A 57671-nucleotide genomic window follows, 5' to 3' on the forward strand; every position below is an offset into this window, starting at 1 on the left:
AATTTTCAAAGAAAACAGGCAAAAACTAACCCAACTACATCAAAAAAACAACATTTAAATTTCAACATTTCTAAAGATTTTACAATCTTCTTTTTAAGAAATTCTGCTTCAAATAAACTATAAAAAAGAGTGTCTCGCAAGTGTTTTTTTTGAAAAAACCCCTTATCCGACAAACAACAAAAATATCCGATGAAATACACTTTATCTGTTTCAAAAAAAATGATTCAGATAAAAAACCCTACTTTTACAACGGTCATTTTTTAATTTTTTGCATAAAAAAATCCATTTATAAATTTATAAATGGATTTTTTTAACTGAAAAGTGAATTATTTAATAAATTATTTTTTTTGAATGAATATTATTGCTGTCTAAAATCACTTTTACAAACAGTACCTGATTTGACACTTTTAAGTTGTTAATTACTAAATTATTATCTAAAATGTTCGTTTTTTTATAAACTTGCTTACCTGATAAATCATAGATAAAAACGGTACTAATATTTTGATTTCCAAAGGAATTTATTGTGATAATTTTATTCTTTACAGCAATCAATAAATCATTATTTTCGCCTTCATTATCTGTAACTCCTAACGATAAATTTGTGTATCTCAATACAAATCGATCATTGTATGTTCCTGATCTGGTTGTAAAGGTATAATTGCCTGTACGCAGATCATGAATAACGTTTTCAACCTTATCTTCAAGATAAACAGCATGAGTTTCTAAATCGCCTTCTGCATGATCTATCGCAATTGTAAAATCTCCGGTAATTGTACTGCGATATCCTAAAGGAACTACGTCTGTTTCCTGAAATGGCAATGCTCTGCCCTGAATTACATAATTATTTTCGGCATCAACACTGTAAAAATCCAGGTACGGATTTGCATTAAAACTTTTACCGTCAAATCTGTTTTCAAAATCATTGGTAGCTCCATCAACATACGCCACTAACAATTGTTTGAAAGCGCCGCCCTCATTTGTCATGTTCAACCAGATACGATGCACTTCAACTTCGCCCTCTTTTGGATCTTCCGTTTTAAAAAACTGACTGTTATTTGCGCCTCCAATTCTCATTAGATTAGTAAATGCAATAGTTCCCGGAGCATTTGCAGTGGCAAAAAAGGATTGTCCGGCAGCAATTCTGCCCGAAGGAGTATTGTTATTATTTCCGGGAATACTGCCAGTTGGTGCTGGTGCTGTAGCAACTCCGCCACTTAGATTATAACTTGCATAATCATTTGAATTGTATTGATATCCCGGCCCAAAAACTACTGCTGTATTATGTGTCCAAAAATAAAGCGTACCATCTAAAAATCCATTTGCTCCCAGGAAAGTTTCGGCTTTTAAAGCTGATGGATAGGGATTTCCTACTAAATAAGAATTACCTGTTTGTACTGTTTCAGCAGATATATTGCCGTTGTTTGGAACCCCAATAAATGAGGCTGTATAATCAGCACCCACAGTAGTAGAATAAGTTTGTGGTCCCCGAATGATATAACCTTTACCAATTACCATGCTTAAATTTGCATTTGTAGGAACCCAACCTGTTCCATCAAACCCAAAGTATTTATCAAATAACGTAAGAGGAGAAACATCAACTAATTTTTGCGGATTAACCGGTGTAGACCAGTAGATAAAATCAGCAAGACGAATGTTTGAACTCGTACGCTTATAAACAATATTACCCACGTTAGCTGCATTTGTAGTTTGTAATAAACTTGAATTATTTTGAAAAGTTAAAGTTCCTCCGTTATTTGTCAATGCATTAGTTAAAGTTAAAGTGTCAAAAGACTGAATTGAAACATTTACTCCTGAATTTACCGTACAGCTACAAGCAGCAACATCTCCCGCTCCTGCTCCGGCAGATGTAAAGTTTCCTGCAAAAACGATATTTTGATCAGCAGTTGGTGTACCATTAGACCAAGAGGATGTATAAGTATTTGTAACCAATCCCGGCACTATGGCGTTTGCTGAACTTGCCGAAGTACACGTTCCGTTATTGACGATAAAAGTATATGTATTTGCAGCAAGCCCGATAATACTTGTTGTAGTTCCTGAATATGGTTTTACAATAGCTCCCGGATTCATAGTCAAAGTTCCGCCAGAAGGTAATCCGCTCAAAGCCACAGTACCAGTAGGAACCGCACATGTAGGAAGCGTTATTGTTCCAATAATTGGAGCCGCCGGCAGAGTATTTACTGTAACAGCTGTAACACTAGAATTTGCAGAAATACAAGGTCCGTTTTGAACAACTGCTCTAAATTGAGTAGTTTGAGTTAATGCCCCCGATGTATAAGTTGTAAGTCCGGCAGTACTTGAAATATCTGCCCAGACAGTAAAAGGACTTACCGAAGATTGCCAATTTACTACTGTTCCTGTTTGTCCTGACAATGACAATGCTGCACTTGTAAAACCACTACAAATTGTAGTCCCTCCAATAACTGTACCTCCCGTGCTTGCTCCTGAAATTGTGACGTTTGCCACATTTGTTACTGAAACATTCGAAGAACAAACACCAGATGCTAATCCCGTAATTGCTATAGCACTAGCTCCTACAGTGGTTAAACCTACGGCCGTAAATGTTCCTGTACCTGCGGTAGTAACTGTCATTGTTGCCGTTAATCCAGTCTGTGCAGGACTACTGCGATTATAAGTTACTGTATAAGTTCCTACAGGCAAATTAGCTGCACTTGCAGATACTGTGATTGTTGAAGCCCCAACTGCTGAGCAAGCATTACTTGCTGTCGCACCTGTCATGCTGTAGGTTGGGCATGTATATGTTACTTTTATTTGGCCATTTCCGCCTTTATTATTACCAATACCCAGTAAAACCAGACCGCCGCCACCGCCGCCGCCAATTGTACCGCCATTACCTCCAGCCCCGGCTAATGTTGCTCCTGAACCTCCCGCTCCTCCTCCTGTAACAGCAGCTCCACCGTTAACACCATTTGCATCGTTACCGTTTGCAGCAGTTCCTGCGCTGGCTCCGGCACCACCTGAAAATAATAATGCGAGTACAAGACTTCCGTTAGATCCTTTTCCTCCGGAAAAACTTGTACCTGTACCACCTGCACCACCAATACCTGAAGCACCACCAATTCCACTTGTTCCACCAACGCCTCCATTAGCTACTACAGTTGAAAAACTAGATGCCGTTCCACTAATACCACTTGTAGTAGCTCCTAATCCTCCGGCACCAACTATGTAACTTATTGAAGTGTTTGGAGTCACTGTAATTATAGCTTTACTGTAACCGCCGCCTCCGCCGCCGCCTGCTGAGCTACTTGTATCGTTTCCTCCTCCGGCTCCTCCGGCTCCCCAACATTCAGCTGTTACGGACGTAAGTCCTGCCGCAACTGCAAATGAACCATTGGTTGTAAACGTATTTGTGGTCTGAGACCATGAACAGATAAAAATAAAAAAGGAAAATAGAGATAGTTTTAGTCTCATAATAGTAGGATTAAATATTAATGGCTTTAATTATTTTGTCTTATTTATAGGAAATACTGAAAAAAAAGATTTTTTTTGCGACTTAAAAATTAATTCGGGAATTAGCATTTTACAAAAAAAAGCCCCGTATCTAAGTTACTGTAATAAAGCTATTTATACATAAAAAAGAGTTATTTACTTACAAAAATTACATATACTTAAATTATTTAACTTAGTTTTCCCAAAAAAATACAGCTTTAGTTGTAAATTCTTACTTTTTGTATATAAAAAACAAAATTTTATCATTTGAAAAATAAACGGTTAAAGTCATGACAAATAAAGAGGCTTTGTTAAAATTAGAGCACTTTTGTGCCTATCAGGAAAGATGCCATTCTGAGGTTGTGAGTAAATTGTACAGCCTAAAAATGACTTCGGACGAAATTGATACTATTGTAGTTCAATTAATTGAAAGTAACTTTTTAAATGAGAGTCGTTTTGCATGCAGTTTCGCCAGAGGAAAACATCGTATAAAACATTGGGGAAGAATCAGGATTACAAATGAACTGAAAATGAGGAATATTTCTGCTTTCAATATTACTTTGGCATTAAAAGAAATTTCATCTGAAGAATATGAAACTACTTTTGAAGCGCTTTCTGAAAAATGCTGGAATAGTATCCAGGAAAAAAATATTCTGAAAAAGAGAAAAAAATTCTGCGATTATATGTTACGTCGTGGTTACGAAAGTTTTTTAGTTTATGATAAAGTTACTTTTTTAGAGAAAGAACTTTCATGAATTTTCAATTTGGAAGAAACCACAAAAACCTCTTAAATTTTCTTACTTTTCAATAGCCTGATTTTTAGCACATTTTGCGAAATAATCAGCGTTACTCGCTTTTTTTGGAATAAAATTTCAAAAAATCTTGTTTTTACGCCTCTAAATTGCGATTTTTCTTATATTTAAAAACTAACATTTATAAGAAATAACATGAATATGCATTTTTATAAGTGTAGCTCATCGACTTTTTTAACACTTTAACGATTATATACTGGTTCTAAAAACCTATCTATTTACTAACACGTAGATGTGTCTATATTTGTGCGGGCAAATTTTATCCTATGCCAGCATAACAAATTGTATAGAAAACATTTAACATGAAAAAAACTTTACTTTTACTTTTATTTTTGCCCTTTTTGGGATTTAGTCAGGTTGACTTGGTAAAATGGAATGCTTCCTTAGGTGGTAATAGAAATACCCCGGTTTATGATAATACTATTTTATATCCTACAGCAAGTGTGGCAGATTTTACAACTGCAGGTGTTGGAACGGTAACATATGATACTTCTGATGCTGCAAATCCTTTTTTCATAATAGGAAACTGGCCAAATGCCCAACAAAATGAAGGTGGTTATGATGCATCAAAATATATTGAGTTTAAAATAACGCCAACGGCTAATCGAAAACTTGATTTAAGCACTTTTAGTTTTACCTATAAAAGTCAGGGCGGAACTACAGAAAAGTTCCAGATTCAATATTCTAAAGACAATACCTTTTCAAGTAATGTAAAAGTGTTAGTTCCGGAAACAATTAGTTCTACTACCTGGAACACAATAACTCCGGCTTTTTCACCGGAAATAAGTCCGGTATTACCTGGAGAAATCGTTTATGTTCGTGTTTATGTTTACAACTCCTCTAACAATTTTCATTTTAGAACTGGTACAAGTGCTTCAAATACTCCTCCGGTAATTAAAGGAACTTCTTCTAATTTTGATTCGACTAAAGTTTTAGCGATCAACGATTACGTAAGTACTAAAAAGGAATTGGGAATAAATATTTCTCCTTTGAGCAACGACGTGAAAAAAGAAAATGTAACTTCAATTACCATTTCTACTCCGCCAATTGCATCTCAGGGAAGCGCAATTTTAAATCCTGATAAAACTATAACATTTAATCCTGCTAAAAACTTTACAGGAAAAGCGACATTCAAATATACTATCAGCGACGGTACAAATCCGTCATCTGAAGGAACAGTAGAAATCAATGTATCAGATAGTACTCCTGAAGGATTAGTAATCTGGAATGCAAAAACAAGTACTGACTTAAATAAACCTACAGTTAATTCTCCATATGTTACAGCAGCAAATGTTGCTGGTACTGGTATTTCGGCTATTGGTTATAATAATAGTGAAGATTCAAGCAATCCGTTTTATACCACTTCAGGCTGGCCAAATACACAAGATAATGGCGGAAGTTATAATGCTGCAAAATATATAGAATTCAAAATGACTGCAGACGCAAGTCATAAAGTAGACTTAAGCACTTTTGCATTTACATACAGAGCTCAGGGAGGTACTACACAAAAAATTAGAATTAATTATTCAAAAAGCAGCACTTTCAGCACAGATGTCAGGGCTTTGCTAACAGAAACAACAACTTCAACAAACTGGACCACAATTACTCCTGCTTTTGCATCTGATCTAAATACTCTTTCAGCAGGCGAAAGTGTTTATATCCGCGTTTACGTTTATAATACTTACGATGCTTTTCATTTTAGAACAAAAACAGCGATCAATGGAACTATAAAAGATGTTAATACTTTAACGGCAAATAATGATGATATCAGCACACCTGTAAATCAGGCTGTCGTTATTCCCATTTTATCAAATGACGTAGTTGGCGGTTCTGCTTTACAACTAATAACTGTAACGCAGCCTACAAATGGTACAGTAACTGTTAACGGTACTACAAGTGTTACTTTTACTCCCTCAAGTAGTTTTACAGGAACAACTTCATTTACATATACTTTAAAAAATGCAGCTTCAAATTATTCATCAGCAACAATTGGTGTTTTAGGAACTGCGGCAGTTTGTGCGGCATCTCCAACAGCTGGTATTAATTACTGGAAAGGATCTGTTTACACTTATACAGGAAACACGCCGGCAACAACAACGTATGTTGGATCTGTTGCAGAAAAAGCTATTTTTGACCGAAACATAGCCGATGGTACAATTACTGGAGATTCTAGTGTTGAGGCAGACGCATTTTGTGGAACGGTTCCCAGCGATAAGTTTTTTGTTCGCTATTTAATGAAAGCCACAACGACAGCAGAAACTTATAATATTACATTAGGTGCTGACGACGGTGTAAGACTATATATTGACGGAACATTAGTTACAATGGCTCCTACAAATTCATGGAGTGATCATAGTTATGTTGCTTACTCGACACAATATACTTTTACTGCAGGTACACATGATTTTGTTTTAGAATATTATGAAAATGCAGGTTCATCAAGAGTATCATTTTCATATGGTGCTGTAAAAGGTGACCCAACAGTTTATGGTGATAACAAATGGAATGTTTATGGTTATACATTAGCAGACATATCTTTACCGGCTGCCAGCTATGCAGGAAATTATGTAGATAATAACTTAAATATAAATACTCAGACATTCTGGAACAGAACTAAATCACCTTCTTACACAGCTACTTGGCAAGGTGCTCCTATGAATGTTGACCAATTTGCAATCACTTATAAACGTCAGGGTTTTCCTTGTGGTCGTTACCAGATACAATTAGTAAATTGTGATGATATTGGCGAAATTTACGTAGATGGTGTAAAAGTTTATACTCAATCAGGTTATACTAATACTTCAACATTAATAAATAGCGGACAACAATATAGCTTAAACAAAAATTCTAAAGTTGAAGTTCGTCTTAGAGAAGATGCCGGTGACGCTAATTTAGCCATCAATTTTATTGACGTGCCTTTTAGTTATGACGGATCAACTGCTCCGCCAACAAACTCTTCTATCATAATAAACAATGATTTTACTTTAACAAATGATTTAGAAGTTTGTTCATGTACAGTTGCAGCGGGTAAAACACTTACAATTGCAACTGATAAAGTACTAACTGTAAATGAAAATGTTACTGTAAATTCAACTGGTAAAATAGTGGTTCAAAACAGTGGTTCACTTGTACAAACAAACAATGCTTCTACTTATACAGGTAGCACAACTTCGTTTGAACTTAACAGAAACACAACCCCTATAAATCGTTTTGATTATACGTATTGGTCGTCTCCGGTAATTAATCAAACATTATATAATTTATCTCCAACCACTTTGTTTGACAAATATTTAGAGTTTGACGCATCAGCTAATGACTGGAAATATTTAAATGGAGGAAATTACGTAATGCAGCCAGGAAAAGGATACATCATCAGAGGGCCACAATCGTATGCTGCAATTGGAAATCCACAAATTTACCAAGGAAAATTTATTGGAGTACCAAATAATGGTATCATCACAACTCCGGTTACAAATAAAGCCGGTAATACAACAACAATAAATTTATTAGGTAATCCATATCCATCGGCTTTAAATGCAGATCAGTTTTATGCAGATAATAGTGCTGTAATTAAGGGAACTTTTTATCTATGGACACATTCAATTACACCGGTTCCTAATGCAAACGGTCAATTTGTTTACAGCGATTCAAGCTATATTTCATACAACGCAACTGGTTCAACCGGAGCAGGCGATTTTACAAATTGTACTACTTGTGGAGGAACTAAACTTAGCGGAAATATTGCTTCCGGACAAGGATTTTTTGTAGAAGCTAAAACAACAGGAAATGTGGTGTATAATAATGCATTAAGAGTAAAAACAACAGCAAGTAATAATCAGTTTTCAAAAACAGCAAAAACGGTTGTGGAGAAAAACAGAGTTTGGCTGAATCTTAAAAATAATGATGGCGCTTATAACGAAATGCTTTTAGGTTATATCACCGGAGCAACAAATGAACTAGATGACGCTTATGATGGAGATACTTATGCCTCAGGAACAGCATTATATTCAATATTAGGCGAAAATAATTTAGTTATTCAAGGTCGTGCTTTACCATTTGAAGAGCAAAAAGAAATAATTCCATTAGGATATATGGCAAGTACAGCTACAGAATATACAATTGGTATTGAAAGTGTTGACGGATTATTTAGCAGTAAAAATGTTTATTTATTAGATAAAACTAATAATGTCGTAACAAATTTATCTGAATCAAGATATACTTTTACTACTAAACCCGGAACATTTAATGATCGTTTTGTACTTTCATTTTACAAAAAAACTGAAACTATCGCTCCTACTGAGGAACCAAAACCTGTAGATCCAGTAGTAACTGAACCTACGACTCCTGTTGTAACCGAGCCTGAAACTCCTGTAGTAACTCAACCAGAAACACCTGTAGTAACTCAGCCGGAAACGCCCGTAGTTACTCAACCGGAAACTCCTGTAGTAACTCAACCTGAAACACCTGTAGTAACCGAGCCTGAAACTCCTGTAGTAACTCAACCTGAAACACCTGTAGTAACCGAGCCTGAAACTCCTGTAGTAACTCAACCTGAAACTCCTGTAGTAACCCAACCGGAAACGCCTGTTGTAACAACGCCGGGAGGAAATCCAACTCCTGAAAACCCAACGCTGGAAGTTCCTACAACACCGGAAATTACCAGAAAAGAGATTATCATTTATCAGTCAAATAATCAAATCATGATTGAATCTGATCTATTGAATATTGAATCTGTATATGTTTATGATGTTTTAGGTCGAAATATTTTTAATAAAGAAAATGTACATACAACATCTTACACAATTGATCAATTATCGATTCAGCATCAAGTAATAATTGTGAAAGTCAGGACAGAAGACAGCAAAATAATTACCAAAAAAGTAATTTTCTAATTAACAAAAAAACCATTCGTTGAGGCGAATGGTTTTTTTTTATTTCTTTTTCTTATTTATAAGTTATGGCTTTTCGATCAAAATACTAACCGCATTTCCACCAAAACCAACAGCATTAATTAAAACTCTTTGAATTGATTTTGTCTGATTTTGTTTTTTTCCAAAAGGAATTCCGATAAAAGTATCATGTTGAAACATTAAAAGAGCCAGTTCTAAACTCAATATTCCGGATGCTCCAAAAGTATGTCCAATCTTCCATTTATTTGTCGTTAATAAAGGCAATTCAGATCCAAAAACTTTTTCAATAGCCCGTAACTCCGTTAAATCACCTTTTATTGTTCCCGGAGCGTGCATGACAATAACATCAATACTTTGCAAATCAACATCCTTCAAAGCCATTTTCATCGATTTTTGAAAACAGGTTGCTTCCGCGGAAATCGAAATATTATGTTCTAAAATCTCCGTTGCATATCCTACACCGGTAACGTACGCAATCGCATTGTCCGTTTCACCAGATTCCAAACAACAAACCGCGGCGCCTTCACCTAAAATCATTGTATTCTGAGTTTTCTCAAAATCAAAAGCCAGATTTGGCCAAAGTTCCTCGTCCTGATTGATTCTGGAATATATTTTTAAAGCACGCATCTGAGCAATCGTAAAATCAGTTAAAGGAGCTTCACTTCCGCCAACTAAAAATTTATCTGCCATTCCGGATCTCAGCCACGCAACGCCATTTAATACTGCATGAAGTGCCGTTGAACACGTTATAGAATGCGAAATTTCAGGACCATTACTTTGCAAATCATGCGCAATCCAGGAAGATATATTTCCTAAAGTTGTGGTTGGTGAAGCTAAAGTCTGGGCTTTTCCGGTATCTAAATATGCCGAATAATGTTTTTCGAATAAATCTGTTGCGCCACGAGACGATCCAATATTGATTCCGAAGATATCATCTGAATTCCATCCTGCTTGTTGAACCGCTTTTCGAGAAGCTGCTAAAGCAAATAAAACCGAATCATCTAAAAACTTATATTTAATATCAGATTCTCTTAATTCAGCTATAATTAGCTTTGATTCGGCATCAAGACAAGCTACCGAAGTTTCCTGCTGATCTAAAAATTGTTTAGAAAAACAATGTTGATTGTCGAGATATCTTTCCCAAATTTCTTCAGCGGTATTCCCTAAAGGCGAGATAGAAGAAAAAGCTGTTATAGCAATTTTAGTATTCAAAGTTGTATTTTTAATCGCAAAGTTCGCGAAGTTTTGTGAAAAGGGCACACAGATGACACAGATTAAACGGATTTTCACTGTTTTTTTATTATAATCAACGAAAATCCGTTTAACCCGTTTAAAACCCGTGGGCAAAAAAATCATACCATCTCAATAGCTTCTTCAATAATCGAATATACTTTTTGAAGCTGTTCATTTGTCATAATATAGGGCGGAAGGATATAAACAATATTACCAACCGGTCTTAAAATCACTCCTTTTTCAATAAAGAAATTATAGAGCTTATTTCGCATAGATCCATAATAGCTTTCCTGAGAATCTGATTTGATTTCGACTGCAAAAATAACGCCTAATGTTCTCGCGGTTATTACTTTTGAATGAGTTTCGATTTTCTTTTGAAAAATTAAATGACTTGCATTGATTCTTTCAATATTAGCTTGCATTTCATCCGTTTGTAACAAATCCATACTTGCTAAAGCTGCCGCACAACCCGTGGGATTCGCCGTAAAAGTATGACCATGAAATAATGCTTTATTAATATCATCATCATAAAAAGCATCAAAAACATCTTGCGTAAAAGTCGTAATCGCCATTGGGATTGTTCCTCCGGTTAATGCTTTTGATAAACAAATCATATCCGGATTTTCAGCAACATAATCCATCGCGAAAGTTTTTCCGGTTTTACCAAAACCTGTCATCACTTCATCAGCAATCGTCAAGACTTTATTTGCTGCACAAATCCTGATTAGTTTTGCTAAAGCTTCAGGTTCGTACATCACCATTCCAGCCGCGCCTTGTACCAAAGGTTCAAAAATAAATCCGGCACAATTATGATTCTCAATTACATTTTTCAAAGCATTAAAACTTTCTTCTTCCTTTCCTTTCACCGGAACCGGAATCCGAACCACGTCTATAAACATTCCCTGAAAAGCTTGTGTATAAAATGAGATTCCGCTTGCTGCCATTGCTGCAAAAGTATCTCCGTGAAATGCATTTTCGAAAGCAATTATTGTAGTTCTTTTTTCATTTTTATTGAAGAAATACTGCAAAGCTACTTTAATCGCTACTTCAACAGCAGTTGAACCATTATCAGAAAAGAAGATCTTTTGCTGATTTTTGGGCAAAATTTCCATTAGTCTTTCTGCCACTTTTATTGCTGGTTCATGGGTAAAACCGCCAAATAAAACATGTTCAAGAGTTGTCAATTGTTTGTAAATCGCATCGGCAATAAATTTATTACTATGCCCAAACGGATTCACCCACCACGAAGCAATCGCATCTATATATTCCTTTCCGTTTTCATCCCAAAGCAAAGCGCCTTCGCCTCTTGAAATCGCAATTGGAGTTTGTGCCGTTTTATGTTGTGTATAAGGATGCCAAAGGTATTGACTGTCTTTTTCGGTTAATGTCATGTTATTAGAATAAAGAAAACAGAATAAAGAACAAAGATTTAACGTCTCTGAATAGAGACAAAGATAGGAAAGTCTATTTTCTTTATTCTATATTCTGACTCTATAAATTAAGAAGGTTTTCCCGGAACAAGTCTGCGTATTCCTTAATTACATTTTGATCAAAATACGGTTCCTGATCAATTCTCCCGATTAATTTTATTCCGGTTTTATTGATAATTATATTTTCCGTCGATTTGTTTTCGCTTCCGCTGAAGATAATTCCCGAAACTTGAAAACCCCTATTTCTGATTGCTTCTATCGTTAATAAAGTATGATTGATGCTTCCTAAATAATGTCTTGAAACAACAATTATTTTATAATCGGGTTGAATTAAATCTATAATGGTTTCATTTTCATTTAACGGAACAAAAATTCCTCCCGCGCCTTCAATTACTAAATGATTATCCGTTTTGGGTTCAACAATTTTGTTTAAATCAATTATAATTCCATCAATTTCCGCAGCCAAATGCGGACTTGCCGGCGTGTTTAATGCATAAGCATTTGGGTAAAATTGGGATTTGGCACTTCGACTTTGCTCAGTATGACATCCTAATAGGTTTTTAACTTTATGACTATCAGAGTTTTCTAAATCTCCCGCCTGAATTGGTTTCCAATAATCAGCTTCTAAAGCTTCAACAATAATTGCAGAAGCTATGGTTTTACCAACATCGGTAGAAATTCCTGTTACAAATATTTTCATAAGCTTTTTTGTTTCACAAAGATGCACAAAGAAAGCTCAGAGATTCACAAAACAGTTTTTTTCTTTGTGTAGCTTTTGTTTTCTTCGTGTTTCTCTGTGTTATAACTTTTCTCAAAAATACCAATAAAAACAAAACCCATCATTACGATGGGTTTATTGTTTTGATTATTCTTCTTTTAGTTCGTCGATTACTTTTTTAATTTCTTTCGCATATTTTCCATAGAAATGATGAACCCACCATTCTAAAGCCAATCCCATAAATAAAATAGAGAATATGATTACCGAAAACAAACTTATAAGTTGTGAATTACTAAAACTCAGCATTTGAAAATTAGATGAACCCGCAAATTTCGAATACAAAAATCCAATTAAAAACAAAATCATAAATGGCGTTAAGGCAAATCCGAAAGTTTTGTACAATTCCATATTCAATCTCACATCAAAATAGGTTTCATATAAACTGTCTTTTGTTTTTAGAGTAATATTATTTAGCCTTTTATAAAATAAATACAACTTTACCAGATAATATATACACACCGCAACAAAAATACTAAAGAGCAAATAAAAAGGAGTCAGCCATTTTGCTTCAAAATGATATATAAGAGGCACAAATCCAATTGAAATTACAGTTATAATTTGATAGATAAGTTCATTTTTAAGATTTTTTCTAATCTTATCCAAAGGCGTATTTGCCGTTTGTATTTTTTCTAAATTATTAGGAAGAACAACGTTTTCAGTTTTTTCGTTATTCCATGCGTTTTGTATATCGTTAAAATCCATATCCTTGATTTTTAATTATTTCTTTTAATTTCTCTTTTGCCCTGTTTAATTTTACTCTTGCGTTTCCTTCAGATATTCCCAGATTTTCTCCTATTTCTTTATGTGAGAATCCTTCTAACTGATAGAAAATAATCGCTTTATCAATTTTTTCGAGTTTTTGAACCGCTTTATAAAAGTGATCTATCTGGCTTTCCTTAATATGCGAATCGCCTTCATCATCTTTAATATTTTCTGAAGCGATTTCGTATTTATCAACTTTCCGCTTTTCTTTTTTCAGAAAAACAATTGCCGTATTTACTGCAACGCGATACATCCAGGTCGAAAACTGACTTTCGTTTCTAAAAGAATCATACGATTTCCAAAGCTGACAAATAATCTCCTGAAACAAATCTTGCTGATCGTCAGGATTATCCATGTACATTTTAGAAACCTTGTAGAGGATTCCTTTATGACTTTCGATTCTATTTAAAAATTCTTGTTCTTTCTCTTTCAAAATAGTACTAATTCATTACTGGTTTTACCTGATATCCTGCTTTTCTTAACAAATTAATTATTCCTTCTTCACCAGCTAAATGCGCTGCTCCAACTGCTACAAACAGGCTTTCTTTTTTCATCATTTCAGGTAATAATTTTACCCAGTTCTGATTTCTTTCTTCAAGCATATATTTTTTAGCTTTCGCATTCATTAATTTCTCGGCAGTACTATTGTTATATAATTCTTGTAAGTTTTCTTTTTTATAATTTGTCACAAGCAAATTTGTTTCCTCAACATCAGATTCATCTAACATTGCTATCATTTCAGCATCAGAATATGCGTTTTCAAAACTTTTAAATTGAGATTTGACTGTTTCTAATCCATCAACTTTTAAATTTCTTTTCTTCGCGCTTTCAATAAACTCCATTTCATAAAATTTGACATCAGTACAACCAAAGGTTTTCATAGAAATCAGACTCATTACTGTCATTAAACTAAAAGCATCTACTTGCTGAACGGTCATTCCGGTTGTCTTTTTTAAAATTGCATCTAATTTAGACAATTGTTCCGGATTTAATTTTTTACTTAAAGGTTGTTCGCCCATTGCCATTTGCTGCATTGTTGTCATTTCTTTTGGATCGGCTAAATTGACTTCTAATACTAATTCAGTCGAAGCGTCAAGTGCTTTTTTTGTTTTATCAGATAAAAAATAATCCGGTCCACAAATCATATGAATGGTTCCATATAAATAAGAGGTTTTTGTTAAACCTTTTCCTGACATCTCCCATAAAAGAGAATTTTCAAGTTTTGGAGATTTATCTTGCGCCTGAGCCGAAGAACTAAAAACGAATACGATTGCTAAAACTGCTGATTTGAATAAATTTTTCATTTTGTTGATTGATTAATGTTATTAATTGATTGATTTGATGATTAAAACTCCTGTTATTATTTGCCGTATTTTTCTCTTTTTACCGAAGCGAAAGTAGCTACAAGCAAACAAATAATGATAATAAAAAATTGAGGATAAGGTTTGCCATATAAATGATGGCTGACCAAAGAATAAGTTATTTGTAATGATGTTAAAAAAAGCAACACATTACAAATGATTTTTTTGATTGATGTGATTATTGTTTTCATAATTATTTTGGTTTATTTGATTACGACTCGTAAGTAATCAAACATTCAAAACGTTACAAAAAAAAATCAACCTTTTTTAGAAAGTGAGGAAATATAGGGCTTGACGGTTTGATTTTTTATAGCTGGGTTAAAAAAAATGCCCACGGATGGAACGGATTAAACTGGTTAACGCAGATTTTTACAAATGTCACCCTGAGCGGAGTCGAATGCTTGCTTGTTGAAACGGGGCTTCGACTCCGCTCAGCCTGACAACCCTATAAAATTCTTAAACACAAGAAATCAAAAACATCAATACCTTAAAACACAAAATCTCTAAGTAGTTCTAATAAATGATTTATTTCTTCCTCTGAGTTAAAACTATGAATACAAAAACGCAAACGCTCTTGTCCTTCCGGAACTGTTGGCGAAAGAATTGGTTTTACGTCAAATCCTTTATCTTGTAATTGTTGTGCCAATTGTTTTACGTTTTCATTTCCGGAAACAATTGCAGATTGTATTGCTGATTTACTCCGAACAAACATTGGCTTTAAGCCAAGTAAATTTTTCTGTTGGTTGAAAACAACAATATTTTGACGCAATTTGCGGATTTTTTCTTTTTCGATTTCCAATTGCTGATACGCTATTAAAATTGTAGCGACTGAATGCGGGGATAATCCCGTTGTATAAATAAAACTTCGGGCAAAATTTACGAGATATTCTTTAAGATCGGTACTTCCTAAAATTACTGAACCGTGGCAACCTAATCCTTTTCCGAAAGTCATTATTCTTGCAAAAATTCTATTGTGTAAGTTAAGATACTGAATTAGTCCTTCGCCTTTTTCTCCAAAAACACCTAAAGTATGTGCTTCGTCAACTACTAAATAACAGTTGTACTTTTCAGATAATTCAACTAATTCTTCTAAGTTGGGACTATCGCCATCCATAGAAAAAACAGTTTCGGTAACAATATAAATATTGGTGTCAGGGAATTTTTGAATCAGATGTTCTAAATCTTCAAAATCATTGTGATTGAATTTATAGGATTTGGCATTTGACATTACAATTCCGTCGCGAATAGAAGCGTGACTTAATTCATCATACAAAATAACGTCATTTCGTTGCGGCAGAGCGCTAAAAAAACCAAGATTGGCATCGTAACCCGAATTAAAAATTAAAGCGGATTCAGACTCATGAAACTCTGCAATAAAGGTTTCTGCAATTTGATAAACAGCATGGTTTCCTGAAATCAAACGAGAACCTGTTGCACCGTTTTGAAAAATTTCGTTTTCCAACAAATATGCATGGGTTAACTTAAAAATAGATTCGGATTTTGAGAATCCAATATAATCGTTTGAAGAAAAGTCTACTAAATTATTAAACACAGGTAATTTCCTAAGCGAATTATTCTGCTTACGATTTTCGAGCTTTTGAGTGAGATTTGCAGGTAATTTCATAAAAGCAAAGTTATGAAATTGAAGTTGATATTAAATAAACAGCGGGTTTGATATCGCCCGCTGTTTTTAATTTACTTTTTAAATTGTACTTATAAAAGGAGATTGTCCATTGTATTCTGAATCAATCATTTCTCTGATCATAAATTTTGCGATGTCATAGGCGCTGATTTTATCTCCTAAACAATCTTCGATATTTACAGAAATCGCACTGCTTATATCTGTAAATTCAATAAACGGAACTCGAACTTGCGTCCAATTTACTTTACTTTCAACCAATAAATCATACGCTTTTTGTCGGTCTTGCTGAATTACAGGGAAATTGGCTTTCATCCAATCGGTTGCCATTTGAGTTTTTGAACTCTTTTTATCAAATGGCGTATCGATATTTAATCCGGCTAATAAAACATAACGCTGAATTTCATAATCTTTCATCACATTCAGTATATTTTTAGTGACGGAACTTGCGACAAGAGGCTCGTCTTTCCGTTGTCCAATTGTACTCAAAACTGCCAGACAATCTTTAAGCAATAATTTTATGGATGCTAAATCAAGAGCATCGCCTTTAATAATTTCTATTTGTGAGTTTTGAATTGTGAAGTTCTCCGGATTTCTGAGCAAAAGTTTTATGCTGAATCCTTCTTTTAACAACTGGTTTACAAGATAATTTCCAGTTCTTCCGCCACCGCCTAAAACGGCAACCTTTTTTATATTTTTCATATATATTCTTTATAAAATTTGAAATAGATAATTTGCGTTTCATCAAGCCGATAAAACGAAATAATAAAAACTTACTGAGCTTTTATAAACGATCAATATTTTATAAAGAGATTCTAATACTTCAAAAGTAAAAAAAAAGAAGAGAAATATTAGATTTCTCTTCTTTTATAATTTATAAGCAGCTTTTTATACTGACTAGAATATTATTACACAGACTCTTAATCAGTAAAAATTACTATTCAAACTCAATTAGTAAATTGTATAGGTCACTGTATTAGTCCCAACGCTATTAATTATGTAATTAGTAATGGCTAGGTTATATCCACGGTTAACGATGTCACGCTCGATAGCAGTAAGAGGTGATTCACAACAGTTTCCAAGATAAGGGGCTGTATATGTTGGTCCTGCTACAACATTTACAACCTCAACTTCTTTTTGATTATTTACAGAAGTTTTAATAACATTATTAGAACTTGGAGTTAGGGACATTGTCCCAAAACCTAATGCAATTAGCAGCATTCCTAAAAAAACTTTTTTCATACTATTTTTTTTAAATGTTAATACACTTACAAACATAATATATGTTCAGTAAAATAGTACAATATTTTATAAAGCTTTTTAAAGTTTTTTGTTAATTTTCTGACACAATTTACCAATTCCTTACTTTTTCATAAACATCCTAAAAGCAAAGTCATGTTTTGTAATTGATTATTTATCTCCGGACAAATCATAAAAAAAGCCAGACATTGCTGTCTGGCTTTTAATTTATTTTGAAATTGTTTTAGTCAACTAATACAATTACTTTATTGTCTTTCATCTCGATAGTTCCTGACTGAATCTCTAATGTATAAGTTTGGTCGTTTACTTTCGTGAATTTACTCGCTACGTCTTTAGAAAAATTAAAACCGGGAGCTGCAATTTTTACAGTTCCTTTTTCCAGAATAGAAACAATAGGAGCGTGATTATTCAATATTTGAAAGCTTCCATCAACTCCAGGCAATGTAACTGATGTTACTTCTCCTGAAAATAATTTTGCTTCTGGTGATACTATTTCTAAAATCATCTTTTTTTGAGTTATGAGCTATAAGTTATGAGTTATAACTGAGTAAAAACTCAATAATTTATAACTCACAATTCACAATTATATTAAACTTCAGCTAACATTTTTTCTCCAGCTTCGATAGCATCCTGAATAGAACCTTTCAAGTTGAAAGCTGATTCAGGAAGATGATCTAACTCACCGTCGATAATCATGTTAAATCCTTTGATAGTATCTTTAATATCAACCAAAACTCCAGGAATACCTGTAAATTGCTCCGCTACGTGGAAAGGCTGAGATAAGAAACGTTGAACACGACGTGCTCTTGATACTGATAATTTATCTTCTTCAGATAATTCTTCCATACCTAAGATCGCAATAATATCCTGCAATTGTTTGTATTTTTGAAGAATCTCTTTTACTCTTTGTGCACAGTCATAATGCTCAGCTCCTAAAATTTGAGGAGTTAAAATTCTTGAAGTAGAATCTAACGGGTCAACCGCTGGATAAATACCTAACTCAGCAATTTTACGAGACAATACTGTTGTTGCATCTAAGTGAGCAAACGTTGTTGCCGGCGCCGGATCCGTTAAATCATCCGCAGGAACGTAAACCGCCTGTACAGATGTAATAGATCCTTTGTTTGTAGATGTAATACGCTCTTGCATTGCTCCCATCTCTGTTGCCAGAGTTGGTTGGTATCCTACTGCAGAAGGCATACGACCTAAAAGTGCTGATACTTCAGAACCTGCTTGTGTAAAACGGAAGATGTTATCAACGAAAAACAATACGTCTTTCCCTTGATCAGTTCCTGCTCCATCACGGAAATACTCAGCGATAGATAATCCTGAAAGTGCTACACGGGCACGAGCTCCAGGAGGCTCATTCATTTGTCCGAAAACGAAAGTAGCTTTTGACTCTCTCATTCCTGGCATATCTACTTTAGATAAATCCCATCCTCCATTTTCCATAGAGTGCATGAAATCATCACCATATTTTATAATTCCTGACTCTAACATCTCACGAAGCAAGTCATTTCCTTCACGTGTTCTTTCACCTACTCCTGCGAATACTGAAAGTCCACCGTGACCTTTTGCGATATTGTTAATCAACTCCTGGATCAAAACTGTTTTACCAACACCTGCACCACCAAACAATCCAATTTTACCACCTTTTGCATAAGGCTCAATTAAATCGATTACTTTAATACCTGTGAATAAAACTTCTGATGAAGTTGACAAATCTTCAAACTTAGGAGCTTGTCTGTGAATAGACAAACCGTTTTCTCCTGTTTTTGGCAAGTTTCCTAAACCATCAATTGCATCTCCAATTACATTGAATAATCTTCCATATACATCCGGACCTATTGGCATTTGGATTGGATTACCCGTTCCAACTACTTCATATCCTCTTGATAAACCATCTGTAGAGTCCATAGAAATGGTACGAACAGTGTTTTCACCAATGTGAGATTGTACTTCTAGAACTAACAATGTTCCGTCTTTTTTAGTGATTTCTAGTGAATCATAAATTTTTGGAAGTTCAACATCCTTACCGTTGAAAACTACATCAACTACTGGTCCAATGATTTGAGCAACTTTTCCTATTACTTTTGACATTACTTATGTATTTATTAAATAGCTATTTAGGTTTATCGAAAATACCTCTTTTTTCAGAGCGCAAAGATAATTTTTTAAAATATAAAATCAATATTTTTTTTATAAAAAATACTACGAATATGTTAGATTCATAAAAGTAAGGCTTCAAATAACTAAAACAGTAATTTTTATGAAAATAAAAAAAGCCACTGCATTTTTCGAAATGAGTGACTTTCTTAATAAAAAATTGGCATTACTGTATCGTTATCGGATATTGAATTGGATATAAAGCCAAGTCAACATGACGCAACGTTGATCCATATTTCACATTAATTGCATCTATAAAAATATTGGCAATCAATCCGTATCCTCTTGGACTTGGATGTACACCGTCAAGCGAAAATGCTCCTCCAACCGCATAAGAAGACGTCATTGTAAAATTACCAAAACGAATTCCTCCGCTCGCAAGCTGGGTCAATACACTTCTGGTATCTACAAAAGCTAATCCTTTTGCTTCGGCAGCAGCCGCAATTATTACATTATAAGCATCTGTTGCTGTTTTAATTTCTGCAATTTCAGTTGGAATCAACACGTGTTTATCCTGCAATGGAAATGATATTCCGAATGCATTTAATGGAAACGCAGGAGCAATTCCCAGACCAGAGTTAGCAGCCGTTGGTGCTGCACCAATAGCGTCTTTTGTTGTTAACAATATTAGATCTGTAGTTTTTGCCTGTCTTGCCTGACCAAATATCGCACCATAAGCACCCGCGGTCTGCGCTCCTAATGTTGGTGTAAATATCGATGCTAACTGAGCTCCCAGATTAGGCAATGTTTCGTCTTTTATTAATAATGGACTCGTGGCGGTTTCAGACAATAAATTAATTCTGTCTCCCGCACCCAAAGCTGTTAAAGCTTGTTTAAGCGGACCATATAATTGCGCATTAAGCAATTTAATTGTTGCCAGACCTACTGCTTCATTATTTTTTCCGATTGATTTTGCCGTAAGCGGATTATAAGGAACTGTCGTAAAATGAGGCAAAGTTGTGATGTAAGGTAAATTTGCAACAACGCCTTTTGCACCATTTGCCGTTAAAGTTGTAACAAGTGTATTGTAAGCAAAATTAAAAGTAGCTGTTGGCGTAATATCGTCTCCCAGAACCGGATCCTGAGAAGTTGGCACACCGCCATTTGTAGCATAACCCAAAACATCGTTTCCTCCAATAAATAAAGAAAAGAATGTAGGAGCCTGAGCCACAGCATCGGCCAGCACACTTGTAGTTGAAGATGAAGCAAAACGTGCAAAATAGGGGTTTGCCGTTGCAGGAGTGGCAAAAACCCCAGCCAGATTACCATAACCAGGCGCTATTAAGTGAAAACTTTTTGCCCCCGGAACTCCCATATTACTAAAAGAACCCGTTAAATGAGTCGTGATTGACGTAGCCGAAACTCCCGGAACATTTGCTGGTGAACTTGTCGCTCCAATAAAAGTAAGCCTTGTTGGAAATTTAGCAACCTGCACGCCACCCGAAGAAAACCCTCCAATATTATCCAGCATTAAAGGAGTAGTAAAAGCTCCACCGCCGGCTGCCGTAAATTGTTGTGACAATATATTAGCATATGAGTTGCTCTGACCTTTTGCAAACAATGCTCCGTCACTGTAACCTGCAGCAAAAGAATCTCCAAGCGCAATATATTTTGTAAAAACCGCTGATCCGGCAACCACAGGCACTTCTGCCGGAGTATCACTATCATCATTATTACATGCTACAAAGGTTAAAGAAACCAATAATAGCCATTTCATATTTTTTATCATCTTATTAAGTTTAAAATTATTAACTCTTTCTAATTCGAAATAATCAAAAGAAAGAAATCTGCTTCATCTCACTACTTTTAAATAATTATGGATTAATTGTCCAGGAAACAAACCATTGCTGACCAATTGCCCCGGCTCCTATTACCTGAAGATAATCAGATCCGAAAAGATTTGTTGCCCCAACTTTAATTACTGATTTCAGTTTTGTGAAAGCATAATTTACCTGAGCGTCAAGAACTGTATTTTCCGGAACCATACCATCTCCAAAAGAAGATTGCCATAAATATTCTGTATTCCATCTCACATTAATATTAAAACCTAAATTTTTAATCACTTTAGCATTTCCAAGAGACGCTTTAATTCTATGTTTTGGGGTGTTAAAACCTGCAATAAAACTTGGATCATCTGCCTGATTAAAATCAAATTGTGCATAATTATAATTCGCGCCTATTTCAAAATCTTTATATATTTTTTTAGATAAACCAATTCCAAATCCTAATGAAGAAACCTGAGCTGTAGTATTTGTATAAATTTGATATACTCTTCTGTCTCCAAATGCCAAAGCCTGATAAGATTGTTGTACCGAAGGATTAGCTGAATCCGTCCCTACGGTTCCATAATAAGGAGATATTACTCTCGATGTATTCATGAAATCATTGTAAATATTATAATATACATTTAAATCTACAGACAAGTCATTTTGAATTACAGAACGATATCCAGCTTCAAAAGCCTGAACCTGCTCTGGTTTTACTAATCCGATATTAGCTACTTTAAGATCAGCAGGATTAGCCGAAGCTGCAAACGCCTGAACCGAAGCTACTGTATATGCATTGTGATAAGCATTTTGACCAGACATCCCGATAGTTGCCGGCTGACCAGCAATTGTTTGTCCTGCAGCACTTACATTTACAGTTTCCTGAAAACGATCTAAATTTTCCGGTGCCGAACCAATCAATGCAAATGGTCCTAAATCTAAACCAATATATTGATCTTGTGTTGTTGGATTACGGAAACCTGTTTGATAAGACAATCTGAAGTTATGTCTTTTAGATTCTCCGGCAGAATACACAAATGAAACTCTTGGAGAAAGATTACCGTCAAAGTTTTGACTTTTATCGTAACGCAAAGATCCTGTAAATTTCAATCTGTCCTCCATGAATTTTTTAGTCAATTGTCCGTAAGCTCCATATTCTCTATAACTAATTGGACCATCATAATCTGTAAAGATTGTTCCTTCAGAATCCATTACATATTCTCTCCATGAACCACCAACCTGAATTTCAGCCCATTTAATCATATCTCTAAAATTATAATTCACATCTGAATGATATAATTTAGAATGATCTATAAATTTTGCGCCCTGAGTTAAATCAGGATTAGTAATTACTGTTGCCAGCGCATTATTAAACTGAGCAGAACCCGGTTCAAATCTTGGCGATCCTTTTGACGCAGGAATAAAAGAAATTTGCGCAGGAAGCACATTATAGTCGGCAAAATTTCTTGCAATTGCAGCAGACTCGTTTGCATTTGTTCCCATAACAGCTCCAGAAAACTGATAAGCTGTTGCGTAATTCGTAAACCATTCCTGATCAGATTTTGCAGCTCTGTTTACATTCCATGCAGCGAATCTCATATCATATGAATTTCCGGCATCTTCATCAGTAGCATAAACTCTTGCAAAAAAGTTTTTTCCTTTCACCTCAAGTTTACCTTGCTGCATCATGAAATCCTTCAAAGCATATCTATTCGCACCTTGATAAATTGTACTTCCAAGACCAATTTTATATTGCATGATGATTTCTATGTCATCAGTTGGTTTAATATGAGCAGAAAAATCCGCTTTTACATTTTTAACTTTATTATCCGTCAAATCCTGTTCACGATATCCAGTTCTGCTAACTTGCCCAACGTTTGGGATAAAAGTAGTAACCTCGTCACCGTAAATATTTAATCCGTCATAATTTTGATTATTTGCATGACCTATAGAACCTCCGGTCATACTTCTTGTATCGGCAGCAATCCATTCTGTTGCTTCCATGTATGTAAAGTTGGCTTTTAATGCAAAATATTTTGTGAATGCTTTTGCAGCTCTTATTCCAAAATCATTATAATCATTAGTTCCGGCAGCTTTTTGACTTGTTTGTCCGTATTTATAGTAAACACTAATTCCTTCATTCGTAAAAGGACTTTTACTGTTCATAAACAAAATACCATTAAAAGCATTTGCTCCGTAAAGTGCCGAAGAAGCACCCGGTAAAAGCTCTACATTCGCTACATCTATATCAGAAATTCCAATTAAATTTCCTAATACAAAGTTCAAAGCAGGCGATGAATTATCCATTCCGTCGACCAATTGCATGAAACGTGTATTAGCGACAGATGCAAAACCACGAGTATTTATAGATTTAAACGAAATACTGCTGGTATTAAAATTCACTTCTTTTAAATTTTCTAAACCATCATAAAAAGTGGGCGCAGTAGTATTCCTGATTTCCTGAATTCCCATTCTCTCAATAGTAACAGGCGATTCAATTACTCTTTCAGGAGTTCTGGACGCAGAAACAACAATTTCATCCAGTTTTGTTTCTTCATCTTTTAAGATCACATTCACTTTTTGATTTGCCGATGTAACATTTATCGTTTTAGATTCAAATCCTACCGCTGTTACTTTAAGAGTAAGCGGAAGTTTGACAGAAGTACTTAACTTAAATGTTCCGTCAAAGTCTGTTGAAGTAGCACTTCGATCTCCTACAACACTTACGTTAGCACCGGGGATAGATTGTTTGTTACCATCAGTAACAGAACCAGTAATTGTATTCTGCGCAAAGGTTATTCCGCTGAAAAACAACATAATTAGTAAATATACTCTCATTTAGGTTTGTTTTTGGTTAGTTTATATAGCCAAAATACAAATAATTTTGATATTAATAAAAAAATGTTAAAAAAAATAAATATTATATATTAATTTAGTTACAATTTTAACTATTCGTCAATTACTTTTATTCAATTAAAATCAAATATCAAAGTCACAAAACACTAAATACTATGCATACATATTATTTTTAACCAAAAAAATAAGGATTTAATAAAAATACATATCTAAGAAAAAAAATATGACAATAAAAAAAGCAAGACATGAAATCTCGCTTTTTTAACATATGTATTAATAAAAATAAAAAGAGTAATAAAAAAACAAGGCACAAAAAAAGCGAGACTTACATCTCGCTTTTTCCTTATAATAGTATATAATCTTTACTCTACAGTAACTGATTTTGCTAAGTTACGCGGTTGATCGACATTACAACCTCTCATTACAGCTATATGATAAGACAATAATTGTAAAGGTATAGTTGTGATTAACGGAGATAACGCATCTGAAGTTTCAGGAATTTCAATTACATAATCAGCTAACTCACGAACCTGAGTATCACCTTTAGTAACTACAGCGATAATTTTACCGCTTCTTGATTTAATTTCCTGAATATTGCTTACAATTTTATCATAATGCCCTTGTTTAGGCGCAATAACGATAACTGGCATATGCTCATCAATTAAAGCAATTGGACCGTGTTTCATTTCAGCAGCAGGATAACCTTCTGCATGAATATAAGAGATCTCTTTAAGCTTTAAAGCACCTTCTAACGCTACCGGAAAATTATATCCACGACCTAAATACAAACAGTTTGGTGCGTCTTTAAAAGTTGCAGCAATTTCTTTTGCTCTGTCATTAGTTTCTAAAGCTTCGGCTACTTTTTCAGGAATTATTTCCAGTTCTTGTAAATATCCGTGAAAGTCAGTATTTGACAAAGTTCCTTTAGCTTTACCTAATCGTAATGCGATCATGGTTAGAACTGTAATTTGAGTTGTAAATGCTTTTGTTGAAGCCACTCCAATTTCCGGACCTGCGTGTGTATAAGCACCTGCATGACTTTCTCTTGAAATAGAAGATCCAACGACATTACAAACACCAAAAACAAAAGCACCGTTTTCTTTTGCTAATTTAATAGCTGCCATTGTATCAGCCGTTTCTCCTGATTGAGAAATTGCGATCACAACGTCATCTTTATTTATAATTGGGTTTCTGTATCTAAACTCCGATGCATATTCAACTTCAACAGGAATACGGGTAAATTCTTCAAAAATATATTCTGCTACTAAACCTGCATGCCATGACGTACCACAAGCTACTATTAAAATACGTTTTGCGTTTAAGAATTTTTCTAAATTATCCTCAACACCTGCCATTTGAACAATTCCTTCATTTGCATGAAGTCTACCTCTGTAAGTATCTTTAATAACACTTGGCTGTTCGTAGATTTCTTTTAGCATGAAGTGATCGTAACCGCCTTTTTCAATTTGCTCCAAATTCATTTGAAGCTCCTGAATATAAGGATCTACTAAAGAGTCATCTTTAATTTTTCTAACTTTTAATGGTTTGTGCAATCTAATATTTGCCATTTCACCATCTTCAAGATAAATTGCATTTGATGTATATTCAATAAAAGGCGAAGCATCTGAAGCAATAAAATATTCTCCTTCTCCAACACCTATTGCCAATGGGCTTCCTAATCTGGCAGCAACAATTTCATTAGGGTTTTTTTTATCAAAAACTGCAATTGCATACGCTCCAACAACTTGATTTAAAGCAATCTGAACTGCTTTTCCTAATTTAATTCCTTCTTTTTTCTGAACTTCTTCAATAAGATTAATTAAAACTTCGGTATCTGTATCTGATTTAAAAGTATAACCTCTTTTGATTAATTCTTCCTTAAGAGGTGAATAATTTTCGATAATTCCGTTGTGAATAATCACTAATTCTCCGGAATTAGAAACATGCGGATGTGAGTTTACATCATTTGGAACCCCGTGCGTTGCCCAACGTGTATGTCCAATTCCTATAGTTCCGTTTGAAGTAAAATCCTCTTTTGCCTTATCTTCAAGATCAGAAACTTTACCTTTTGTTTTACAAAGTTTTATACCTGTTTCGGCATCATATAACATGACTCCAGCACTATCATATCCTCTGTACTCCAGACGCTTTAATCCTTTTATAATAATAGGATAAGCCTCTCTGTGACCGATATATCCAACAATTCCACACATATATTATTTATTAATTTGGTTTCGTGTAGTACACTTGCAGCTGTAGTCTTTTAGCATAATTCGCATCGGTTGAAGGAATATTTGCTCCAAACAATATTGTACCTAACGGGCTCATTATTGAAGCTCTTGGCACATCTGAAAAATATTCATTTGGTTTAGCCGGATCAATTAAAATTCTGTTTTTTAATTTACCTGAAGTTATCGTATTAATATCTCCTGTTACTACTAAACCTAATCTCACGTTTTTAACAGTTGCATTTTTTATGATATTACGAATATGACTCGTTAATCTAATTTTATATGTTGTGCCTCTTTTTGTAGCTGCATCTATATTAATAATCCCGCTATATACAACCTTAGTCATTTTAGTATCAGTTGTTATACTTGAACTTCCATCTGCGCTATAATCTAAAATTGGTATACTATTGTCAAGATCATATAAGTAAACTCGTTTTGGCTCATAAGCATCTTTCATTTTATCTGAATCAATAGAAAAAATTAAATTCGCTTCATTTACTAACCAGTTTTTACTTCTTATTTCTTCTAATTTAGCACCAAAACCATTTAACTCAATTACAGCCAGAGATCCCTGACCTCCTTTTAAATAAAGTCTTTCGTCTCCTGCAGTTTTATTCGGATTAGTTACTGCGTTATAATAAATTGGTTCCTTATTATCCTTATACAAACTAGCCTGAGCTCCATTAAGGTTAATAACCAATGATTTATCTTCTGTAGCATCACCATCAGTCGTTACAGCAGTTCTTGCTTTGTATTTAATCGTAATTTTAGCGGTACCGGCTTTGGCAAAATTTATTAATGCTAAATTTGACGCACTATTTCCCGACTTTTCAACTTTAAAATACAAGCCTCTGAAATACTCCTGAAAAACAGATGCAGAAGAAAGTTTCGAAGCCGGAGCTTTTAGAATTTTTTCTAAAAAGAATTCTTTATTTAAATTCAAACGCATTTCAGGTGATGTATACGTATAAGTATATTTGGTCGTAGAACCTTCTGTTAAAGTCGAATCTTTTTTCTGTGCAGCATCAAAAAAGAATTCATCGTTTTGTGATTTATCTGATGAATCATTTAGCCTTTCTCCAATTTTACTTGCATCAAAATTTATATCATCTGTACCTGAATCCTGATTTGTATAATATAATTGTGCAAATAGTGAACCGCCGTCAAAATAAGAAGAACGCATTTGAACTCCAGACTCATAAACACTTAACTTAATTTTTCCTTTAGGATCTCCATAAATAGAATCTAATGCATACACATTTCCTCCCTTAGCATCTGCAGCAGTTGCATGACTAAGATAAGAAACACTTAATACTACACTTTGTATTTCTGGTAATTCACCAATAGTTGGTGCATATGAATCTAAACCTAACTGAGATACAAAATTTGATGTATTTGAACCGAAAACAGCACTATCAAAAATACCTAAACCACTAATTGCCAAACCGTTTGATTGAACTGGAGTTACTTCCTGGTTATAAGCTAAAACGTCATATTTTTCAGATTCAAGCCCAAAATGATCGTCACCAATCAAACCATCACCAATCGCATTAAAATCTTTATCGCAAGAATATAAAAGAACAACTGTTGCAACTATTAGAATTTTCTTAATAAAAGAAGTATTGTACATGTTTAATAATAATGTTAAAATTTAAAGACCCATCGTTTTATAGAAATTTGTATACGCTTCTGCGAATGCATCTTTCCCGGCGAAAGGTAAAAAAGGTTTTCCTGAAGATTCTATAAATTTTGTTAAACTTGGAGATACGTTTTCAGATGCTATAATTACTGCATCAGAATGTAAGATGCTAGCCTTTAGAACGTTTTCGTAATTTGGTGTTTCTAAATCAGAGATCGCTTCATGCGGAACTCCATCAAATTTCACCTTATTTATCATTTCTAAATCTAAATTTTCATCAAAAGATTGCCCGTAAACAGAGGTCACAATTTTTGTTTCAGAAAATAAAGCTTCATTTTTATAGTAATGCTTCATGTAGATTGGCAGCATTGCAGCCAGCCAGCCATGAACGTGAATGATATCCGGAACCCAGTTTAGTTTTTTTACCGTTTCAACAACTCCTTTAGCAAAAAATATCGCTCTTTCGTCGTTATCAGGATAAAGAACACCTTCCTCGTCAGCAAAAGTTGCTTTACGTTTAAAATATTCATCGTTATCAATAAAATAAACCTGAATTCTTTCTTTCGGAATTGAAGCTACCTTGATAATCAATGGCATATCTAAGTCATTCACTACCAAATTCATTCCTGAAAGTCTAATAACTTCATGTAATTGGTGTCTTCTTTCGTTGATATTTCCATATCTTGGCATGAAAATTCTTATCTGACCTCCTTGATCGTTGATCATTTTGGGAACGTCATAAGACATTAAAGAAACCTCATTTTCAGCCAAATAAGGCACGACTTCAGATGATACATATAATATCCTCTTATCTTTCATAATAGTATTTTACTTAATTTTTGGTAATAAAAACGTTGCAAAATTACAAAAATTTATGCAGTTTATAACTAATATATTATGTTTGCACTAAATTTTAATAATACTGCCATGCATATTTTCTACAGTAAAGTAGCTTTGATAGCCTATTTGAAAACTATCAAAACGGCAAATTCCACCATAGGATTTGTACCAACAATGGGCGCTTTACACCAAGGTCATCTGGCGTTAATGCAAAGATCAATCAAGGAAAATGACGATACCGTTGTGAGTATTTTTGTCAATCCCACACAATTTAACAATCCTGAAGACCTCGAAAAATATCCAAGAACACTTGACGAAGATGTAAAAAAAATGCGCAATTTAAGCGATAAAATCATTTTATATGCACCAACTGTAGATGATATTTATGAAGGACATACGTTCTCACAGCCCTTTGATTTTGATGGATTAGAAAATCAAATGGAAGGAAAATTCAGACCCGGACACTTTAATGGCGTTGGCACAATCGTAAAAAGGCTATTTGAAATTGTAACTCCTACAAATGCTTATTTTGGAGAAAAAGATTTCCAACAATTGCAGATTGTTAAAAAAATGGTCGAGAAAACACATTTATCAGTTAATGTTGTAGGCTGTCCTATATTTAGAGAAGAAAGTCAGCTGGCAATGAGTTCCAGAAATGAGCGTTTAACCCCTGAGGAACGTAAAGAAGCTGCCATAATATATAAGATTTTAACCGAAGCAAAAGAAAAATTCCAAACCAATAGTCCGGAAGAAACCATTAAATTCGTAGAAAATTCCTTCAAAGACAACGAAAGATTTGACCTCGAATATTTCGTTATTGCTGACGAATCTACATTATTACCTATAGATCATAAAAGTAAAGACAAAAACTACCGCGCATTTATAGCAGTATTTGTTAATTCTATAAGGTTGATTGACACCATTTCATTAAATTAATTTACCTTTGCAACATGCAAATTCAAGTTATAAAATCTAAAATTCATCGTGTAAAAGTAACTGGAGCTGATTTAAATTATATTGGCAGTATTACTATTGATGAAACTTTACTGGAAGCCTCCAATATTATTGAAGGTGAAAAAGTAGCTATCGTAAACATTAATAATGGAGAACGTTTTGAAACTTACGCCATTAAAGGAGAAAAAAATTCAGGTGAAATCACGCTGAATGGTCCTGCAGCCAGAAAGGTTCAGAAAGATGATATTATTATCATTATTTCATATGCAACTCTGGAATTTGAAGAAGCTAAAACCTTCAAACCGTGGATTATTTTTCCTAATGAAAATGATAATTCATTAACCTAAGTTTTCCTTTTACACTTTTGTAATTCGCTTGTTTGTCAAAATCATTTTTTGAACGAACAGTATTTCTTTTGCCTGAATTCATTCTCTGGTTTTAAAAGATCGATTAATAAAATGTTAGTAATAAAAAGACAATAAATTTAACCGCAGAGTACACTAAGTTTTTTTACTATATGGTTTTACAAAAAACACAAAGTTCGCAAAGCTAAATCAATACAAAGCTTTGCGAACTTTGTGTTTTCTAAAGATACAATTAGGTAAAATCTTAGTGTACTCTGCGTTTAAAATGATTATTCAACACAAACCTGAACCTATATTCCTATTTTTAAAATTGCTACAATAATAAAAAAGCAAATAAAGTATTATATTGCTACACTATTTAAATACTTTCAATTCACTGAAATGCCCTAAATCATGAAAAAAGTTTACCTACTGTTTATCTTAATCTCAGTTTCTGTATTTGCACAGAAAAAATTCGACAACATTCAATCTGTCAAACTTGGAGAAGAACGAAGAATAACCATTGGACTTCCAGATTCTTACGAAGCAAATCCTGAAAAAAAATATCCTGTTTTATATTTATTAGATGGTGATTATTTATTTGATCCTTTTTCCGGAGCGGTAAGTTACGGGTCATATTGGGGAGATTTACCTGAAATGATCATCATTGGTATTCATCAAAATAAAAATGATGAACGTGAAGATGATACAACAATTGATCAAAACACAGGACTTCCTTTTGAAAAAGGAGCTAACTTTTTTGAATTTATTGGTGCAGAGCTAATTCCGTATATCGAAAAAAAATACCGTACAACACCTTTTAGAATTATTGCGGGACATGACTTAACTGCTAGTTTCCTTAATTTTTATTTATATAAAGAACAGCCACTTTTTAACGCTTACATTGCCTTTAGCCCGGAACTTGCCAATAAAATGGAAGTTAGAATTCCTGAAAAATTTGCTAAAGTAACTGAACCTTTATTTTATTACTTATCCGTAGCTGACGGAGACAACAAAAAAATCAAGGAACCAATAGAAAAATTAGACAGTAATATTAAAATTGCCAATAATCCGTTAGTAAATTATAAATATGATGTATTCAAAGGCACAACACATTATACCGAGGTTTTACATGCTATTCCAAGTGCTTTATACCACATATTTGAAGTTTACAGGCCTATAAATTCTACCGAATATAATAACAAAATTGCTATTCTTGAAACAGGTTACGCTGATTATCTGCAAAATAAATACGACATAATGTCTAAAGTTATGGGAGTTCAGATTCCGGTAAGAATAAGTGATTTCAAAATTATAGAAACACTTATTTTGAAAAAGAATGCGTACGACGAATTAGGAAAGATGGCTGAAATTGGAAATGTAAATTATCCAAAAGCAATGTTAGGCGAATATGAATTAGGATTGATGTACGAGAAAATGGGAGATCCTAAAAGAGCTTCTAAAAAATATCAGAATGCCTCACAAATGGAACCAATTGGCGATTTGAACAAAGATTTAATGTACGAGAAAATCGACCAGATGAATACACTTGCAAAAACAACTAAATAATGTCAAAAGTTAAAACTTCCTTTTTTTGCCAAAACTGCGGAACCCAATATGCCAAATGGCAAGGACAATGCAATGCCTGCAAAGAATGGAATACTATTGCTGAAGAAATCATTCAGAAGCAGGAAAAAGTAGCCTGGAAAAGCGAACCGACTTCAAACGGAAAAGCTCCCCGCCCATTAAAAATTAATGAAATTGACTCGACTCAGGAAATCCGAATGGATACTACTGACGGCGAATTGAATCGTGTTTTAGGTGGCGGAATTGTTCCCGGTTCTCTAACACTTTTGGGTGGTGAACCCGGAATTGGAAAAAGTACACTTTTACTTCAGATATCATTAAAACTGCCTTATAAAACTTTATATGTTTCCGGCGAAGAAAGTCAGAAACAAATAAAAATGCGTGCTGAAAGAATCACGCCAAACAGCGACAATTGTTATATTTTGACCGAAACTAAAACGCAAAATATATTCAAACAAATTGAAGCAATTCAGCCTGAAATTGTAATTATTGACTCCATTCAGACTTTACATACGGATTATATTGAATCAACTGCAGGAAGTATTTCTCAGATTAGAGAAACTACAGCTGAACTAATCAAGTTTGCCAAAGAAACTAATATTCCGGTTATTTTAATTGGACATATTACAAAAGACGGAAACATCGCCGGACCAAAAATCCTTGAACATATGGTTGATACCGTTTTACAATTTGAAGGCGATCGAAATCACGTTTACCGAATTTTACGTTCACTAAAAAACCGTTTTGGCTCAACTGCCGAATTAGGAATTTATGAAATGTTAGGAAGCGGTTTACGGGAAGTCAGCAATCCATCAGAAATATTAATCTCACACAAAGACGAAGAATTATCCGGAACCGCAATTGCTTCAACACTTGAAGGAATGCGCCCTTTGATGATCGAAATACAATCGCTTGTAAGTACCGCAGTTTACGGAACTCCGCAACGAAGCACAACTGGATATAATGCAAAACGTTTGAACATGATTTTGGCTGTTTTAGAAAAAAGAGCCGGATTTCGTTTAGGTGCAAAAGATGTTTTCCTGAATGTAACCGGAGGAATTTCTGTTGATGATCCTGCAATTGATTTAGCCGTTGTTGCCGCAATTTTATCTTCAAATGAAGATATACCGGTAACAAAAGGCTGCTGTTTTGCCGGAGAAGTTGGGCTTTCAGGAGAAATTCGTCCTGTAAATCGTGTAGATCAGCGTATTCAGGAAGCCGAAAAATTAGGTTTCACCACTATATTTGTATCTAAATACAACAAAATTGCCTTAAAAAACACCGGAATCAAAATTGAACTTGTGGCCAAAATTGAAGATGTAGCCGGAATCCTTTTTGGTTAATCTGCTTTTTCCACAACGACTTTAATCAATTAAATACCACTTCTGATCTAAATTTGAATTCGTATGCTCACGCTATATAAAATTCGGGAAATTAGTGAAATTCGTGGCAAAAACATTCCTTAAATTTTATGAAATTAATTCTATGAAATTTCCAAAACAAAAAATATTCAAAGCACTTCTAATACTTGCAATAGTATTGGTAGTGCTTTTTTTAGGTTTCTACTTTTTTCGCGATTCGCTTTTAAAACAAGCAATTGCAAAAGTGACAAACAAAATGAATACAGAATATTATAGCACATTTTCTGTAAAATCGGCTACGTTTGATGGTTTGTCCGGCATTAAATTAACCGATGTTATTTTGGTTCCTAAAAATGCAGACACACTTTGCCACATTCAAAAAATAGAAACCAGCATCAGTTTGTCTAATTTGTTAATTGGCGATGTTCAAATAGGAACTCTAAAAGTCAACAATGGCTATATTCAATTAGTAAAAAAAGGAAATGTCCGCAACTTTGATGCTTTCTTAAAAAAGGACAAAACCGATTCTGATAAAAATGAAAAACGTAAATATGCTACTTTCGCTTATAGAATTATCTCAAAATTACTGAATCTGGTTCCAACAGATATGAAACTGGAAAACCTGAATTTCAAAATTGATGATAACGGCAAAAAAGCTTCAATTGCGATAAATAAACTGGTTTTAGACAACAAACAACTTGAAACCAGTCTTCATGTTCAAAGCAAAAATTTTGATCAGCGCTGGAACATAAAAGGTTTTGCCGATCCAAGGAATAAAAAAGCCGATATTCGTTTTTTTAATTTAGATACCGGAGCAATTCGCGTTCCATATTTAGATGAACGTTATCACTTAAAAGCAAGTTTTGATTCTATTCGCCTTAATGTTGCAAACATTGAAAAAGACGGAAATGAATTGCATATTGATGGTTATACTTCTATCGCCAATTTAAAAATCAACCATCCTAAAATTGCCAGCAAAGATGTTGTGATTAAAAATGCGCGTTTTGATTATCGTTTTTTACTGGGAGATGATTTTATTTCGATCGACAGCACCTCAACAATGGAATTGAACAAGATAAAAGTGAAACCATACATTTCCTATAATACAGAAAAAGATACCGTTTATACTTTGAAAGTTGATATTCCGAAAATGAAAGCGCAGGATTTTATAGCTTCTTTGCCTGACGGATTATTTACTCATTTTCAGGGAATGGAAGCGACAGGAAATTTCGATTATAAACTGGATTTCAAATTCAATAAAAACAGACCAAATACTTTGGTTTTTGACAGCAAACTGAACAAGGAAGATTTAAAAATTATAAAATATGGCGAAGCCGATCTTAATAAGTTAAATGGAGAATTTGTCTACCGTGCAATAATCCAGAATGTTTTGCAACGTCCGGTTTTAGTCGGGAATTCAAATCCAAATTATACGCCTTTAGACCAGATTTCACCTTATTTGCGAAAATCTGTTTTAACAACCGAAGACCCTTCTTTCTTCTCGCATCGCGGTTTTATAAATGAAGCTTTTAAACAATCTATTCTTAAAAATATCCGAACGAAAAAATTCTCTCGTGGTGCAAGTACGATAAGTATGCAATTGATTAAAAATGTTTTTCTGACGCGTGAAAAAACGCTTTCGCGCAAGCTTGAAGAAATTCTCTTAGTTTATATCTTAGAGAACAATCGTGTTGTAAGCAAGGAAAGAATGCTGGAAGTTTATTTCAACATTATAGAATGGGGACCAAATGTTTACGGAATTGGTGAAGCAAGTCATTTCTATTTCCAAAAAAGCCCATCAAATCTAACTTTGAATGAATGTTTATTCCTGGCAACAATTATCCCAAAACCCCGAAAATTCATGTATCAGTTTAACGATCAGGGAAATTTAAGAGATTATGCCGTTCAAAATCAAAAATTCCTGAGCAATTTAATGTTGCGTCGTGGTGTTTTAACTTCTGAAGATACAATTGGCGGACTTTCTCCGGTTTATATTTCAGGAAATGCACGTTCACTAATACGCATTAAAGCTCCGGATTCAACCGCTGTTCCTGCGGATTCTTTGGTTATTGGTGATGAATTTGATTTGTAATTAGCCACGAAGTACTAAGACACAAAGATTTTGAATGTTAGCGTGTCCTTCGACTCAGCGCAGGATGACAAGATTGTGTATAAAACTTTGCGTATTTGCGATTAAAAAATTGCGCGCAAAGTCGCGAAGGCGCAAAGTATGTCATTTTCGACCAAAGGAGAAATCACACTAGAGAATCGACAAAGATTGACTTTATACTTTACGGAGCTTCTTGTGTGTCCTTCGGCTCCGCTCAGGATGACAATATTGTGTATAAAACTTTGCGTATTTGCGACTTTGCGCGATTAAAAAACTACTTAAAATTCCTTAAAAATTCCTCTTTATAAGTAGGTGAAACCTCAATTTCGGCTCCGTCGTTTAAAGTTACAATTCCGCCTTTATTATAGGACTTCACGCAATTCATATTAATGATATGTGATTTGTGAACGCGAATAAAAGGCAAGGGCAAAATCTCTGAAAAGTGTTTCAAAAACCTGCAAACCATTTTCTTGTTTCCGTTATTCAAATACAAATCTGTGAAATTTCCGTTTCCGCGTAAGCGAACGATTTCTTCCATTTTTACAACTTCAAATCCTTCTAAAGTGGGTAAAATAACCTGTTGCTTTTCCGGTTTTGTTTCATGAAAATTCTCAACGATGATTTTATTTCTGTTAAAAATTTCATGATTCATAATTTGATGCTGTACTTTGTTTACCGCGACAATCAATTCCTCGATACTGATAGGTTTCAGTAAATAATAAGCGGCGCTTTGGTTCAAAGCTTTTAAAGAATATTCAGAAAAAGCGGTTACAAATATGGTTTCAAATTGCAAATCTTTACACGCTTCGAGAACATCAAAAGCATTCCCAAAAGGCATTTCAACATCTAAAAAAACCAATTGCGGTTTTAAATCATGTAACATCGGAACGGCTTCTTTTATATTTTGTGCTTCGCCAACAACCTCAACTTGCGGACAATATTTACTCAAATAGTTTTTAAGTACTTCACGCGCAGCCAATTCATCTTCGACAATTACACTTTTTATCTTCTGGATTGTCATCATATTGTATCAATTAATGGGAAAACAATTTTGACAATTGTTCCTGATTCCGGCAATTTTTTCTCTTTAATAACAAATGAAATATTCTTTTTATACAATTCGTTCAGCAAACCTATTCGTTCTTTGGTATTATTAAGACCGCGGGATTCATGTACTTTTTGATTGCTGGTTTTAAGTTCCTGACTTTTGGTTAAACCAATTCCGTTGTCTTCAATAACAACGACAACTTTTGCATCAACAAGCTGAAATTTAAGCTGCAACAGCCCTTTTTTATCGAGATAACGCAAACCATGCCAAATCGAATTCTCTAAATGTGGCTGAATAATCATATTTGGGACAAAAACACTTTCGGCATCAAGATGTTCGTCAACCGTAATTTTAAAATCGAATTTATCCTGAAAACGCAAATGTTCCAGATCCAGGTATTTCTTTAATTGTTCGACTTCTTTATCTAATGATATAAAATCTTTATTGGAGTTTTCCATCATATCCCGCATCAAATTTGAATAAGAAGTCAGGTATTTATTAGCTTCCAGTTCTTTATTTTCGGATATAAACTGATTCACGCTATTTAAACTATTGAATATAAAATGCGGATTCATTTCGCGTCGTAACGATTGCAAAGCGATTTCTTTGTTCTTGGTTTTTATGGCATACAACGCTTTTACGATAAATCCGAACAAAAGTAAAAGCAATAAAATTGATCCTAAAAGGAAATAATTAAACGTGTTTTTCTTGGTAATCAATTCGTCTTTCAACGTTTTTTCTTTTTCAAGTTGCCGAATCTTTCCTTCGGTAACCTGAAAAGTTTTTGCGCTGATTAAAGTCGTATCGGATTGAATCAATTCATCAAAATTTTGAATAAATTGCTCATAAAGTGCCGTACTTTCTTTTTCGTTCCCTTCGGATTTGTAATATTTCACTAAAGCGGATAATGTGTTTTTGGCTTCCGCCGAATTTCCATTTTTAGATGCAAGATCATACGCTTCTTTCAGTGACACTAATGCTTTTTTAGGTTCTTCCTTTTTAAAATAAAGAGACGCTATTGATTGCAATTGTTTAATTTGGGTATTAAAATCTTTCCTGATTACGGCTTCTGCCAATAATTTTTCGTTAATTCCAATTGCTTTTTCAAACTGATTGTCTGAAGCGTAAACATTCGCAATTTCGTTTTTAATTTTAATAACTGCTTCGGGTTTATCTTTTGCGTAAACAAGTGCATTTTTATAACTTTCAATCGCAACACTTTTATCTTTTTGCTGCAATGAATTTTCTGCTTTTTGAACATAAGCTTCTGCAACTTCACCGCTTTTCTTTTCCTTTTTCAGCAATTCAATATTTGAGTTTACATAAGTTGCCTGCATTACAGGTTCTGCCTGATTTTTTAAACGATTTGCATCATTTAAATTGATCTTTTCTTCAGATGCATCTTTTGCCAATGAACCCGCGACTTCATAATTTTTAATTGCAGATCCAAAGTTTTTCTGATTTTCCTGCACTTTCGCAAGGCTTCTGGTTACACGGGTTTTATCATTTACACGTTTTAATTTCGTATAACTTGTAAGTGCTTTTTTAAAATATTCCTCGGCTTTTGCATTATCTCCTTTATTAAGAAATTCATTTGCTAATTGTTCATAGTTTTCGGCAATTTTCCCTTCATCATTTTTATCCAGAGACTTTTCTAAATTAGTAGCGGCTTTACTCATTTTTGAAGCCGGCATTACTTTCTTTTTCGCAATAGAATCCTGCGCCGCAACTCCCAACGGAAATAGCAACATAAGCATTACAGAAAATATAGATCTTGATAATAAACGTCTCATATTTTAAAATCTTTTAAGTCGTAGCAACTCAGATTCTCAGAACCTGAGAACCTTCAAAAAAACAACAATGTAAAGTAAAGTATTTTATGTTCCGTTTACAACTCGTTTCACCAAGTGAAAGTTGCGTTTCACCCTTTCTGCAAAAAAGGAGATTTTTTAGTTTTTAAGTTTGGTCTGTAATCAACAATTAAAAACCCAGAAATCATGAAATCAACTCTTTTTATCACAGCAGTTTTAGCAACTACAATCTCCTTATTAAGCTGTAATTCTTCGAATGCAAATACGAAGAAACATACTAAAATAGAAAATCCCATCGCAGCAGAAAACACAAAAATACAAGTGGCACTTTTATTGGATACATCCGGAAGTATGGACGGTTTAATCGATCAGGCAAAATCAAGACTTTGGAACATTGTAAATACTTTAACTACTTTAAAATATGACGGCAAAACTCCGGATATCGAAATCGCTTTGTATGAATATGGAAATGACGGTTTATCTGAAAAATCAAATTATATCAGACAAATCGCGCCTCTTTCAACAGATTTAGATTTGATTTCAGAGAAACTGTTTTCGTTAAGTACGAATGGCGGAAACGAATATTGCGGTGCAGTAATTCAGGATGCAACAAACCAGTTAAAATGGGCAAAAGACAACAACAATATGAAGTTGATTTACATTGCAGGAAACGAAGAATTTAATCAGGGAAAAATCAATTATAAAGAAGCGATTAGCAACGCACTTAAAAATGGCATTTATGTGAATACAATTTATTGCGGAGATAAAACGCAAGGCATAAACGAATTATGGAAAAATGGTGCTGATTCCGGAAAAGGAAAATATTTTAATATTGATTCAAACGAAACTGTAAAATATATTACTACGCCTTATGATGCTGAAATTACTAAGTGTAACGAAAAAATCAACAAAACCTATATTAGTTACGGCGCTACAGGTTCTGCCAAAAAAATGAATCAGGAAACGCAGGATAAAAATGCGCAGAAAGTTTCAGCTTCTAATTATGCAGAACGTGCGGTGAGCAAATCAAAAGCGGTTTATAAAAATGAAAGCTGGGATTTAGTCGATAAGGTAAAAGATGACAAAACCGCTATTTCGAAAATCAAAAAAGAAGAATTACCAATACAACTTCAAAACAAATCTGAAGCTGAAATAAACACAATTGTCGCTCAGAAAACGAAAGAAAGAGAAACAATTCAGAAAGAAATTGGCGAATTAGGCAAAAAACGTCAACAATATATTGATACTGAATCTAAAAAAACAAAGAAACAGGATGATTTAGGCAATGCTATAAACACATCGATAGTTGGTTTTGCAAAAGTAAAAGGTTATACGGTTGAGAAATAAAACCAGCCTTTAAAATGATAAAGAAAATTGTGTTGTTGCTTTCGATTGCAATTTTTGGCGTGAGTTTTGCCTGCACGAATAAAGAAGAAAAGCCAGAAATTATTAAAAATTCAAAACCGGTTTATTCCTATGAAGAGAAACTAAAAAGTGAGACAATTGAAATCAGGAGTTTTTTGGGGAAATCTCCGAAATATAATTCAAATATTGTCTTTCTATTAGATATGAAGATTGAATCTGGAAAAAATCGGTTTTTTATTTATAAACAAAATACTCAATAAAGGTCTGGTCGGACACGGAACGGGATCAGAAACCGGTATTCCGGGAAAGTTAAAATTCAGCAATCTCAAAGATTCGCATTGTACTTCATTAGGAAAATATGCTATAGGAACTTCGTATCGAGGCTCGTTCGGAAAAGCGTACAAATTATACGGTTTAGACAAAACTAATAGCAATGCCTTTAACCGAAATGTGGTTTTACACCAATATAGCAAAGTTCCGTTTGAAGAACAGGAAAACCCAATTTTGCAACAGTTACGGCTGCCCGATGGTAAATGCAACGTTTTTTGATACAATTGAAAAGTTCATCGATGCTTCTGATAAAAAAATCATTCTAGTTATTTACTATTAGAATTCGATTTAATTGCAGATATTCGTAATCCAAACCTTCCAAAAAAAAGAAAATTTAAATATAAATCACATGATTAAAAAAATAACAACATCCGCGTTATTATTAGTTTGTGCTATTTCATTTGCGCAAAAACCAATTTTTACAACCGCAAAAGTAAAAAATGCTACGGTATATTTTAATGCAGCCGAAATTTCACAATCAGCAAGTGCCAATTTACCTGCAGGAACAAGTGAAATTGTCATAAAAAATGTCGCTGTTGATTTAAACGAAAGTTCGATACAAATAGGATCTCCGTCGACAGTTACGGTTCTTTCGGTTCAGTTTACCAATAATTATATTTCAGAATATGATACAGATACTAAATCGCCTGAATTAAAACGAGTGCGAGATAGTATCGTGATTGTCCAAAAAGAAATACAGAAAGTAAATAATACGATCAATTCTGAAAATAAAACGATTCAGCTTTTAGATAAAAACCAGCAAATTTACGGCGTAAATTCAGGTTTGAATGTAACCGAATTAATGAAAATGGTGGAGTATTATAAAACCAAGCAAATCGAGATTGCAAACAACATTAATACGCTTTCAGAAAAACAACAAAAACTAAACGACTTACTTTATAAACTGCAAAGTAAACTGGAAATCAACGCTAATAAGGAGGAAAAAACTTCATCAGGCAAATTGATTGTTCAGGTTATGAACGAAGTTGCAGGAATCGTTCCGTTAGACATTTCATACTTAACAAATAATGCTTCGTGGACTCCGTTTTATGATTTACGTGCCGAAAGTGTTACGGCGCCAATCAATATGATGTACAAAGCGCAAGTTGTGCAAAATACCGGAATCGACTGGAAAAAAGTAAAACTTACTTTGTCTAGCGGAATGCCAAATCAAAACAATCAGGCTCCAATGCTAAGTTCGTGGTTTTTAAGAGACAATAGTTTTGCTCAAAATGGTTATGGAATGCAAAGAAATAAAATGAATCAGTTGCAAGGACGAGTTGCGGGAGTTGCTGTAGAGGAAAAAGAATTACAGGAAGTTGTTGTAAGTCCAGCCCCTATAATGAAAAAATCATCTGTTTCAGATTATACAACTGTCGAAGTAAATCAATTGAATGTTTCGTTTGATATTGATATTCCTTATGATATTTTGTCTAACGGAAAAGTTCATAGTGTTTCCTTAAAAGAAATAAAATTACCTGCATCTTATAAATATTACGCTGCGCCGAGAGTTGAAAATGAAGCTTTTCTTTTAGCCGAAATAGCAGATTACAGCAAATACAATTTATTAAGAGGTGAAGCCAATATTATTTTTGAAGGAATGTATGTGGGGAAAACTTTTATAGAACCAAATCAAACGAGCGATACTTTGAATTTAAGCATGGGTCGCGATAAAAAAGTATCTATCAAACGTGAAAAGGTCGCGGACAAATCAGGAACTAAGTTTTTATCTTCGAAAAAAGAACAGACTTTTACTTATGATATCACAGTAAGAAATAATAAAAAGGAAAACATTGAACTTTTATTAAAAGATCAATATCCTTTGACAACTAATAAAGAAATCGAGGTTGAATTATTGCAAAGTGACAGTGCAAAAGTGAATACCGAAACAGGAATTTTAACCTGGCAATTGCAAATGAAACCCAATGAAGTCAAGAAATTCCGAATTAGTTATAAAGTGAGATACCCTAAAGATCAGATTTTGAATTTATAATAAAAAAATCCCGATACAGATAATTGTATCGGGATTTTATTTTTAGTAGAAGAAACCTAACAGGTTTTAAAAACCTGTTAGGTTTGACTAAGAACTTAATAAAATTATTACGGCGCCGGATCAGGAATTATAGCCTGAACAGCAGCTATCTCGGTTAAAATTTCTTTTGATAAAAACACATCAATTGTATCGATGTTTTCTTTTAATTGCTCCATTGTCGTTGCTCCAATAATGGCACTGGTTAAAAATGGCTGCTGCAATACAAAACCCATTGCCAACTCTGTTAATGTTAAGCCGTGTTTTATTGCTATTTCCTGATACAATTTTGTGGCTTGCGTACATTGGTCGCTGTTGTAACGTGTGTATTGAGGAAAAAGATTGATTCTCGCATTTGGATGTGCTTCTCCGGTTAAAAATTTACCGGTTAAAACTCCAAACGCTAAAGGTGAATATGCTAATAAACCCACATTTTCATACTTTGCGACTTCGGCAGAACCTACTTCGAAAAGGCGATTTAATAAATTATATGGATTTTGAATGGTTTTAATTCTTGGAAGATTTTGATATTTACTTTCTTCCAGAAGACGCATCATTCCCCAGGCATTTTCATTAGAAACTCCAATGTGTTTTATTTTTCCTTTTTTGATTAAACCATCAAAAGTTTCAAGGATTTCTCTAAAATTATCTTCCCATGCATCATCATATCCGCCAAAAGCACGTTGTCCGAAAAAATTGGTTTGTCGTGCCGGCCAATGCATTTGATATAAATCGATATAATCTGTTTGAAGACGTTTTAAGCTGTTTTCTAAAGCTTCTGTTATACTTGCCGGAGAAAAATCTACTTTCTCACGCATGTACATGAAATTTGGATTTGGACCTGCAATTTTAGAAGCTAAAACTATTTTTTCACGATTTCCTGTTTTCTTAAACCAGGTTCCTATTATTTTTTCTGTACTTCCGTACGTTGCTTCATTTGCAGGAACTGAATACATTTCGGCAGTATCAAAAAAATTAATGCCTCTTTCAAGTGCATAATCCATTTGTTGATGTCCGTCGGCTTCCGTATTTTGCTGTCCAAAAGTCATTGTTCCGAGGTTGATTTTACTAACCTTTATGTCGGTATTGGGTAAAGTGGTATATTTCATTTGTCTTTGAGTTGCTAAGTTGCTGAGTTACTAAGATTCTAAGTTCTCAGCTTTCAATTATAAAACTCAAAGATACGACGGGATTTTTCAAACGAAAATACGACAAAAGTTAAAAAAAGGATAATAATATAAATTCCAAACTTTTAAAAATCCAAAATCAGAATTAAGTCAATTATAGTATCAGATGCTCCAGCGGAGTATAATATTTATAGTCAATTTATATGATCCCTAAGTCAAAGCTCCAGCGGAGCGACATAATCCTTAAATCCTAATATATCACCCCGATGGGGTTCTTTGAAAAAATTTAGAATTTTCTATAAATATACCGTCCCGCTGGGACTTACATTAAATTTTAAATTCAAATTATTAGTCCCTGCGGGAAAAAATTTATTGGATAATCTATATTTTCTACCAATATTTAAATCCTAACGAATTATTATTAAAAACATTTTAATTGTTTAAATCATATTGTAGAGATCAAATATTTGGCAAAAATTTCATAATTTTAGTTTTAATCTTGATCAATATATATAGTCCCTACTCTACGGGCAATGTCATTAAGTTAAGATTTTTCAAACTATATTTCAAGCAAAGTGTAGTTTTGAATTGCCTCCAGCTTTAGCTGGAATTTATATAAAATCAATCTGAATGGCTTTATCCAAAAAATGTGTGATTTGAAGCCACATTATTGTGCATATTAAACACCTCCAGCTGAAGCTGGAGGCTAGTCAAAAGCTTAACTTTAATGACAGGCCCGTAGTGACTAAACCTGTACAATTAGGAATAATAATTTTGTAAACGATTATTATAATCTCATAATATAACAATTAGAACGTTTTCAAAATCTTGCAGGTTGATAAAAAAAAGGCTCAAAGTTCAAAAACTCTGAGCCTTTTTTATTTTAAACTTTTTAAAGGATTTTGAAATGAATTAAAAACCTAATTACAAAAATTGAATTTTCTTTAAACTGATATAATACTTTATAATTTCTGATTACAATTCTACGACAGTCAAACCTATATTCATCTAACTGAAATTGTTCAGCAAAAACAATATTATCTGTACAATTAAACAATTCATTTCTAATTTTGATTGCCTTTTCTTTAGAGATAACTTTTGTTAATGAAATATAAATTTCCTTTAAGTCTTCTTTTGCATTCTGAGTCCAAAAAACTACAGATCTAATATTATTCATTATCCCAATCTTGCATTTCTTTCGATAAATCTTCTTTTGAAATTATTCGATTGTATTTCACATCATTCAAACCTTCTTCAACTTTATTATTATATTCAGATAAAGTCAAAGGATTTCCCTGCGCATCATATGAAACCACCTCATTTAAGTAATTGTCAAAAACGGAAGAAACAATTCGCAATACTCTTTCATCAGCTAAATCTAATTGATGGCGTATTTTATCTTTTAATTCCGGAAGTCCCATAATTATAATTTTAGAAATTCAAAGTTACGAAATAATAAGAATGGAAATTCCAATTTTTAAATTCCAAATTCCAACCAGGATATTAATATCTCGTTGCATTTTTGTAATATAAAAACAACAAAGGCTCAAAGTAAAACTCTGAGCCTTTGTTCCTTTGAACCTCTGTTCCCAAAAAACTTAGTGCCTTAGCAACTTAGTCCCTCAGAACCTTAATTAATACTATTAAGCATTTCAGCGATTTCATCTAATCTTGGTGTTAAGATGATTTCGATTCTACGGTTTTTTGCTTTTCCTTCCGGAGTTGCATTGCTTGCAAGTGGAGAAAATTCGCTGCGTCCGGCTGCTGTTAATTTTTGTTTGTTGATTTTAGCGTTTTCGCTTAAAATATTTACAATTGCTGTGGCTCTTTTTGTAGATAAATCCCAGTTGTTTGCAATTGGTCCTGAACCTGCATAAGGATCATCATCTGTATGACCTTCGATCAGAACTGAAAGATCCGGATTATCACCTAATACTTTTCCTAATTCTACCACTGCTTTTCTACCTTCTACTCCTACAGCCCAACTTCCTGAGTTAAAAAGTAGTTTGTTTTCCATAGAAACATATACTTTTCCGTTTTTCTGTTCAACTGTCAAACCTTTACCTTCAAAACCGTTTAAGGCTTTAGATAAAGTTTCTTTTAGTTTGCGCATTGCTTCTTCTTTAGCGGCAATCATTGCTTCAAGTTCGTTTAAGCGACTTGCAGTTTTATCAAGACGCGCTTGTTCATCGGCTAGTTTTTTAGATTTTGCTTCTAATTGCGCTAACAATTCACGGTTTTTGGCCATGTTGCTTTCTAATGCATCATTGCTGTTTTTCTCAAGTGCATTATAAGAATCCTGTAGCACTTTATACTTTTTTTGCTGAGCCGCTAAATCTGCTTTTTGTTTTTCAAGATCAGATTTTGTTGCGCTTAAGTCTTTTGTTAATGCATCACGATCTAATTCCAGCTGATTTTTTGATTTTTGTAAATCGGTATTTTGATCAGCAATTGAACGGTTTTCTTTTTTTAGATCTGAATATTTAGTTTCAAGATCGTTGTAAATTTTCTTGGATACACATGATGTCATAGACATTGCTACAACTAGTAATCCGATGGAGGCCTTTTTAATCATTTTCTTTTCGTTTTTATTTGGGGCGCATTAATAATCAAATTCTTCTTGTTGAACGTAGAGTCATAGCCCTGATGGGAACGGCATCCTTTTTCTGGCTTCTTTAGCCAGGAAAAGATATAGTGGACAGCAGGAAATAGCTCCTGATCCTTCGACTTCGCTCAGGATGACAACTATAACTTCAATCGGTTATCTTCTCAACAAGAACAATACCAAATTTACTCGATTTCGACCAAAACCGGACAATGATCTGAATGTACGGCATCCGGAAGAATCACGGCACGCTTAAGTCTGTGCTGCAATGAATCGCTGACTAAGTTGTAATCGATACGCCATCCTTTATTGTTTCCTCTGGCTCCGGCGCGGTAACTCCACCATGAATAATGATGTGCATCCTTGTTGAAATGACGGAAACTGTCGATAAAACCGGATTTCATAAATCCATCCAGCCAGGCGCGTTCCGAGGGCAAAAATCCTGAAACAGTTTTGTTACGAACCGGATCATGAATATCAATTGCTTCGTGGCAAATGTTGTAATCGCCGCAAATAATCAAATTCGGAATTGTTAGTTTTAGTTCGTTAATGTAGGTTTGAAAGTCGTCCATGAACATAAATTTATGGTCTAATCTCTCAATATTTGTTCCTGACGGAAGATATAAACTCATTACAGAACAGTCGTCAAAATCAGCACGAAGGTTACGTCCTTCAAAATCCATGTGCTGAATTCCAGTTCCGTGAACTACATTATTGGGTTTTATTTTAGATAAAATGGCAACTCCGCTGTAGCCTTTTTTGGTCGCAGAATAATAATATTGATACGGATAACCCGCGGCAGTAATAGCGTCAACCGGAATTTGTTCTTCGGTTGCTTTTATTTCCTGAAGGCAAATAACATCAGGATTTGCATGTTGTAACCATTCGATAAAGCCTTTAGTTATTGCGGCACGTATTCCGTTTACATTATAAGAAATAATTTTCATCAGTGTTTTTTTAAGGATTCCAAATGTAATAAAAAAGTGGAAAGTTTGTGTTTGAATCAACGAAAAGTAGAGTTTTTTGTTATCTTTGTTCGCTGCTCTAATAAATTAAAAATAGTACATGGGTTTAGTTACCGCGAAAGAAGTTGCAAAGGCAATAAATGTTGATAAGTACGGAGTTCTTGGTACTTTTTCAGGCTGGATTCTTATGAAGGTCCTTAAGATCTCTACCCTTAATAAAATTTACGATCATAATAAACATTTAGAAGATGTTGCGTTTTTAAACGGTGTATTAGATGAATTACAAATTAAGTTTGAAATTCCTGAAGAAGATTTAAAACGTTTACCTAAAGAAGGTGCTTATATCACGATTTCAAATCATCCGCTTGGAGGAATTGATGGGATTTTGCTTTTGAAATTAATGCTTGAAAGAGAACCTAATTTCAAGATTATCGCTAACTTTTTATTACACCGAATTGTTCCGCTTAAAAAATATATCATGCCGGTTAATCCTTTTGAAAATCACAAGGATGCTAAATCAAGCGTGGTAGGAATCAAGGAAACTCTACGCCATTTAAGCGATGGGAAACCGCTGGGAATTTTTCCTGCCGGAGAAGTTTCTACTTACAGAGATGGAAAACTGGTTGTGGATAAACCGTGGGAAGAAGGTGCTTTGAAATTGATCAGAAAAGCAAAAGTTCCGGTTGTACCCATTTATTTTCATGCTAAAAACAGTAGATTATTTTATTGGCTTTCTAAAATCGATGATACTTTAAGAACTGCAAAATTACCATCGGAATTGTTAACTCAAAAAGATCGTGTAATTAAAGTTCGTATCGGGAAACCAATTTCTGTAAACGAGCAAAACGAATTTGAATCGTTTGAAGATTATTCGGAATTTTTAAGAAAGAAAACTTATATGCTGGCAAATCCTTTTGAAAAGGACAGCAAATTACTAGATACTGCAAGTTTAAAAATACCAAAATCTCCTAAAAAAATTGTAACGCCTGCAAGCGAGCCAAAAATGATTGACGAGGTTAATGCGTTAAGAAACAGCGATTGTCGTTTACTGCAAAGTAAAAACTACGAAGTGTTTTTTGCAACAGCAAAATCTATCCCAAATATCCTGCACGAAATTGGACGTTTACGCGAAATCACTTTCCGTGAAGTAGGCGAAGGAACAAATGAATCTATCGATTTAGATAAATTTGACCAATATTATCACCATATGTTTTTATGGGATGATGAAACTAAAAAAATTGCCGGCGCTTATCGTATGGGATTAGGTTCTGAGATTTACCCTAAATACGGAATTGAAGGTTTTTATTTGAATGACTTATTTAGATTTGAACCTGAATTGCATGATATGATGCATAAATCAATCGAAATGGGTCGCGCTTTTATCATTAAAGAATATCAGCAAAAACCAATGCCTCTGTTTTTATTGTGGAAAGGTATTATTCATACAACATTACGTTATCCGGAACATAAGTATTTATTAGGTGGTGTGAGTATCAGTAATCAATTCTCTGATTTCTCGAAATCATTGATGATTGAGTTCATGAAATCTAATTATTACGATCCGTATATTGCTCAATATATTCACCCTAAAAAGGCGTATAAAGTTAAACTGAAAGATGCTGATAAAGATTTTATCTTCGATGAGGCTGAATCTGACCTGAATAAATTTGATAAAATCATTGACGAATTAGAACCGGGGAATTTACGTTTGCCTGTTTTAATTAAAAAATATATCAAACAAAATGCACGTGTTGTAGCTTTTAATGTCGATCCTTTATTCAACAATGCCGTAGATGGTTTAATGTACATTAGAATCGCAGATATTCCTGAAAGCACTATGAAACCTGTTATCGAGGAATTTCAAATAGAATTAGAGCGTAAATTAGCTGAAAAAGAAGATTAATTAGCACAAATTGATATATAAAAGAGAAATCCCATTCGCCTTGGCAAATGGGATTTCTCTTTTATAATTCTCTAAATTAAATAGTTACTCTTTTCCAATTTCATCCATTTCATCAAATATATTTTTAGGATCTTCTCCATAACCATTTCTTCCTTGATCTCCTTCTTTACAAAACAAAACCAGTAACCAAATTGCTCCTATTAAAGGAATTAATATTATTAAGGAAAGCCATCCGCTTTTATTTATATCATGTAATCTTCTAACAGAAACAGCGAAGCCTGGCAGAAAAACAGCCAAACCATATATCAGTCCTAATATTCCAGTCTTAGCAACCCCAAAAGTTAAGCCCGAAACCTGATCAATTATCATTAAAACAATCGAGATAATTAAGCCTGCGAGGCTATAAAACCAAAATTCTTCTCTTCTTGCTCTTCCTTTAAAGTTTGCGTAGTTTTCAAAAACTACTTTTTTGTACGATTCAATCATAATATTTATTTGCAAAATTATTCCCTACTCTTTTGGATTTTCGGTTACTCCTTTTGATACTTATATAAAAACATAAGATTAAGGAATCTAAACTCGCGGGGAGATTCTAAAAGTTTTATTTGTAATAGAAAAAGGTATTATAAAGCGGGAATAGCTATAAAAATTAAGGAATAAATTCTCCATAAAAAAATCCCATTCGAAAATGGGATTCTGTATGTTTTAAAACCAAATAGACTGATGCAATATATCATCAAAAGAACTATTTCTAATAAAAAGAATTAATCTTATTAAATGATAAAAGGCTAAAAAATAAGCCATACTATACGCCAGTTTTCGATTGTATAAAAGTCCTGTAAAGTATTCTTTTTTGGTGATAATTTCTGTCGTTAAGACAATAATAGTCAACCAGCAAAATACAATAACAAAAGGACCTAAAATATGATAACTGACAGACTTGTACAAATCACCCTGATAGAAATAAACCAATGATTTCGTAATCCCACAACCCGGACAGGGAAATCCTGTAACCATTTTAAAAGGGCAAAACGACTGATCTGATTCCAGATGATCATTATGATTGCCAAGCATTAAAAAAAACGGAATTATCAGTGTAATTGCTGCACCGATAATTCCATAAATTTTACGTTTTATTCTGTTATTATTTGTATAATCTATTGATGTCACCTTGTACAATCATTGCTGCTGCGATAGGAAAAAAGAATCCTAAAACAATTAATAAAGTCGATTGATCTTTTTGAAGTTCACCAGTTTTTTCATAAACTTTTGGCAATGCTTCTTTTCCGGCCAGGTAATAAAAATAAATATTTACAGGCATACAGCATCCGGCAAAAATTGCAATAGGCTGAGAAATAACTTCTCTTTCGGCCACGGCATTAAAAACCTCAGATACTTTAATATTCCAGTAAATCAAATATAATCCACAAGTTAAAAAACCAAAAACCAAGACCATTATAGGATCTACCTTAAATACCGGAATTGGCTCGCTCAACTTGTTAGATGTTTCGTGTAAATTATTCTCCATTTTTTATAATTAATTGTTATAACTCGACTTTTCCAATCTCGTTGATTTCATTGAATTCGTTTTTAGGGTCCGGACCGTACACATTTGCCCCTTTATCACCTTCTGTACAAGCTAAAATTAAACTGTAGATTGGAATAATAAGAAACCATCCGCTTTTACCTACATCATGCATTCTTCTAACACCAACTGCAATAGAAGGAACAAGAACTGCCAGACCGTAAACATTTGCAGCCAAACCTAAAGTTGGTGAAATTAGTCCAAGGACAAAACCTAAAGCAAAACTGATAATAACGCTCGCTAAGGAGAACATCCAAAATTCTTTTCTTCTTGCTCTTCCGTCAAAATTCGCATAGTTTTCAAAAACCACTTTTTTGTACCATTCAATCATAATTATAAAATTAGTTAGTTAAATGCCTACTCTTTTAGGATTTTCGGCTACTCCTTATCTAAAATTTTGTTAAAATTTGAAACAATATTAAAAAAAAATACTTATAAAAACTAATTCTAAATAACTTTATTCTACAGAAAAGACTTGTTATTAAAATCCAAACAAAAAGCTAAGAATTTTATTAGAAAATTGCCTTAATTTTATTGACTATAACCTGCGCTAGACGCTCATGACTTTCAAATGTCCAACCTGCGATATGAGGCGTCAGAAGAACATTTTTAGCTTCCAGCAAATATTGAAAAGCTGCCGGAGTATTTTCATCCTGAAATAAGTTTTCAAAAGATAACTTCTCATATTCCAAAACATCCAAACCTGCTCCCAGAATCTTTTTAGACTTCATCGCTTCAACTAAATCTGCTGTAACGATATTTTTACCACGAGATGTATTTATAATCCAAAACGGCTTTGAAAATGCATTTATAAAATTGGAATTAACCATTTTATCCGTTTCAGGGGTCCACGGAAGATGTAAACTTAAAACATCCGCTTTTTGTTGTAATTCCTGCAACGAAACCTGTCTTGCATTTTCATCTCCAATATTTTCGAGAATATCATAAAATACAACCTCTGCATCAAAACTGCGAAGTTTTTTAGCAAAAGCTTTTCCCATGTTTCCGTAACCGATAATTCCAACAGTTTTCCCGTCTAATTCATGACCACGATTACTTTCACGATTCCATTGTCCTGATTTAATTTCGGCGTCAGCCTGATTCAAATTATTGAATAAGGACAAGATTACACCAAGTGAATGTTCTGCAACAGCGTTGCGATTACCTTCCGGTGCAGCGATTAAGTGAATTCCTTTTGCTTCGGCATAATCACAATCGATACTTTCTAAACCCGCGCCAACTCTGGCAATAAACTGTAAATTGGTCGCTTTATCTAAAAAAGTTTTATCAATTTTAAAACGGCTTCTGATTACGATTCCGTTATAATCCTCAATTTTAGCTTCAATTTCTTCTTTAGAAGATTTAAAATCGGCGTGGTTTTCAAAACCCGCGTCTTCCAGTTGTTGCCATAAAATGGGGTGATTGCTATCGATATGTAAAATTTTTATGCTCATAAAATAAAGTGTTTTAAGAAATCAAAAGACAAAAATACAGCTTATTCTTCAGTAATAAATAGCAAATATCAATGGTTTCTGCACAAACAAAGGGTTCGCAATTTTTTATTGGCAAGATTTTTTTTAACTTTGGAAATATGACATTCATCAAATTTCGATGAATTTCTTTCTTTCTAAATCATTAGAACCTTTCTAAAATGAAATTAACCAAGACTTTTAAATCTTTTTTTAATAACGAAAAATCTGGAGGATTACTCTTGCTTTTTGTTACAATTATATCCTTATATCTTGCAAATTCGTCTTTTCAAACCGAATATATAGCCTTATGGGAAAAAGATTTTTTTGGACATTCAATCACACATTGGATCAATGATGGTTTAATGACAATTTTCTTTTTATTAATTGGCTTAGAATTGGAACGTGAAATTTATCACGGTGAACTTTCGAGTTTCAAAAATGCTTCATTACCAATTATGGCTGCTTTTGGCGGAATGTTGGTTCCTGCGGCTATTTTCCTGGCGTTGAATTTTGGAACTGTAACACAAAATGGAGCAGGAATCCCAATGGCGACTGATATTGCTTTTGCAATTGGAATTTTATCTCTTTTAGGAAAAAAAGTTCCGGCATCTTTAAAAGTATTTCTAACGGCATTAGCAGTTATTGACGATTTAGGCGCTATTATAGTGATTGCGATTTTTTATACAACTTCAATTGCTTTTGTAAATCTCGCAATTGCTTTAGGAATCTGGGCTTTCTTGTTCATTTTGAACCGAATGAAAATTCAAAACCTTATTCCGTATTTAATTGGAGGAGTTGCAATGTGGTATTTTATGCTCAATTCCGGCGTTCATGCAACAATTACCGGTGTGATATTGGCATTTGTTATTCCGTTTGGCGATGGCGGGGAAAAATCGAGTTCTTATAGATTACAGCACTTTTTACATAAGCCAGTCGCTTTTGTAATTTTGCCGTTATTTGCCATTGCGAATACTTGTATCGCCATAGAATCTGATTGGCATCAAGGTTTAAATCATCCTAATACTCTGGGAATCATTTTAGGTTTAGTAATTGGAAAACCTTTAGGGATAATACTTTTTTCCTCAATTGGAGTAAGTGCGGGCTTATGCGCTTTACCAAAAAGTTTAAAATGGGCACATATTCTGGGCGCAGGAATGCTTGGCGGAATTGGTTTTACCATGTCCATTTTCATCACACTTTTAGCTTTTAAAGATCCTGAAGTTATTGTTTTTTCGAAAATCGCAATTCTGGTTGCTTCGGTACTTTCCGGAATTATTGGCTTTGTTTATCTGAAATATATTTTGGGAAAGAAAAAAGACGTTTAATTTTTTAACCAATTCAAACAGATCCTATTAACAATATTACAAACCAGAATGACAACAACATAAAAAGTTTAACTATGAAATTAATCCGTAATTTTCTCTTTATTTTTTTCGTAATTCTATCTTTTTCAGCTTGTGCCAATAGAGAGAAACCTGTATTAGAAAAAAAACTATCAACCGATATCGCACTACAAACAAATCAAAAAACAGAATCTATTGAAGGCATTTATGAAACGCAACCAGACGAAAACATTACCGGAGAATGTAAAGTTTCGGTTGAAATAAAAAAAGAGAAAAAAGATTACTCCTATTTTCTAAAAACAAACCTTCGAAAACTAAAAGGCATTGCGCGCTTTACAACCAATGAATCCGGTGAAAAATATATAGTTTTAGAAGGTATAAAATGGGATGAATTTGAAGGAGATATTAGTCACGAAGAAGAATCTGATTCTATATCAGATTCAAAAACTAAAGCACCAGAAATCCCAACAGGAATTGACGCAAGTTATGTTAAAGACACGCTGACAATTCAGAATTATGGCAATTCAATGAATTCGTATACTAAGATTTCAGAATGTGGCAGGAAGTATATTCAATTGATTAAGAAATAAAAATCCAATATCCGTAATTTTTGTCATTCCGAACGAGGAATCTCCGCGATCAAAATCCGCAAAGTAAAGACAATCTTTGTCGAGTTACTTGATGAGATTCCTCGTTCCTCGGAATGACAAAAACTTAAAAAAAATTCCAAATCCCACATATCAAAGTTGGAATTTGGAATTTTTATATTGAATTTTAATTTATCCCTTAATCTGTTTCAAAGAAGTTTTAATCCCTTTAATCAACGATGAACTGAAACCATTATGTTCCATTTCATTCAAACCTACGATTGTACAGCCCTGAGGCGTTGTTACGCGGTCGATTAATTGTTCCGGATGTACTTTTTCCTCTAATAACATTTTTGCAGCTCCTTTTACGGTTTGTGCTGCAATTGCTAATGCAGTTTGAGAATCAAATCCTATTTCGATTCCGGCTTGCATCGAAGCACGAATATATCTTAACGCATAAGCAGTTCCGCAAGCGCCAAGAACAGTTGCTGCATCCATCAATTTTTCGTCAATAATTGGAGCAGTTCCTAAATCTTCGAATAAATCAACAATTGGCAATGCTTTTTCTCTGTCCTTTTCAGGGAAAGAAATACAAGTTGCTGATTCGCCAAATTGTGCGGCAATATTTGGCATAATTCTAATTACCGGAAAAGCATTACTTGTTTTTTCCTGAAGCACGTCCAAAGACAAACCACTAACTGCCGAAGCAATTGTTTTGCCCGGAATTAACGATAAAATTTCAGCAAAAACTGTATCAACCTGATACGGTTTTATAGTTAAAATCACTACATCGGCATCTTGAATAGTATGTTTGTTATCAGATGAAACCGTGATTCCATATTCTGATAAATATTCAATACTTGCTATATTTCTTCTTGTTACTGTAACCTGATTGTTTTTAGAGAATTTTGCAATTCCCAAGGCTATAGAAACACCAAGATTCCCTCCTCCTATAATGTGTACTTTCATTGCTTGTTTGTTGGCTGGTTAATAGCATATTTTTCAGCCACAAATTACACAGATTTTAGAGATCTTAAATCACTGCATTCTATTAATTTGTTGCAAAAACTTAGAAACCAAGAATCAATTTGGCTACGCCGAAATAAAGCATAATTCCAAAAACGTCATTGGTTGTAGTGATAAACGGACCCGTTGCAATTGCAGGATCAATTTTATTTTTATGTAAAAAAAGCGGTACCAAAGTTCCTAAAGTTGCAGCAAACAAAATCACTACGATCATGGAAATCGAAATAGCAATTCCCACTAAATATTGTTGGTACATTACGGAGTGATAAGCTAATAAAAGCAACGAAATAATAGTTCCTGAAATCATGGAAACACTAATTTCCTTACTGAAATAACCACGGCTAAATTCTTTTAAGGTTCCGTTAGCCAAACCCTGTACAACAATTGCCGATGCCTGAACACCAATATTTCCCGCAGTTGCAGAAAGTAAAGGCACAAAAATAATCAACGTTGAATATTTTTGAAAAGTTGCTTCGTTTCCTTTTAAAACAAAAGATGCGACAATTTCAATCACCATTCCTATTAAAAGCCAGGGCAAACGTGCTTTTGTTAATTCAAGAACACTATCATTTGACTCAACATCTTGTGTAATACCCGCCGCTAATTGGTAATCCTTATCAGCTTCGTCCTTGATTACGTCTAGAATGTCATCAATAGTAATTCTACCAACTAATCGTCCCAGTTCATCAACAACTGGAATTGCCTCTAAATCGTATTTTTGCATAATACGCGCTACCTCAACATCTTCGGTATCTACGTTTACGAAATTTAATTTTCTGATATAGATATCTCCAATTTGTGTTTTGGTCGAAGTCGTCAATAAATCTTTTAGGGATAATCTGCCTTTAAGTCGGTTTTCATCATCAACTACATAAATAGAATGCACTCTGGAAACATTTTCTGCCTGAATACGCATTTCTTTTACGCAAGTAAGTACATTCCAATTTTCATTGACTTTTACTAACTCTTTTCCCATTAAACCACCGGCAGAATTTTCGTCGTAACGCAACAAGTCCACAATGTCCTTTGCGTGTTCAACGTCGATCATTTCCGAGATAACTTCGGCTTTAATTTCCTGAGATAACTCCGCGATAATATCCGCAGCGTCATTCGTTTCAAGCTCATCAAGCTCTTCTGCAATCTCTTTAGGTGAAAGTCGGCTTAAGATATTTTCACGCAAATCATCTTCTAATTCAAGAAGAATCTCTGCTGTTTTATCACTATCTAATACCTTAAAAATATAAGTTGCTTCGTCAAAATCCAGTTCGTCAAGGATTTCGGCTATATCTGCGTGGTGCAGGTCGTTAAGTAAAACTTCAAGTTCCTTGTCGTTTCTATTAACAATATGCTCCTCTAACTGTTGGATTAAATCTTTACTAACTTTGAACTCCATCGGCTTCTATTTTTTGAGTCAAAACAATAAATTCCTCTACACTTAATTGCTCGGGACGCTTATCAAAGATAATGTCTAATCGCAATTCATCTGATAAATTTAATGTTTTCAAACTGTTACGTAATGTTTTTCGTCTTTGCTGAAAAGCCGTTTTTACTACTGTAAAAAACAACCTTTCACCGCACGGAAGACTATAATCTTCCTTTCGGGTCATTTTCATCACACCCGATTTCACCTTGGGCGGAGGAATAAAAACATTTTCGTCTACAGTAAATAAATACTCTGTAACATAGAAAGCCTGAGCTAAAACGGATAAGATTCCGTAAGCCTTTGAGCCTTTTTTCTCGCATATTCGCTGCGCAACTTCTTTTTGAAACATCCCCGAAAATTCCGGAATCTGATGTTTGTATTCTAAAGTTCTGAAAACGATTTGCGTTGAAATATTGTATGGAAAATTTCCAATAATAGCGAATTGTTTATCCTTGTAAACCTCACTAATATTGTATTTCAGGAAATCCTGAGAGATAATTTTATCTTTTAATTTTGGATAATTTTCACCTAAATACACCACAGATTCGGTGTCAATTTCGATCACGTGTGTATTAATTGGTTTGTCAAGCAAATACTTAGTCAACACACCCATTCCCGGTCCTATTTCTAAAACCTCATCGTATCCTTTTAAGCTCAAAGTATCTGCAATTGCTTTGGCAATACTTTCGTCTTTCAGGAAATGTTGTCCTAAATGTTTTTTGGCTTTTACTTTTTCCATTTTCTTTTTTTGTTTGCCATTAAGGCACTAAGGTTTTTTTGCCACGAAGGCGCTAAGACACAAAGTTTTATTTTTTATTTATTTCTCGAAGCTGTTGAACATCAAATAAATCCTTTGTTCTATTTGCTTTAATTTTACTTGTAATCAGATCTTCTAAAGACAAAACATTCCATCTTAAAAAAGTTTTATCTTTTACAGTAATTTCCTCACTATCGTTATAAGCCTCTTCAAAACTTTTATTCACTGAAAATTTAGTTATCAACTCTAAATCTAAATCAACAGGAGAAAATTTTATTGATATATTTTGTTCTTGTTTTTTTACATTTTCAGGAAAATCTTCTATTTCATATCCCATATCATTAAAAACAGCAACCAATTTTTTAAAATTTTCATCTGTTGTTTCTATCCAAAAATCAACATCAGCGGAATGCCTCTGATATCCATGAAAATTTACCGCCCCACCACCAACCATAAGCATCCGAACAGTATGCTTGTCAGCCAAAGCTATAAATTCATCAATATTTTGATCCCAAATTTTTGACATTTTATCTTGATTTTATAATAATTACAAAATTGTCTTTGTTCTTATCTACTTTATACTTTACAGGAAATTTGCTTATACGCTCGCTTAAACGTAAAAAACTATAAAATCTTTCGACTTTAGACAACTTTAAAAATTCTTCTTGTTGTTGTTTATTACTTTCTTCCTTAGTTTGAAATCGAATTTCCATAGCATTTTTTTTTTAACTGAAACTGAAAACTAAAACTAATGTTCCGAAATAACTTCTAACTCCGTTCTGAAAGAA

At 33.9% G+C, this 57671-nt stretch carries 49 protein-coding genes (1 of these 49 running past the window's edge); 13 read left to right on the plus strand and 36 right to left on the minus strand.

What is annotated here, in order from left to right:
- Nucleotides 1–330: 330 nt before the first annotated feature.
- Complete coding sequence (locus ACHZDT_RS13585) at nt 331–3450, minus strand: T9SS sorting signal type C domain-containing protein (protein WP_394775169.1); 3120 nt, start codon at nt 3448–3450, stop codon at nt 331–333.
- A gap of 308 nt (nt 3451–3758) precedes the next feature.
- On the opposite strand from ACHZDT_RS13585, the gene ACHZDT_RS13590 reads away from it, so the two are divergent.
- Together ACHZDT_RS13590 and ACHZDT_RS13595 are read left to right on the plus strand one after the other, a co-directional pair.
- Nucleotides 3759–4223, plus strand: a complete 465-nt coding sequence (locus tag ACHZDT_RS13590) for a regulatory protein RecX (protein WP_394775170.1) — start codon at nt 3759–3761, stop codon at nt 4221–4223.
- Between the two features lie 359 nt (nt 4224–4582).
- Nucleotides 4583–9172, plus strand: a complete 4590-nt coding sequence (locus ACHZDT_RS13595; RefSeq protein WP_394775171.1) for an Ig-like domain-containing protein — start codon at nt 4583–4585, stop codon at nt 9170–9172.
- 63 nt (nt 9173–9235) lie between these two features.
- On the opposite strand, the gene ACHZDT_RS13600 is transcribed toward ACHZDT_RS13595, so the two are convergent.
- The 17 genes from ACHZDT_RS13600 to ACHZDT_RS13680 all read right to left on the minus strand — a co-directional run bounded on the left by ACHZDT_RS13600 (nt 9236) and on the right by ACHZDT_RS13680 (nt 29130).
- Nucleotides 9236–10402: a beta-ketoacyl synthase N-terminal-like domain-containing protein gene (locus ACHZDT_RS13600; protein ID WP_394775172.1), complete on the minus strand. Its 1167-nt coding sequence runs from the start codon at nt 10400–10402 to the stop codon at nt 9236–9238.
- A 140-nt stretch (nt 10403–10542) separates the two neighbouring features.
- Nucleotides 10543–11814, minus strand: a complete 1272-nt coding sequence (gene bioA / locus ACHZDT_RS13605) for an adenosylmethionine--8-amino-7-oxononanoate transaminase (protein WP_394775173.1) — start codon at nt 11812–11814, stop codon at nt 10543–10545.
- A 100-nt stretch (nt 11815–11914) separates the two neighbouring features.
- Nucleotides 11915–12553, minus strand: coding sequence for a dethiobiotin synthase (bioD, locus tag ACHZDT_RS13610; protein WP_394775174.1), 639 nt, complete (start codon nt 12551–12553; stop codon nt 11915–11917).
- A gap of 165 nt (nt 12554–12718) precedes the next feature.
- Nucleotides 12719–13333, minus strand: a complete 615-nt coding sequence (locus ACHZDT_RS13615; RefSeq protein WP_394775175.1) for a hypothetical protein — start codon at nt 13331–13333, stop codon at nt 12719–12721.
- Nucleotides 13323–13826: an RNA polymerase sigma factor gene (locus tag ACHZDT_RS13620; protein WP_202700451.1), complete on the minus strand. Its 504-nt coding sequence runs from the start codon at nt 13824–13826 to the stop codon at nt 13323–13325. The genes ACHZDT_RS13615 and ACHZDT_RS13620 overlap by 11 nt, the downstream gene beginning before the upstream one ends.
- 7 nt (nt 13827–13833) lie before the next feature.
- Complete coding sequence (locus ACHZDT_RS13625) at nt 13834–14697, minus strand: TraB/GumN family protein (RefSeq protein WP_394775176.1); 864 nt, start codon at nt 14695–14697, stop codon at nt 13834–13836.
- Between the two features lie 56 nt (nt 14698–14753).
- Nucleotides 14754–14945 (minus strand): hypothetical protein, encoded by a 192-nt coding sequence (locus ACHZDT_RS13630; protein WP_394775177.1) that lies wholly within the window; start codon nt 14943–14945, stop codon nt 14754–14756.
- A gap of 296 nt (nt 14946–15241) precedes the next feature.
- Nucleotides 15242–16378, minus strand: a complete 1137-nt coding sequence (locus ACHZDT_RS13635) for an aminotransferase class I/II-fold pyridoxal phosphate-dependent enzyme (RefSeq protein WP_394775178.1) — start codon at nt 16376–16378, stop codon at nt 15242–15244.
- Between the two features lie 78 nt (nt 16379–16456).
- Nucleotides 16457–17095, minus strand: coding sequence for an NAD(P)-dependent oxidoreductase (locus ACHZDT_RS13640; RefSeq protein WP_394775179.1), 639 nt, complete (start codon nt 17093–17095; stop codon nt 16457–16459).
- Between the two features lie 249 nt (nt 17096–17344).
- Nucleotides 17345–17614 (minus strand): hypothetical protein, encoded by a 270-nt coding sequence (locus ACHZDT_RS13645; RefSeq protein WP_394775180.1) that lies wholly within the window; start codon nt 17612–17614, stop codon nt 17345–17347.
- Nucleotides 17615–17876: 262 nt separating this feature from the next.
- Nucleotides 17877–18158 (minus strand): F0F1 ATP synthase subunit epsilon, encoded by a 282-nt coding sequence (locus ACHZDT_RS13650; RefSeq protein ID WP_394775181.1) that lies wholly within the window; start codon nt 18156–18158, stop codon nt 17877–17879.
- Between the two features lie 83 nt (nt 18159–18241).
- Nucleotides 18242–19753, minus strand: a complete 1512-nt coding sequence (gene atpD / locus ACHZDT_RS13655; protein WP_394775182.1) for a F0F1 ATP synthase subunit beta — start codon at nt 19751–19753, stop codon at nt 18242–18244.
- A gap of 232 nt (nt 19754–19985) precedes the next feature.
- On the minus strand, nt 19986–21548 hold the full coding sequence (locus tag ACHZDT_RS13660; RefSeq protein ID WP_394775183.1) for a G-D-S-L family lipolytic protein: 1563 nt from the start codon (nt 21546–21548) through the stop codon (nt 19986–19988).
- 85 nt (nt 21549–21633) lie between these two features.
- Nucleotides 21634–24423: a carboxypeptidase-like regulatory domain-containing protein gene (locus tag ACHZDT_RS13665; RefSeq protein WP_394775184.1), complete on the minus strand. Its 2790-nt coding sequence runs from the start codon at nt 24421–24423 to the stop codon at nt 21634–21636.
- Nucleotides 24424–24803: 380 nt separating this feature from the next.
- On the minus strand, nt 24804–26654 hold the full coding sequence (glmS, locus tag ACHZDT_RS13670; RefSeq protein WP_394775185.1) for a glutamine--fructose-6-phosphate transaminase (isomerizing): 1851 nt from the start codon (nt 26652–26654) through the stop codon (nt 24804–24806).
- A gap of 10 nt (nt 26655–26664) precedes the next feature.
- Nucleotides 26665–28302, minus strand: coding sequence for a DUF4270 domain-containing protein (locus ACHZDT_RS13675; RefSeq protein ID WP_394775186.1), 1638 nt, complete (start codon nt 28300–28302; stop codon nt 26665–26667).
- Between the two features lie 21 nt (nt 28303–28323).
- Nucleotides 28324–29130, minus strand: a complete 807-nt coding sequence (locus ACHZDT_RS13680) for a glycogen/starch synthase (protein WP_394775187.1) — start codon at nt 29128–29130, stop codon at nt 28324–28326.
- Between the two features lie 78 nt (nt 29131–29208).
- Here ACHZDT_RS13680 and panC point away from each other — a divergent pair, with 78 nt between their 5' ends.
- From panC to ACHZDT_RS13705, 5 genes are all read left to right on the plus strand, one after another.
- Nucleotides 29209–30087, plus strand: a complete 879-nt coding sequence (panC, locus tag ACHZDT_RS13685; RefSeq protein WP_394775188.1) for a pantoate--beta-alanine ligase — start codon at nt 29209–29211, stop codon at nt 30085–30087.
- Between the two features lie 14 nt (nt 30088–30101).
- A complete protein-coding gene (gene panD, locus ACHZDT_RS13690; RefSeq protein WP_017495920.1) occupies nt 30102–30452 on the plus strand; it encodes an aspartate 1-decarboxylase in 351 nt (116 codons plus the stop codon).
- 411 nt (nt 30453–30863) lie between these two features.
- Nucleotides 30864–32018 carry an alpha/beta hydrolase gene (locus ACHZDT_RS13695; RefSeq protein ID WP_394775189.1) on the plus strand — a complete coding sequence of 385 codons (1155 nt, stop codon included), beginning with the start codon at nt 30864–30866 and terminating at the stop codon, nt 32016–32018.
- On the plus strand, nt 32018–33379 hold the full coding sequence (radA, locus tag ACHZDT_RS13700; protein ID WP_213302775.1) for a DNA repair protein RadA: 1362 nt from the start codon (nt 32018–32020) through the stop codon (nt 33377–33379). Before ACHZDT_RS13695 ends, radA begins: the two co-directional genes overlap by 1 nt.
- Before the next feature lie 142 nt (nt 33380–33521).
- The gene (locus ACHZDT_RS13705) at nt 33522–35489 is read left to right on the plus strand and encodes a transglycosylase domain-containing protein (RefSeq protein ID WP_394775190.1); all 1968 of its coding nucleotides are present in this window, start codon (nt 33522–33524) and stop codon (nt 35487–35489) included.
- A 292-nt stretch (nt 35490–35781) separates the two neighbouring features.
- Here the strand turns inward: ACHZDT_RS13705 and ACHZDT_RS13710 are convergent, their stop codons facing one another.
- Both ACHZDT_RS13710 and ACHZDT_RS13715 read right to left on the minus strand, forming a co-directional pair.
- The gene (locus ACHZDT_RS13710) at nt 35782–36531 is read right to left on the minus strand and encodes a LytR/AlgR family response regulator transcription factor (RefSeq protein WP_394775191.1); all 750 of its coding nucleotides are present in this window, start codon (nt 36529–36531) and stop codon (nt 35782–35784) included.
- Nucleotides 36528–38348 carry a histidine kinase gene (locus tag ACHZDT_RS13715; RefSeq protein ID WP_394775192.1) on the minus strand — a complete coding sequence of 607 codons (1821 nt, stop codon included), beginning with the start codon at nt 38346–38348 and terminating at the stop codon, nt 36528–36530. The genes ACHZDT_RS13710 and ACHZDT_RS13715 overlap by 4 nt, the downstream gene beginning before the upstream one ends.
- A gap of 204 nt (nt 38349–38552) precedes the next feature.
- On the opposite strand from ACHZDT_RS13715, the gene ACHZDT_RS13720 reads away from it, so the two are divergent.
- From ACHZDT_RS13720 to ACHZDT_RS13730, 3 genes are all read left to right on the plus strand, one after another.
- Nucleotides 38553–39713 (plus strand): hypothetical protein, encoded by a 1161-nt coding sequence (locus tag ACHZDT_RS13720; RefSeq protein ID WP_394775193.1) that lies wholly within the window; start codon nt 38553–38555, stop codon nt 39711–39713.
- A 228-nt stretch (nt 39714–39941) separates the two neighbouring features.
- A complete protein-coding gene (locus tag ACHZDT_RS13725; protein WP_394775194.1) occupies nt 39942–40280 on the plus strand; it encodes a murein L,D-transpeptidase catalytic domain-containing protein in 339 nt (112 codons plus the stop codon).
- 130 nt (nt 40281–40410) lie between these two features.
- On the plus strand, nt 40411–42054 hold the full coding sequence (locus ACHZDT_RS13730; protein ID WP_394775195.1) for a DUF4139 domain-containing protein: 1644 nt from the start codon (nt 40411–40413) through the stop codon (nt 42052–42054).
- A gap of 107 nt (nt 42055–42161) precedes the next feature.
- Here ACHZDT_RS13730 and ACHZDT_RS13735 read toward each other — a convergent pair whose 3' ends face one another.
- The 5 genes from ACHZDT_RS13735 to ACHZDT_RS13755 all read right to left on the minus strand — a co-directional run bounded on the left by ACHZDT_RS13735 (nt 42162) and on the right by ACHZDT_RS13755 (nt 46769).
- A complete protein-coding gene (locus ACHZDT_RS13735) occupies nt 42162–43199 on the minus strand; it encodes an aldo/keto reductase (RefSeq protein ID WP_394775196.1) in 1038 nt (345 codons plus the stop codon).
- A gap of 910 nt (nt 43200–44109) precedes the next feature.
- Nucleotides 44110–44394, minus strand: a complete 285-nt coding sequence (locus ACHZDT_RS13740; RefSeq protein WP_394775197.1) for a type II toxin-antitoxin system RelE/ParE family toxin — start codon at nt 44392–44394, stop codon at nt 44110–44112.
- On the minus strand, nt 44387–44638 hold the full coding sequence (locus ACHZDT_RS13745; RefSeq protein WP_072957136.1) for a hypothetical protein: 252 nt from the start codon (nt 44636–44638) through the stop codon (nt 44387–44389). The genes ACHZDT_RS13740 and ACHZDT_RS13745 overlap by 8 nt, the downstream gene beginning before the upstream one ends.
- A 209-nt stretch (nt 44639–44847) precedes the next feature.
- Complete coding sequence (locus tag ACHZDT_RS13750; protein WP_213302809.1) at nt 44848–45792, minus strand: OmpA family protein; 945 nt, start codon at nt 45790–45792, stop codon at nt 44848–44850.
- A 215-nt stretch (nt 45793–46007) separates the two neighbouring features.
- Nucleotides 46008–46769 carry an exodeoxyribonuclease III gene (locus tag ACHZDT_RS13755; RefSeq protein WP_394775198.1) on the minus strand — a complete coding sequence of 254 codons (762 nt, stop codon included), beginning with the start codon at nt 46767–46769 and terminating at the stop codon, nt 46008–46010.
- Nucleotides 46770–46887: 118 nt separating this feature from the next.
- Between ACHZDT_RS13755 and ACHZDT_RS13760 the strand changes: the two genes are divergently transcribed.
- Nucleotides 46888–48690, plus strand: a complete 1803-nt coding sequence (locus ACHZDT_RS13760; RefSeq protein ID WP_394775199.1) for a GNAT family N-acyltransferase — start codon at nt 46888–46890, stop codon at nt 48688–48690.
- An 84-nt stretch (nt 48691–48774) separates the two neighbouring features.
- Here ACHZDT_RS13760 and ACHZDT_RS13765 read toward each other — a convergent pair whose 3' ends face one another.
- From ACHZDT_RS13765 to ACHZDT_RS13785, 5 genes are all read right to left on the minus strand, one after another.
- Nucleotides 48775–49176, minus strand: a complete 402-nt coding sequence (locus tag ACHZDT_RS13765; protein WP_394775200.1) for a DUF805 domain-containing protein — start codon at nt 49174–49176, stop codon at nt 48775–48777.
- Between the two features lie 219 nt (nt 49177–49395).
- The gene (locus tag ACHZDT_RS13770) at nt 49396–49860 is read right to left on the minus strand and encodes a DUF2752 domain-containing protein (protein ID WP_394775201.1); all 465 of its coding nucleotides are present in this window, start codon (nt 49858–49860) and stop codon (nt 49396–49398) included.
- Nucleotides 49835–50218: a DUF4234 domain-containing protein gene (locus tag ACHZDT_RS13775; protein WP_394775202.1), complete on the minus strand. Its 384-nt coding sequence runs from the start codon at nt 50216–50218 to the stop codon at nt 49835–49837. The genes ACHZDT_RS13770 and ACHZDT_RS13775 overlap by 26 nt, the downstream gene beginning before the upstream one ends.
- Before the next feature lie 16 nt (nt 50219–50234).
- Nucleotides 50235–50606: a DUF805 domain-containing protein gene (locus tag ACHZDT_RS13780; protein WP_394775203.1), complete on the minus strand. Its 372-nt coding sequence runs from the start codon at nt 50604–50606 to the stop codon at nt 50235–50237.
- Between the two features lie 181 nt (nt 50607–50787).
- Entirely contained in the window at nt 50788–51729 is a 942-nt protein-coding gene (locus ACHZDT_RS13785) for a 2-hydroxyacid dehydrogenase (RefSeq protein WP_394775204.1), read from the minus strand.
- Nucleotides 51730–51926: 197 nt separating this feature from the next.
- Here ACHZDT_RS13785 and nhaA point away from each other — a divergent pair, with 197 nt between their 5' ends.
- Together nhaA and ACHZDT_RS13795 are read left to right on the plus strand one after the other, a co-directional pair.
- On the plus strand, nt 51927–53072 hold the full coding sequence (gene nhaA, locus ACHZDT_RS13790; RefSeq protein WP_394775205.1) for a Na+/H+ antiporter NhaA: 1146 nt from the start codon (nt 51927–51929) through the stop codon (nt 53070–53072).
- A 74-nt stretch (nt 53073–53146) separates the two neighbouring features.
- Entirely contained in the window at nt 53147–53680 is a 534-nt protein-coding gene (locus tag ACHZDT_RS13795) for a hypothetical protein (RefSeq protein ID WP_394775206.1), read from the plus strand.
- A 189-nt stretch (nt 53681–53869) separates the two neighbouring features.
- On the opposite strand, the gene proC is transcribed toward ACHZDT_RS13795, so the two are convergent.
- From proC to ACHZDT_RS13825, 6 genes are all read right to left on the minus strand, one after another.
- Nucleotides 53870–54646: a pyrroline-5-carboxylate reductase gene (gene proC / locus ACHZDT_RS13800; protein WP_394775207.1), complete on the minus strand. Its 777-nt coding sequence runs from the start codon at nt 54644–54646 to the stop codon at nt 53870–53872.
- A 100-nt stretch (nt 54647–54746) separates the two neighbouring features.
- Complete coding sequence (gene mgtE / locus ACHZDT_RS13805) at nt 54747–56096, minus strand: magnesium transporter (RefSeq protein ID WP_394775208.1); 1350 nt, start codon at nt 56094–56096, stop codon at nt 54747–54749.
- Complete coding sequence (gene rsmA, locus ACHZDT_RS13810) at nt 56080–56865, minus strand: 16S rRNA (adenine(1518)-N(6)/adenine(1519)-N(6))-dimethyltransferase RsmA (protein WP_394775209.1); 786 nt, start codon at nt 56863–56865, stop codon at nt 56080–56082. Before rsmA ends, mgtE begins: the two co-directional genes overlap by 17 nt.
- Nucleotides 56866–56932: 67 nt before the next feature.
- Complete coding sequence (locus tag ACHZDT_RS13815) at nt 56933–57409, minus strand: nucleotidyl transferase AbiEii/AbiGii toxin family protein (RefSeq protein ID WP_394775210.1); 477 nt, start codon at nt 57407–57409, stop codon at nt 56933–56935.
- 1 nt (nt 57410) lies between these two features.
- A complete protein-coding gene (locus ACHZDT_RS13820) occupies nt 57411–57596 on the minus strand; it encodes a hypothetical protein (RefSeq protein ID WP_394775211.1) in 186 nt (61 codons plus the stop codon).
- A gap of 35 nt (nt 57597–57631) precedes the next feature.
- A protein-coding gene (locus ACHZDT_RS13825; RefSeq protein ID WP_394775212.1) for a DUF4286 family protein crosses the window boundary here: on the minus strand, nt 57632–57671 show its final stretch. It continues 272 nt past the right edge of the window; only the last 40 of its 312 coding nucleotides appear in the window; its start codon lies off the right edge, out of view; it ends in the stop codon at nt 57632–57634.

Origin of the sequence: Flavobacterium sp. (genome assembly GCF_043722275.1) — a bacterium.
Lineage (GTDB): Bacteria > Bacteroidota > Bacteroidia > Flavobacteriales > Flavobacteriaceae > Flavobacterium.

Coding starts and splice junctions, on each gene's coding strand:
- ACHZDT_RS13585 (WP_394775169.1), bottom strand. CDS start 3,450: ATGAGACTAAAACTATCTCTATTTTCCTTTTTTATTTTTATCTGTTCA.
- ACHZDT_RS13590 (WP_394775170.1), top strand. CDS start 3,759: ATGACAAATAAAGAGGCTTTGTTAAAATTAGAGCACTTTTGTGCCTAT.
- ACHZDT_RS13595 (WP_394775171.1), top strand. CDS start 4,583: ATGAAAAAAACTTTACTTTTACTTTTATTTTTGCCCTTTTTGGGATTT.
- bioA (WP_394775173.1), bottom strand. CDS start 11,814: ATGACATTAACCGAAAAAGACAGTCAATACCTTTGGCATCCTTATACA.
- bioD (WP_394775174.1), bottom strand. CDS start 12,553: ATGAAAATATTTGTAACAGGAATTTCTACCGATGTTGGTAAAACCATA.
- ACHZDT_RS13615 (WP_394775175.1), bottom strand. CDS start 13,333: ATGGATTTTAACGATATACAAAACGCATGGAATAACGAAAAAACTGAA.
- ACHZDT_RS13625 (WP_394775176.1), bottom strand. CDS start 14,697: ATGAAAAATTTATTCAAATCAGCAGTTTTAGCAATCGTATTCGTTTTT.
- ACHZDT_RS13630 (WP_394775177.1), bottom strand. CDS start 14,945: ATGAAAACAATAATCACATCAATCAAAAAAATCATTTGTAATGTGTTG.
- ACHZDT_RS13635 (WP_394775178.1), bottom strand. CDS start 16,378: ATGAAATTACCTGCAAATCTCACTCAAAAGCTCGAAAATCGTAAGCAG.
- ACHZDT_RS13640 (WP_394775179.1), bottom strand. CDS start 17,095: ATGAAAAATATAAAAAAGGTTGCCGTTTTAGGCGGTGGCGGAAGAACT.
- ACHZDT_RS13645 (WP_394775180.1), bottom strand. CDS start 17,614: ATGCTGCTAATTGCATTAGGTTTTGGGACAATGTCCCTAACTCCAAGT.
- ACHZDT_RS13650 (WP_394775181.1), bottom strand. CDS start 18,158: ATGATTTTAGAAATAGTATCACCAGAAGCAAAATTATTTTCAGGAGAA.
- atpD (WP_394775182.1), bottom strand. CDS start 19,753: ATGTCAAAAGTAATAGGAAAAGTTGCTCAAATCATTGGACCAGTAGTT.
- ACHZDT_RS13660 (WP_394775183.1), bottom strand. CDS start 21,548: ATGATAAAAAATATGAAATGGCTATTATTGGTTTCTTTAACCTTTGTA.
- ACHZDT_RS13665 (WP_394775184.1), bottom strand. CDS start 24,423: ATGAGAGTATATTTACTAATTATGTTGTTTTTCAGCGGAATAACCTTT.
- glmS (WP_394775185.1), bottom strand. CDS start 26,654: ATGTGTGGAATTGTTGGATATATCGGTCACAGAGAGGCTTATCCTATT.
- ACHZDT_RS13675 (WP_394775186.1), bottom strand. CDS start 28,302: ATGTACAATACTTCTTTTATTAAGAAAATTCTAATAGTTGCAACAGTT.
- ACHZDT_RS13680 (WP_394775187.1), bottom strand. CDS start 29,130: ATGAAAGATAAGAGGATATTATATGTATCATCTGAAGTCGTGCCTTAT.
- panC (WP_394775188.1), top strand. CDS start 29,209: ATGTTTGCACTAAATTTTAATAATACTGCCATGCATATTTTCTACAGT.
- panD (WP_017495920.1), top strand. CDS start 30,102: ATGCAAATTCAAGTTATAAAATCTAAAATTCATCGTGTAAAAGTAACT.
- ACHZDT_RS13695 (WP_394775189.1), top strand. CDS start 30,864: ATGAAAAAAGTTTACCTACTGTTTATCTTAATCTCAGTTTCTGTATTT.
- radA (WP_213302775.1), top strand. CDS start 32,018: ATGTCAAAAGTTAAAACTTCCTTTTTTTGCCAAAACTGCGGAACCCAA.
- ACHZDT_RS13705 (WP_394775190.1), top strand. CDS start 33,522: ATGAAATTTCCAAAACAAAAAATATTCAAAGCACTTCTAATACTTGCA.
- ACHZDT_RS13710 (WP_394775191.1), bottom strand. CDS start 36,531: ATGATGACAATCCAGAAGATAAAAAGTGTAATTGTCGAAGATGAATTG.
- ACHZDT_RS13715 (WP_394775192.1), bottom strand. CDS start 38,348: ATGAGACGTTTATTATCAAGATCTATATTTTCTGTAATGCTTATGTTG.
- ACHZDT_RS13720 (WP_394775193.1), top strand. CDS start 38,553: ATGAAATCAACTCTTTTTATCACAGCAGTTTTAGCAACTACAATCTCC.
- ACHZDT_RS13730 (WP_394775195.1), top strand. CDS start 40,411: ATGATTAAAAAAATAACAACATCCGCGTTATTATTAGTTTGTGCTATT.
- ACHZDT_RS13735 (WP_394775196.1), bottom strand. CDS start 43,199: ATGAAATATACCACTTTACCCAATACCGACATAAAGGTTAGTAAAATC.
- ACHZDT_RS13740 (WP_394775197.1), bottom strand. CDS start 44,394: ATGAATAATATTAGATCTGTAGTTTTTTGGACTCAGAATGCAAAAGAA.
- ACHZDT_RS13745 (WP_072957136.1), bottom strand. CDS start 44,638: ATGGGACTTCCGGAATTAAAAGATAAAATACGCCATCAATTAGATTTA.
- ACHZDT_RS13750 (WP_213302809.1), bottom strand. CDS start 45,792: ATGATTAAAAAGGCCTCCATCGGATTACTAGTTGTAGCAATGTCTATG.
- ACHZDT_RS13755 (WP_394775198.1), bottom strand. CDS start 46,769: ATGAAAATTATTTCTTATAATGTAAACGGAATACGTGCCGCAATAACT.
- ACHZDT_RS13760 (WP_394775199.1), top strand. CDS start 46,888: ATGGGTTTAGTTACCGCGAAAGAAGTTGCAAAGGCAATAAATGTTGAT.
- ACHZDT_RS13765 (WP_394775200.1), bottom strand. CDS start 49,176: ATGATTGAATCGTACAAAAAAGTAGTTTTTGAAAACTACGCAAACTTT.
- ACHZDT_RS13775 (WP_394775202.1), bottom strand. CDS start 50,218: ATGGAGAATAATTTACACGAAACATCTAACAAGTTGAGCGAGCCAATT.
- ACHZDT_RS13780 (WP_394775203.1), bottom strand. CDS start 50,606: ATGATTGAATGGTACAAAAAAGTGGTTTTTGAAAACTATGCGAATTTT.
- ACHZDT_RS13785 (WP_394775204.1), bottom strand. CDS start 51,729: ATGAGCATAAAAATTTTACATATCGATAGCAATCACCCCATTTTATGG.
- nhaA (WP_394775205.1), top strand. CDS start 51,927: ATGAAATTAACCAAGACTTTTAAATCTTTTTTTAATAACGAAAAATCT.
- ACHZDT_RS13795 (WP_394775206.1), top strand. CDS start 53,147: ATGAAATTAATCCGTAATTTTCTCTTTATTTTTTTCGTAATTCTATCT.
- proC (WP_394775207.1), bottom strand. CDS start 54,646: ATGAAAGTACACATTATAGGAGGAGGGAATCTTGGTGTTTCTATAGCC.
- mgtE (WP_394775208.1), bottom strand. CDS start 56,096: ATGGAGTTCAAAGTTAGTAAAGATTTAATCCAACAGTTAGAGGAGCAT.
- rsmA (WP_394775209.1), bottom strand. CDS start 56,865: ATGGAAAAAGTAAAAGCCAAAAAACATTTAGGACAACATTTCCTGAAA.
- ACHZDT_RS13815 (WP_394775210.1), bottom strand. CDS start 57,409: ATGTCAAAAATTTGGGATCAAAATATTGATGAATTTATAGCTTTGGCT.
- ACHZDT_RS13820 (WP_394775211.1), bottom strand. CDS start 57,596: ATGGAAATTCGATTTCAAACTAAGGAAGAAAGTAATAAACAACAACAA.